Below are 43,776 nucleotides of genomic sequence, written 5' to 3' on the forward strand. Positions count from 1 at the left end.
GTGGCGACGCCGCCGACGAGACCCCGCACGGCCGCCCCGGGCGCGCCAAGCGAACGGCGCGATCGCGCGGCACGAATCAGCCCGCCGCGCGCACGCACGTCCTGTGCCAAGCCGGGCGCGATCGCGTTCATGGGCAGATCCTCTAGCGGTCGCGAGTACACGCCCGACATCACTGGCGCCAGCAGCCACTCGGTCGCCCGCCGCCCCAGCCGCGTTGCCGCGACCTCGCCGACGGTGACGGCGTCGCCGATGCGGGGCGTGGGCAGCACCAGATCAAGACTTGCCCGCAGCGATCCCCACCGGCCGAGCACGTGGCGCACGTCCGCGGCGAAGGGCTTGAGGGGAATCCCGAGCCACCCCGTGGCAGGAAGGGGGTAGGCCCGATCGGGCGCGATCACCCATGCGGGAGCCGCCGTGGGTGACGCGATCGCGTCGGCGAGACCCAGCTCCTCGCACAGGCGCTGCACCGCGTCGCCGCGTGTGGCGAAAGACTCTGCTCCGGCGTCGAGGGTGAGGCCCGCCACCTCCACGTGGCGCAGCCTGCCGCCGAGCGCATCGCCCTCCTCCACCAGCGTGACCCGGTTCCCCTCGCCCGCGAGACGCCGCGCCGCAAGCAGGCCCGCGATTCCGCCGCCAATCACCACCCACCGCTGGCCCAGTTCAGAGGGCATGGACGAGCTCCACGATGCGGGTGAGGACGGCCGGGTCAGCGTCGGGCGGCACTCCGTGACCCAGGTTGACCACGTGGGAGGGCGCGGCGCGGCCGCGGCGGACAACATCGCGCACGTGGGCCTCAATCACCTCCCACGGCGCGCCCAGCACGGCCGGGTCGATGTTGCCCTGCACGGGCACACCGGGAAGCCTCACCGCCGCCTCGTCAAGCGACACGGTCACGTCGATTCCCATCACGGTGGCGCCGGCGCCGCGCATGTCCTCCAGCAGGTGTCCCGTGTGAGTCCCAAAGTGAATGCGCGGCACGTCAAGGTCCGTCACGTAGCCGAACGCGCGGGCCGATGCGGGCGCGCAATGCTCCGCGTAACGATCGCGGGGCAGCGAGCCAGCCCACGAGTCGAACAACTGGACAGCGCTGGCGCCGGCGAGCACCTGCGCACGCAGGAAGAGCCCTGCCGCGTCCGCCGCCCACGCCATGAGCGCATCCCACGCGTGCGGGTCGCCAATCATCAGACGCCTGGCGGCCAGGTGGTCGCGCGACGGCCGTCCCTCGACCATGTAGGCGGCCAGCGTGAACGGCGCGCCCGCAAATCCGATCAGCGGCACGCTTCCCAATTGCTCGAGCGAGGCATCCACGGAAGCCCGCACCACGTCGAGTGCGCTGTCGAAGCTTCCCCGGTCGCCGGCCGCCCCGAGCGCGGGAAGCGCGGCAACATCGGCGGCCGTAGAGATCGGGTTCGCAAACACCGGTCCCACGCCCGGCTCGATCGTCACGTCCACCCCGGCCACCAGCAGCGGCACCACGATGTCGGAGAACAGGATGCCGGCGTCCACGCCATGGCGGCGCACGGGCTGGGCCGTGATCTCGCCCACGAGCGCCGGGTCGAGGCACGCCTCGAGCATCGCCGTTCCCTTGCGCGCCTCCCGGTACTCGGGAAGCGAGCGACCCGCCTGGCGCATGAACCACACCGGCGTGAGCTCCGGGCGGTCGCCCCGCAAGGCGCGCACCAAGGGTGAAGCCGACGCGGTACCGGCGATGAGTGGATGAACGTCGGGGAGAACCATGTCTTGATTCTCCACCACTCCCGGACGTGTCAGTATTGGTCCATGGCATTGCTGTCCCTCGTGGCGAGCCACCACAACAAAGACCTGAACACCCTGGAGCAGCTGAGCGTCGGCTCGGACCGCCTGGGGAGCGCCGTCATTGGCTCTACGGTGACCGGCGCCGTCGTGTTGCCCACCTGCAATCGCTTCGAGCTGTATCTCGACGTGGTTGACCCCGTCGTCGCTCGCGCCGAGGTGGTCGCCGCGCTGTCGTCCATGACGTCTCTCGACGTGGAGGTCATCGACGCTTCACTCTTGGCCTACGAGGGCGACGATGCGGTCGAGCACCTCATGTCGGTGACGTCCGGGCTCGAGTCGATGGTGGTGGGCGAACGCGAAATCTCCGGCCAGGTGCGCCGCGCCCACATCGATGCTCGTGAGGGTGGCCACCTGTCGCCCACGTTGGATCGCGTCTTCCAGTCGGCGCTGCGCACGTCGCGCGTCGTCGCGTCGTCCACCGGCCTGGGGACCTCCGGACGGTCCGTGCTGTCCGTCGCCTTCGACCTTGCCGATGCCACCGTCGCGTGGCGCGGGGCGAGCGCGCTCGTCGTGGGCACTGGAGCCCTCGCCGAGACGGGGATCGGCGTGCTGCGCGGTCGCGGCGCACGCGTGACAGGCGTGTATTCGCCCTCCGGTCACGCGGCCGGGCTTGCGGGACTCCACGACCTTGAGGTGGTGACGGACGAGGGCCTCGTGGCGGCGCTCGAAGAGGCGGATGTAGTACTCGCCTGCTCCGGCGGCGAGTCGATTGTGCTGACACCCGCACTCGTCGCGCAGGCGATGACCTCGCGTGGGCACTCGCTGACGCTGATCGACCTGGCGCTGCATCGCGACGTCGCCCCCGGCGTGGAGTCGCTGCGCGGCGTCCACGTGGTGCGGCTTGAGGATGTCAAGGCCCACGCTCCCGGCGAATCCCTGGTGGCGCTCGAGACTGCTCGCGCCATCGTCGCCCATGCCGTCGCCCGCTTCTCGACGAGCGAGTCGGGTCGATCGGTCGACCCCGCCATCGTCGCCTTGCGCGAGCACGTGTTCGGCCTGCTTGAGCGGGAGGTGGCACGAGTGCGGCCCGGCCCGGGCGCCGACCCTTCGGGCGACGCCCAGGCTACCGAGATCGAGGCGGCGCTCAGACACTTCGCCAAGGCGCTACTCCACACGCCCACCGTGCGCGCCAAGGAAATGGCAGAGTCCGGTCAGGCCGACAAATACAAGGATGCGCTCGGCATGCTGTACGGGCTCGACGTGGCGGTGCCCGACGACTCATGCCCGGCGCACGAGATCGACGTCTCAAGCGAGTAGCACCCCAGGGTTCGGACCCTAGAGGTCCAGGCGCTCCAGCATGTCCGTGACCAGAGCGGCCACCGCCGAGCGCTCCGAACGCTCGAGCGTCACGTGCGCGAACAGCGGGTGGCCCTTGAGCGCCTCGATCACCGCGGCAATGCCGTCATGGCGACCCACCCGCAGGTTGTCGCGCTGGGCGACGTCGTGGGTGAGCACCACCCTTGAGTCGCGGCCGATGCGGCTCAGCATCGTCAGCAGCACGTTGCGCTCGAGGGACTGGGCCTCATCCACGATCACGAAGGCGTCGTGAAGCGATCGTCCCCGAATGTGGGTGAGCGGCAGCACCTCGAGCATGCCCCGTGCCATGACCTCCTCGACCACCGCGGAGCTCACCACGGCGCCCAGGGTGTCGAACACGGCCTGTGCCCAGGGGTTCATCTTCTCCGCCTCGGAGCCGGGCAGGTACCCCAGCTCTTGGCCTCCCACGGCGTACAGCGGGCGGAACACCATGATCTTCTTGTGTTGGCGACGCTCCATCACGGCCTCGAGGCCTGCGCAGAGCGCCAGCGCCGACTTTCCGGTGCCCGCGCGCCCTCCCATGGAGACGATGCCGATGGTTTCGTCCATCAGCAGGTCGAGCGCGACCCGCTGCTCGGCGGAACGGCCGTGCAGCCCGAACACCTCAAGGTCTCCGCGCACCAATCTGACGGTGCCCTCCTCGGTGACTCGACCCAGCGCCGAGCCCCGCGCCGAATGCATCACGAGCCCGGTGTGGACCGGAAGCGACGCAACGTCTTCGCCGCAGTCGGCCGCATCGGGCGCCGCGATCGTCTCGGCCTCCCACAGGCCCGCCATCTCATCGTCACTCAGCTGGATTTCGCGCATGCCGGTCCAGCCGGAGTCCACCGCGAGTTCCGCCCTGTACTCCTCGGCATCCATGCCCAGCGCCGAGGCCTTGACGCGCATCGGCAGGTCCTTGGAGACCACGGTCACCGCGTTGCCTTCGGCACGCAGGTTCGCCGCCACGGTGAGGATCCGGGTGTCGTTGTCTCCCAAGCGGAACCCGCTGGGCAACACGTTCTGGTCGGTGTGGTTGAGTTCCACGCGTACCGTGCCGCCAGCATCGTTCACCGGAATCGGCTTGTCCAGAGTGCCGTGGTGGACCCGCAGGTCATCCAGGGCGCGTAGCGCCGAGCGGGCGAAGTAGCCCAGTTCCGGGTGGTGCCGTTTCGCCTCGAGTTCCGTGATGACGACGACAGGCAGGACCACGGAGTGCTCCGCGAAGCGCTTGAGAGCCCTCGGATCCGACAGGAGGACCGACGTGTCGAGTACGAAGGTGCGCACCGCCACTTCGGTGTGAGCAACGACGCTGGTCTCGGTGCTGGTGTGGGTCACGGGGTCTCCCGGCGGTATCAGGCCGCAGGGCACCCATCGCCCGGCGGCGATGGGGTCAGGACGGTCCCGGTTGGGGCCGCCTTAGGTGAAGTACCACATTGCCGACGGTACGCCGCAGCGAACCCAACACGACGAGACACGCCGCCCGTCACCTGTTCGTAACTCACGCCCACGCGGCCGGGCGTGGCGCGGGGGCGGTGGCCGCCGCACCGCAGTGGGAGGACCGCTATCGGCCGTGGCGACGCTCCCGCTGGGCGTAGCTGCGCAGCGCGCGCAGAAAGTCGACGCGGCGGAAGTCTGGCCAGTACGCATCACAGAAGTAGAACTCGGTGTGGGCGCTCTGCCACATGAGGAAGCCGCTCAAGCGCTGCTCGCCCGACGTGCGAATGACCAGATCCGGATCGGGTTGGCCCTTGGTGTACAGGTGCTCGGCGATGTGTTCCACCGAGAACTGCTTGGCGACCTCCTCCAGTGAGTGGCCCGCCGCAACACCCTCCAGCAGGAACGACCGGACGGCATCGGCAATCTCGTGTCGACCGCCGTAGCCCACGGCGACGTTGACGTGGAGTTCGGTGGCATCCTCAGTGGACTCGACCGCGGCATTCAAGCGCTGGGCGATGTCAGGCGGGAGCAGCGACGCGTCGCCCACGTGCTGAAGTCTCCACCGGCCGTCGCGCGCGAGCCGCTCCACAGCGTCCACGATGATCTCCAGCAGGTCGCTCAGCTCGTGCCCGTCACGTGCAAGGTTGTCGGTGGAGAGCAACCAGAGGGTCACCACCTCCACGCCGGCGTCCTTGGACCACTCGAGAACCTCGGTGATCTTGTCGGCACCGCGCTGGTGACCGTGTGCTGCCGATGTCCCGCTGAGTCTGGCCCAGCGGCGGTTGCCATCGAGGATGACGCCGATGTGGCGTGGCCCAGACCCGCGCGCCTTCAGGTCGCGCGACAGCAACGCCTCGTACCCGCGGTACGCCGCATCACGCAAGCCCATCGACACCCTCCGGACACGATGCTACGACGAATTGCGCGTTCGCCAACCTACGGTATCGTAAGTTTGTGGCCAAGACACCGTCGCCCGCTCCGGGCCAGACCCCCGTGCGCGATGACGCCCCGCCCACGATCGACAAGCCCCTACTACGCGGATGGCTGCACCTCGGAGCGGCGCCGCTGGTGCTCATCGGCGGCATGGTGCTCATGGTGTTTGCGCCCACCCTCGCGGGGCGCGTGTCGTCGGCAATCTTCACGCTCACGGCCGTGAACCTGTTCGGCACATCGGCCGTGTATCACCGCGGAAACTGGTCACCCAAGGCGCGAGCAGTCCTGCGCCGCATGGACCACGCGAACATCTTCCTGATCATCGCCGGAACCTATACACCCCTGTGCGTGATCCTGCTCGATCGGGACACCGCCACCGTCGCCCTGTCGATCGTCTGGACCGGCGCGGTGCTGGGCCTGCTGTCGCGCATTCTGTTCCTCAACGCGCCCCGGTGGGTGTACGTGCCCATGTACGTTGCCCTCGGATGGGTAGCCGTGGCCTACATCGGCCCGTTCTACGACGCCGGCGGTGGGGCCGTGGTCGCGCTCATCGGCGCGGGCGGCGTGTGCTACACCGTGGGGGCCGTGTTCTACGGCTTCAAGTGGCCCGGAGCGTCAGCGCGCTACTTCGGCTACCACGAGATCTTCCACTCACTCACTGTCGCCGGATTCGCGTGCCACTACATCGCCGCCGCCCTCGCGGTCTTCGGAGCCTGAACTCTTCATCCTCAGTTCCTCTCGAGCGCGCTCCTCGTCCCTGCGGATCTTGCGCAAGTGCTTGGACAGCGACCGATAGATCACAATCACCGCAAGTGCCATCACGAACGTCGCGAGAAAACCCCAGAAACCGGGGCCGACTTGGTAATACCGAGGATCAAAGGCGGACACGGGGTCTATCCTGCCTCACAATGACTCTTGACGAATCCCTCGACGACGACGCTCCGACCAGAGCGCGCCTGTCGACGCGTGCCCGCTGGCTGGTAGGCATCGGCCTGGCGGCACTCATCGGCCTGGCCAGTGTGTGGGGGTGGTGGATTGCGGACCAGCCGGTGCGCTGGCAGGAGGTCGGATTTGAGATCATCTCGCCCACCGCCGCGACCGTCACCTACGACGTGTTCCTGTACGGCGACCAGCCCGCCACCTGCCACCTGCGGGCGCTCAACGTGCGGTTTGCCGAGGTGGGCGTGACCACCGCACACTTCGACCCCGCCGACGGTGCTGAGCAGCGCGTCACCACCCCCATCGTCACCACCGAAGAGGCGACAACCGCCTTGGTGCACTACTGCGAGGCCGACTAAGTCACCCGCGCGCCACACGGCGTGTTTGTGGTCGTGGCGATCTATTCGTTAGCCTTGACCACTTCGCCAAGAAGGAAGAGATGATGACCGAGCAGACCAGTACCTGGCTGACCCAAGAGGCTTACGACCGCCTTCAGCAGGAGTACGACCACCTCATCACGGTGGGGCGCGTCGACATCGCCAACGAAATCGACGAGCGCCGCCAAGAGGGAGACCTCAAGGAAAACGGGGGCTACCACGCCGCCCGCGAGGAGCAGGGCAAGCAAGAGGCCCGCATCAAGCAGCTCCGCGGCATCCTCGAGTCGGCCCACGTCGGCGAGCCGTCCCAGGACGGCACCGTCCAGTCCGGGTCGGTGGTGACCGCCAAGGTTGCGGGCAGCCAGATGCGCTTCCTCGTGGGCTCCCGCGAGGTCGCCGTCGGAACCGACCTCGACGTGTTCAGCGCGCAGTCTCCGCTGGGTGAGGCACTCATCGGCAAGAAGGTGGGCGACAGCACGTCCTACCAGGCTCCGAATGGCAATGACATCGAGGTCGACATCATCGAGGTCGAACCCTTCGTTCCATAGCGCGCCACCGGCGCCCACGTCCGGGGCGCTCCGCGCCCATGCTCAGTGCCGCTTGAGCAGCACAACTGCCTCGAAATGCTCGGTGTGCGGGAACATGTCCAGCAGCCTGCCCCTCACGGGCACGAGCGACGGCATGGCTGCCAGGTCCCGCGCGAGCGTGACCGCGTTGCAGCTCGAGTAGACCACACGGCCCACGCCGCTGGATTCGAGCCATCCGGCCAGTGCGGCTCCCAGGCCACGCCGAGGCGGGTTCACGATGACCACGTCGGGAGCGGCGTGAGTTTCGGCCCACGCCGGCGCGTCGGCGACCACAAAATGGGCGTCGGCGGCCCCAGGCACACCCCGGCCCGCCATCTGTGCGGCCGTGCCGCGCGCGCTGAGCACGGCCTGTTCCGACGATTCGATGCCGGTGACGGTGCGGCCGTCGGCAAGACAGTGGAGCGCGAAGCCTCCGACGCCGCAGTACAGGTCCCACACGGAAACCGGGAGCGACTCCCCAACCCACTGTGCCACCTGCGCGTACAGCGCCCGGGCCACGTCGGTGTTGGTCTGGAAGAAGCTTTGCGGGCGTAGGCGCAGGTCCACAGATCCGAGATCCATGTGCAGTTCGTCGCGCTCCGTGAGGACGATCTCGACATCGCCTTCCACGACGGCACGATGCTCGGGGAGCACGTTGACGGTCACCACGACCAGCGCGGGCAACTGCTCTTGCAACCAAGCGAGGTGCTTGCGGATCCGCGCCAACGCTTCGGTGGAGCGCAACACGAATCGGGCCATCAGCTCGCCTGCCGGCGATGCGGTCAGGATGATGTGCTTCAGTTCCCCGCGCCGCTCGGGCACGCTGTACGGCCGCAAGGCAGCCACCGTGACAAAGGTCGCGAGGATCGGAAACGCCGCGGTCAGCGCGGGGTCGTACAGCGGACAGTCCCGGAGGTCCACCCCATGGCCGGCAGCGTCGAGGATGCCGACCGTCGGCTCCTCAATCGTGCCCGCCACCACCATCTTCGCCTTAGTGCGGAACCCCGACTCGGGGCCGACCACCGGCTCCCGCCACGCGATGGCGGAGGCCGCGTCTCCCAGCGCCGCGGACAGCAGGCGTTCGAGCGCGTCCTGCTTGGACGCGACTTGCCGCGGGTAGGGCGTCTCGATGAGCGTGCAGGAACGACACCGGCCGGAATCGTAGGCGAGACACTCCACGGCGAACGGAAGCGCGCGTCAGCGCTTGCGGCGCTTGCGCACCTTGATTTGCGAGGTGGTGACCTTGGTGCGCGCGCGCCTGAACGCCTCCTTGGACTTCTCCGCGATCAGGGGGATCTGACCGGTGATCGGGAACTCGTCCTCGCGCGACAGGATGAACTCCTTGTGCAGGCCGCGCGCGAACGCCACCGTGAACGCGAGGATCGGCACGGCGATGACCGCGCCGGCGAGGCCCGCCAGGAGCGTGCCGGCCGCCACGGCCAGCAGGATAGCCATGGGATGCACCGAGGCGGCCTTGCCGAACAACCACGGATAGAGGATGTTGCCTTCGGTCTGCTGGACGAACAGGACGACCAGCAACATCAGCAGGGCCGTCACCCAGCCGCCATCGACGAGCGCCACCAGCACCGCCACGGCGCCGGAGATCCCCGCGCCAAAGAGGGGGATGAACGAGAACATGAACACCGCGATGGCGATGGGAAGCGCCAACGGGACGCCGAGGATCCAGGCGCCGGTGCCGATGCCGACGGCGTCGATGAAGGCGACGAATACCGATGTCTGCGTGTAGCGCCGCAGGGTGGTCCAGCCCGCCCGGCCCGCGCGGTCCATGCTGACGCGCCCACGCTTGGGCGCAAGGCTCACGAAGAAGCCCCACATCTGGGCGCCGTCGCGCAAGAAGAAGTAGAGGGACAGCAGCGCGAGCACCACTCCGGCCGCGAGCGCACCCAGTGTCCCCGTGACGCTCCAGGCACCCGAGGCGAGGCCCCACGCATTGTCGCGAGCGGCGTTCATGATCTGGTCGACCGTGCCATTGACTTGGTCGCTCGACACGTGCAGCGGACCGTCGACGAGCCACGTGACCAGCGTGTCAAAACCCTCGGCGGCGGATTGGCGTAGCGAGTCGAAGCCGCTGATGACCGACGTGCCGATGGCCACTGCGAGGCCGAGCACGACGGTCACGAGCAGCAGCACGGCGATCGCGGCGCCGAGTCCCCGCGGAATCTTCCTCCGGTGCATCCAACTCACCAGGCGTTCGAGGGGGGCGGCGATGAGCAGTGCGATCACGAGAGGTAGCACCACGGGGCTCAGCAACGCCAGCACGTTTCCGATCGCGATGACCACAATGCCGACCACGATGATGCGCCAAGACCACGCGCCCGCGACCCTCAAGGACAAGGGAACGGTCGTGACGACGCTGTCTTCGGTGCTTCCGATCACGTCTTCGACCGCGCCCGCAGCCTCTTCGGGAGTGAACTCGTCTGACGCCATGAACCGAGCGTATCGCGGGCACTGGAACACAACCGATACCCCACGACGTTGAAGGATCGGAGGTGCATCACATGCTCGGTGTGACGAAGACACAGATGGTGACCAAGGACAAGGCCCTGGTGGGGCGCGACACCCCGTTGCGGGTCGCGGATCGCCACGCGGTGCTGGGAACGCCGCTGCAGGGTCCGTGGCCCGAGGGCTTCGCGGTCCTGTATGTCGGGATGGGATGTTTCTGGGGCGCGGAGCGCATCTTCTGGCAGATCGACGGCGTGCACTCCACCGCCGCCGGGTACATCGGCGGTTGGACCAAGAACCCCACATACCAGGAAACGTGCACGTCACTTACGGGCCACACGGAAGCCGTCCAGGTGGTGTACGACCCCGCCAAGGTCTCGGTGGAGACGCTGCTCGCGGCATTCTGGGAGAACCACGACCCGACCACCCCCAACCGTCAGGGCGGGGATGTGGGCACCCAGTATCGGTCCGCGATCTTCGCGACGACGCCCGAGCAGTTGACCGCCGCCGCCGCCTCCCGCGACACGTACCAGGCGCGACTCGCGAGCGAGGGCTTTGGGGAGATCTCCACGCAGATCGACATGGTCGACTCTGCGGGAGACGGCGAGTTCTACTACGCCGAGGACTACCACCAGCAATACCTGCACAAGAATCCCGGCGGCTACTGCAACCACGGCTTCTGCCAGGTCAGCTACGCGTGACGCCCCCTGGGCGCTGGCGTCAGCCCAGGACGTCGGCTAAGAAGTCCACCTGCTTGACGGTCTGGTGCGCCTGGCCGCCCTCATGTCCGTTGTACGGATAGACCTCAATCTGCTTTGCCGCGGACTCGGACGGGCCCCCGTACCAATTGAAGGCGGCGAACACCGTCGACGGCGGGCTGACGTCGTCCCTGAGGGCCACCGACCACAGCGACGGGACGGCGGCACGCTTCGCAAAGTTCACGCCGTCAACGTACGACAGCGTGGCAAGAGCGCGATCGGCGATGTCGCGGTGCACCGACAGATACTGCGTGATCTCGGCGTACGGCATGGTGTCCACGAGTTCGATCGCACGCTCAACGTGACACAGGAAGGGAACGTCGGGCATGACCGCCGCGAGGTCGGGCACAAGTCCCGCCACGCCGAGCGCCACGCCGCCGCCCTGCGAGGCGCCCTTGAAGGCGATGCGCGACGCGTCGATGCCGGGTAGCGTGCGGACGGCGTCGACCGCGCGCACCGCGTCGGTGATGACCCGCCGGTAGTAGTACGTGCCGGGGTCGAGGATGCCGCGCGTCATGTATCCCGGCAGGGCCTGCTCCGCGCCGACGGGGTCGGGCGTGTCTCCACCGCTGCCCCACGCACTGCCCTGGCCGCGGGTATCGATGAACATGTATGCGTAGCCCGCGGACGGCCACAGGGTGTGCTCGATTGCGAGCCCGCGGCCGCCGCCGTAGCCCGCCATCTCGAGCACGCAAGGCAACTCGCCAGCAGCGCCCGCGGGGCGGGCAAGCCAGGCCCTGATCGGGTGCCCCCCAAAGCCGGGGAAGGTGAGATCGGTGGTCTCGACGCCCGCGAGCCGCAGCACGTCGCCACAGACGACGTCACCCCCGGCCGCGCGCGCCTCGGCAACCGTCGCGGTCCAGAACTCATCGAAGTCGACCGGCTCGCGCACCTCCGGCTTGTACTCGCGCAACTGGGCAAGCGGGAGGTCATACAGCGCCATGGCGGTTGTCTCCGGGTGGGGCGGGTGTGGTCAGCGGCGCAAGTAGCTCAGCAGGCGCAGCATCTCGATGTAGATCCAGATGATCGCGAACACCAGCCCATAGGCGGCGCTCCACTCCCACTTCGCGGGCAGGCCCTTGATCACGCCGTTCTCCACAAAGTCGAAGTCGCTGATCAGCATGAGCGCGCCGATGGTAATGGCGAACAGCGACAGGATGAGGCCCAGGTTGACCCCAAGCCCGCCGATCTCCACCTCGCGCATGTTGAAGCCGCCGAACATCACCATGGCGACGTTCACGAGCGAGAACACCACGTACGCGGGTACGGCGATCGCCAAGAACTTGCGGATCTTGGCCGAGCCCCGGATCCAGCCCATGCGGTAGGCAGTCAGCGCACTCGCAAAGACGATCGCGGTGGCGACGAGCGCCTGCAGAATGATGCCGCCGTAGGCCGCCTCGTAGTACACCGACATGCCGCCGGCCGCGCCGCCGAACAGGGCAATGGTGATTGTCATCAGGCCCGGCTTGGGCTGGTGGCGCGTGCCGAACGCCACGACGAGGCTCATGGCGAAGGCGGCGAACGAGATGGGAAGCGTGAGCCCGGGAATCACCATGCCGACAAACACGGCCGACGCCGCGGCGACGAGGAACAGGGAGGCCGCCTTGGCAATGGTGCCCTCGTACGTCATGCGGTCGTGGGCGCCCTCGATGCCGGTGCGTTGCGCGTCAGTCTCGAAGCCGACGGGCGTGCCCGCGGTGAATTCCTTGGTGTTCGAAAAAACGGGGTTGGACACATTTCCTCCTAGGGGGTGCGCTTGAGAGTCTAACGAGCGACGACACTGCGCAGTGCCCTTGGACTGCGCATGTGCCCCCGGCGGGATTTGAACCCGCACTGTGCCGATTTTAAGTCGGCTGCCTCTGCCAGTTGGGCTACGGGGGCGGCGGGGCTACCGTGCGAGCTGCGCCGCGGAGAACGCGATGCCATCGAGGATGTCGTGCTCGCTGGTGACCACATGGGGTAACTCGCCGCCGGCGTCGCGCACGGCGGTACGGACCCTGCCCATGAGCGTGTGCCATACGAGCGCTCCAGCACCGATGACGTCGATGCGGCCGGGGTGCATGAAGCCGAGCGCGGCGCGAGACGCGTGCGACGCGTGCAGCAGTTCGTCGCACGCCTTCATGGCGGCATCGATGGGCAGGACGGCCCCATTGATGCGGTCGCGATCATAGGAGTGCAGGCCGAGCGCGTGAGCAGTCACCGTCGTAATCGAACCGGCAAGGCCCACCAGGGTGCGCGTGCGGCCCACTGGCACTCCCTCAAAGGCGGCGTCGATCGCCGCGTGAATGTCTCTCACGGCGTCCGCGATCTCGTCGGGCTCGGGCGGATCGGAGACGAGGTGTCGTTCGGTCATGCGCACGCAGCCCACCTCCATCGAGTGCGAGAACTCGGGGTGTGCGGTGCCCAGCACCACCTCGGTCGAGCCTCCGCCGAGATCCACCACCAGATACGGCGCGTCGTGGCTGGCGTCCAGCACCGACGTGGCGCCACGGAAACTCAGTTCCGCCTCTTCATGGCCCGAGATCACCTCGGGAACCACCCCCAGGCGCTCGCTCACGCCATCGAGAAACTGTTGCCGGTTGCGGGCGTCACGGGTAGCCGAGGTGGCCACAAAGCGACTGGCCTCGACGCCGTGCTCGTGGCACAAGGCTGCGGCCTCATCCACCGCGGCAAACGTCCGGTCGAGGGCGTCGGCCGCGAACTCACCCGTCCTGTCCACGCCCTGACCCAGGCGGACCACGGTCATGGTGCGCACCACATCGGTGAGGTGCCCGTCCGCAACATCGGCGATCAGGAGGCGGAGGGAGTTGGTACCGCAATCCACGGCTGCGACGCGAGTCATGCGTCCCACCCTAGCCGCGCTCGACGTCAACAGAACGCGAGCGCGGCTGGTCACATGCGCACCGGTCCGGACGCCAGCGGTCGGCCATCAGTGCCAGTGCCTCATCGCCCAACGGGTTCACCCCCGGGCCCGCAGCGAGCGCGTGGCCTACGAGCACGTGCAGGCACTTGACTCGATCGGGCATGCCGCCAGCAGAGATGCCGTGGATCTGTTCCACGTCCTCGACCGCGTAGCGCTCCTCGAGGTAGCGCTCGTGCGCCGCCTTGTACGCCGCCGCCAGCCGCTCGTCCTCGCCCAGCCGCTCCTGCATCGGGCGCATGGCGCCGGTGGCCTCGAGGGTGGAGGTCGCCGCGACTGCGCCCGGATGAGTCAGGTAGTACAGCGTGGGGAAAGGGGTGCCGTCTGGCAGCCGGGGAGCCGTCTTGACGACGGTGGGGTTGCCGCACGCGCAACGCGCCGCCACGGCCACCACGCCCCGCGGCGCGCGACCCAGTTGGGCGCGCAGGGTCTCGATGTCTTCAGGGGCGACGCTCACCCGCCCAATTCTATGGGCGTGCCCGACGAGGACGGCGCGGGATCCGCTGTCTGTGCGGGGACCGTGCTCGTCAGCGCGGGAGCGTCGGCGCCCTCGCCCACCTCCTGGATCGACGCCCACATCGTGTGGTACCACGGCCCCTCGGTGGCGCCGGTCTCGCCGGCACGCACGGCATCGACCGAACCCACCGCAGCGGGTCGCGCCACCTCCGGATCCACCACCCGATACGGGGTCTCGCCTGGGAAGACGTAGGCCAGCCGCTCACGGGCTTGCGCCACCACAAAGGCCGGGTCGTTCCAGCGCTCCAACTGCGCGTTGAGGTCGTCCACCTGTGTTTGAGCGGCGTCGCGCTCTGCCTGTAGATCGTTGATCTGCGCGCGCTGGTCCAGGTATACCCTCACCGACGGCAGCACGAGCGCAAAGGCAAGCCCCACAACGCCCGCGAGCACCAGAGTGCGCCATGACAGCATGGCCGCGAGTGACCCGCGCGCGGGCGCCGCCTGGATCGCGGGCTTGACCTTGGGCGCGCTTCCTGACGATGCGCCCTGACCCGGGCGGGAGGGCGGAGCCGTGCTCACACCGCCCCCGCGCGGCGCGGCCGAGCGCGACGAACCCGTGCGCAACGATCCGCTGCGCGCAGACGTACGCGGCGCGCCGGGACGGGTGGGGGCAGACATGCCCTCATTGTCCTGGCGCGCCGCGCGCGTGGGGCGGTGACTCGCGGAGAGTCACCTGTGTTCAGGTGGTCGCCAGCTGAGCGCGGGCGTCCTGCTTACTTGCCGTAGCGGCGGGGGAAGGAGGACTTGCCCGCGTATACCGCGGCGTCGTCCAGTTCCTCCTCGATGCGCATCAGCTGGTTGTACTTGTTGATGCGCTCGCCACGTGCCGGCGCGCCCGTCTTGATCTGCCCGGAGTTGTACGCCACGGATAGGTCCGCGATCGTGACATCTTCGGTCTCACCCGAGCGGTGCGACACCATGGCGGTGAAGCCCGCGCGCTGAGCCATGGTCACGGCGTCGGAGGTCTCGGACAGCGTGCCGATCTGGTTGAGCTTCACGAGCAGCGAGTTGGCCGCGGCCTCTTCGATGCCCCTCTTGAGGCGCACCGGGTTGGTCACGAACAGGTCGTCGCCGACGATCTGGGTCTTGGTGCCGACGGACGCGGTCAGTGCCGTCCAGTTCTCCCAGTCGTCCTCGTCCAGCGGGTCCTCGATGGACACGAGCGGGTAGTCGGACACGAGGCCCTCGTAGAATTCGATCATCTCGGCGGCCGACTTCTGGCCGCCCTCCCACTGGTACGAACCGTCCGTGTAGAACTCGGAGGCGGCCACGTCCAGCGCGAGCGCCACGTCGTCGCCCGGCGTGAAGCCCGCCTTCTCGATGGCGACCAGGATCAGGTCGAGAGCCTCGCGGTTGGAGTCGAGGTTGGGGGCGAAGCCACCCTCGTCACCGAGTCCGGTGGCCAGCCCGCGCTCCTTGAGCACCGACTTCAGGGAGTGGTAGACCTCGGCACCCATGCGCAACGCCTCACGGAACGATGAAGCGCCCACGGGGGCGATCATGAATTCCTGGATGTCCACGTTCGAGTCGGCGTGCGAGCCGCCGTTCAGGATGTTCATCATGGGGACTGGCAGCACATGCGCGTTGGGTCCGCCCACGTAGCGGAACAGGGCCAGGTCGGCGCTGTCGGCGGCGGCCTTGGCGACGGCGAGAGACACGCCGAGGATCGCGTTTGCGCCCAGCTTGCTCTTGTTGTCCGTGCCGTCCAGGTCGATCATGATCTGGTCGATGAGGCGCTGCTCCGTGGCGTCGAGGCCGACCACCTCGGGGGCGATCTCGTCGATGACGGCGTCAACCGCCTGCTCGACGCCCTTGCCCAGGTAACGGCCCTTGTCGCCATCGCGGCGCTCGACAGCTTCGAAAGCACCGGTGGAGGCACCCGAGGGGACCGCTGCACGCGCGAACGTGCCGTCCTCAAGAGCAACCTCGACCTCAACTGTGGGGTTGCCGCGCGAGTCGAGAATCTCGCGGGCGCCGACGGCCTCAATGCTGGCCATGTTGCTCCTATCGTTGTGCCGCGTGAGCGGCCATCTATGGGGTTCTCCCCCGTGAGTCTATCGAGGTGAGTTCAGTCCCGCCGGGCCACAGTACCTAGGCGGAAGCGCCGTCCGTGGCGGCGGGTTCACCCATCCACTCGCGCTGCGCAATCGGGCTGAAACCGTTGACACTCTTGAGCACGAGGTAGCTGATTTGCCCCTGGGCACCGGAGTAATTGGTGATGTCTGCGATCGCTGCGGCAATGCTGTCCGCGAACACCGCTTGCGAGAAGGCGCCGTACTCGGGGCTCACCTCCGCACGGGTTTCCAACCCGGCGAGCGCGTCCAACACGGGTTGAGTGAAGGTCAAGGTGGTGTCGTTGGCCGGAACGGCCTGCGTCGCCAGGGCGCGGACCGTGCGCACCACAGCAATCTGATCGTCCGTCACATCCGTGATCGGCCTGCCCGTGGCGAGCGCCCAGTAGACGGCATCCTGCGCGATCCGTTCATCGGTGACGACATTGCCGTCGGCGATGGATGCCTGCTCGACGATCGGCTGCAGCAACAGCAACGTCAGGACGTCCCCGGGACGGTCTTGGAATCCGAGGTCCTGCAGCGCTGTCGACCACGCGCCCACCTCTTCGTTGGTGACGGTGTTGCCGTCGAACACTGCGGCGGTGCCGGGTCGAGCGGGCTGGCCGGTGACGGCACATGCGCTGAGGACAAGGGTCAACAGGAGTGCGGCGGAGATGCGCTTCATGTCTTTCATCCTACCGGGGTCGGTAGGGCGGCCTTGAGCACCTCGCGTGCCCAGTCGAGCACGGCGAGACCCTCCACCGGCGAACCGCCGACGCGTGCCGTGGTGGGCGCAGGAACGAGGATGTTGCGCACCGCCGGCTTGATCAGCGTGCCGGGATACAGCCGCGTGATCCGCATGGCCGCTGAATCCGGCAAGGCGATCGGTGCGAACCGCACATACTTGCCTTGAGCGACAAGGTCGGTCACCCCCAGCGTGCGCATTTCCAGGCGCAGGCGCGCCACCGCGAACAGGTTGGCCACGGGCGGCGGCACGGCGCCGTAGCGGTCGTCCAGGGCGTCGGCCGCGGCAATCAGCGCGGCCTCATCCGTGGCATCGGCGATGGTGCGGTAGGCCTCCAGCCGCAAGCGCTCATGCTCGATGTACTCCGTGGGAATGTGGGCGTCGATGGGCAGGTCGATCGTGACCGGAGCGCGTTCCTCTTCGCCTTGGCCACGGAAGCCCGCGACGGCCTCCCCCACCATGCGGATGTAGAGGTCGAAGCCGACGCCCTCGATGTGGCCCGACTGCTCACCTCCCAACAGGTTGCCCGCGCCGCGGATCTCGAGGTCCTTGAGCGCCACCGCCATGCCGGAGCCAAGATCAGTGTTGGCCGCGATGGTCTGGAGCCGGTCGTGGGCGGTCTCGGTGAGGGTGCGCTCGGGCGGGTACATGAAGTAGGCGTACGCGCGGTCCCTGCCGCGCCCGACGCGGCCCCGCAGCTGGTGAAGTTGGGACAGCCCAAACGTGTCGGCGCGTTCCACGATCAGGGTGTTCGCGTTGGAGATGTCCAGCCCGGTCTCGACGATCGTGGTGCACACCAGCACGTCGTACTGTTTGTCGTAGTAGTCCACGATCACCTGCTCGAGTTGCTTCTCGCCCATCTGACCGTGGGCGACGGCGATGCGGGCCTCAGGCACCAGCTCGGCAAGGTGCATGGCCGCGCGCGTGATGGTCTTGACGGAGTTGTGGATGTAGAACACCTGGCCGTCGCGCAACAGCTCGCGGCGGATCGCTGCGGCCACTTGCGCCGGCTCTTGGGGGCCCACGTAGGTGAGGATCGGGTGGCGTTCCTCGGGCGGCGTGGCCAGCGTGGACATCTCACGAATCCCGGTCACGGCCAACTCGAGGGTGCGCGGGATCGGCGTCGCGGACATCGACAACACGTCCACGTCGGTACGCAGCGCCTTGAGGGTCTCCTTGTGTTCGACGCCGAACCGCTGCTCCTCGTCGATGATGGCCAGGCCAAGGTGCTTGAAGCGCACGGAACCGGTGATGAGCCGATGCGTGCCGATGACCATGTCAATCGTGCCGTCGGCGAGCCCCTCCACCACGGCCTTGGCTTCCTTGTCGCTCTGGAAGCGGCTGAGCGCCACCACCTTGACGGGGAACGGCGCGAACCGCTCGGCGAAGGTGTCCACGTGCTGCTTGACCAGCAGTGTGGTCGGGCACAGCAGTGCCACCTGGGTGCCGTCCTGAATGGCCTTGAATGCGGCGCGCACGGCAATCTCCGTCTTGCCGAACCCCACGTCGCCGCACACGAGCCGGTCCATCGGCACCGGCTTTTCCATGTCGGCCTTGACGTCGTCGATGGTGCTCAGCTGGTCGGGCGTCTCGACAAAGGCGAACGCCTCCTCGAGTTCCCGCTGCCACGGGGTGTCCTGACCAAACTCGCGACCCTTGGTGGCCATGCGCGCGGAGTACAGCCGGATGAGCTCGGCGGCGATCTCCTTGACGGCCTTGCGCGCGCGGCCCTTGGTCTTGGCCCAGTCCGCCCCGCCCATTTTGTTCACGGACGGCGCCTCGCCGCCCACGTACTTGGTGATGAGGTCGAGCTGATCGGTGGGGACGCTGAGCCTGTCCCCCGCGTGGCCCTTCTTGGAGGGCGCGTACTCGATCACCAGGTACTCGCGCTCGACGCCGCGCACCGTCCGCTTGGTGAGTTCCACAAAACGGCCGACGCCGTGGCTTTCGTGCACCACAAAGTCGCCCGTGCGCAATTGCAGGGGGTCGACGACGTTGCGGCGTTTGGAGGGAACCTTCACCTTGGGTCCGACGACGGCGGCGGCGCGGCCCGTGAGGTCGGACTCGTGGAGCACCAGCAGTCGCTGCTCGGGGACCTGGAAGCCGCCGCCGCTCACACCGGCGACGATCTCGATCACGCCGGGCGCCGCCTTGCCCGCGTCCTCGCTCACCCTCGCCGTCAGGTCCGCGTCGCGGCACTGCTCGGCGATGCGGTGTGCCGATCCGGTGCCCGCCGCAGCCACCACCACGCGCCATCCGTCCGCGAGCCGGGCCCGCGCCACCTCAAGCGCCGCGCCGGCCCGTCCCCGGAACGACTCGAGCGCCACGAACCCGGTCTGGCCCGCATCGTCCCCACCAAATGGCCCGATGGTGGCCCAACCGAGACCCGCCGAGTCCACGGCCTCATGAAGCTCATCAAGGGTCAGGAAGCCGCCCTTGGCGAGCGGGCTGTCGGCAGCGGCCTCGGCGACAGCGCCCAGTTCCACGGGCGCGTGGGCGCCAGCCGTGGCGCTCACCCACGCGGCGGCCAGGAATTCCTCGGCGGTGCTGTGCAGGTCCTCCGCGCGGCGAGCCAGCCGCTCGGGTTCGAGGGCAACGATCCGCGAGCCGTGCGGCAGCAGGGACGGGAACGTCTCGAGGTGATCGACCAGGACGGGCAGCAGCGACTCCATGCCCTCGACCACCTGGCCGGCCGCAATGCGTCCCAGCAGGTCGGCCGCCGCTGGCAGCTGCGACTGCATCGACGACGCCCGGCGCTGCACGTCTTCCGTCAGCAGCACCTCGCGGCACGGCGGCGCCCACAGGCGCTCCACCTCCACGAGTGAGCGCTGATCCGCGACGGAGAACTGCCGGATCGATTCGACCTCGTCGCCAAAGAATTCGATGCGCACGGGGTGGGGGTCGGTGGGCGCAAACACGTCTACGATGCCGCCGCGCACGGCGAACTCGCCTCGCCGCTCCACCATGTCGACGCGGGCGTAGGCGGCGTCGGCAAGCGACGCGACCAGGTCGGTGAGGTCGACGCGTTCGCCGCGAGTGAGCCGCACCGGTTCAAGATCCGCCAGCCCTGGCGCCAACGGCTGGAGCGCGGCCCGCAGCGGCGCCACCACAATGCGCGGGGCGGGCAGGCCCGTCTCCCGCGCGGCCTGGTCGGGGTGCGCCACCCGCCGCAGCGTTGCGAGCCGGCGCGCCACCGTGTCCGAGCGGGGGCTGAGGCGTTCGTGCGGCAAGGTCTCCCAGTTGGGGAACAGCGCGACGAGGTGAGGATCAAGGTAGGCGCCCAACGCGGACTCGAGCGCCTCCGCATCGTTGCCCGTCGCCGTGAGAACCACGAGCAGGCTGTCGTCGTTCACCGCCGAGGCCAGCAATGCTGGCGACGCCGACGCAGGGGCCGTCAGGTGGTCCCCGTCGCCGATGCTGGGTGCGCCAAGTGACGCGACGAGCGGAGCGAGCGGACGGGACAACGGGGCCTCCAGGGCATGACAACGGACCGGATTTCCGGCTCCACCATCCTAAGCGCGGTCACGGGCACACCTACCGGGCCCCCGCACCCGCCATCCGCCCAGGGCGTCAGGTGCGCGGCGGAACGGCCACGCGCCACTACGTCAGCGACGGCGGGGCCTCCGCCTCGATGTCCATGGCGTCCGGCTCGTTCACGTTGGGCGGCAGCGACGCCGTAATGACGGTGCCGTCGGCGCGCAGCGTGCCGTGGAACTTCGCCGGATCGGGAACTCCGTCGAGACGCGGTCCCTGGTCTTCGAGCGGCACCACCATCTCGGCGTGAGCGAGGATGTTGTAGTGAGTGCCGCGCACGTCCACCGTGAGGCCGGGGCCCTCCTCGACGTCAAAGGAGATGGACTCCTTGCGCACCGTCACCCTGACCCGGGTCCCGCGTTGGGTCAGTCGGAACGTCAGCGAGGGCCACGGGTCGGGAAGACGCGGGTCGAAGTGCAGCATCGTCCCGTAGTCGCGAAGGCCCCCAAAGCCATACACGAGCGCTGACCACACGCCGCCGGCCGATGCGACGTGCACGCCGTCTGCCGTGTTGGAGTGAAGGTCGCCGATGTCGACAAATGCGCTGTCCCAGAAGTACTTGAGGGCAAGCTCGTGGTAGCCGACCTCGGCTGCGATGATGGACTGAACGACGCCGGACAGCGTCGAGTCGCCGGTGGTGATCGGGTCGTAGTACTCGAAGTCGGATCGCTTCTCCTCCATGGAGAAGTGGTCGCCCTGCAAGAACAGCGCGAGGACAACGTCGGCCTGCTTGAGCACCTGGAAGCGGTAGATGACGAGCGGGTGGAAGTGCAGCAGCAGCGGGCGCTTCTCGGGAGGAGTGTTCGGCAGGTCCCACACTTCGCGCTCGTTGAACAACGCGTCCTGAGGGTGGATGCCCAGGTTCTCGTCCCACAGGATCGCCATGGCCTCCGCGGCCCGCTCCCATTCCTCGACTTCGTCCGGAGCCAGATCCAGGCGAGCCACCATCTTGGCGTGCTGGTCCGGCCAGGTGTCGGCGAGTTTGCGGACCGACTCGGCGGCGGAGCGCAAGTTGAAGCGTGCCATCACGTTCGTGTACAGGTTGTCGTTGACCACCGTGGTGTATTCGTCTGGACCCGTCACTCCGTGAATGCGGAATGACGGCTCATTGCCCGCCGTCTTGCGCCAGAATCCGAGGTCGGCCCACATGCGGGCCGTCTGCACCAGGATGTCGATGCCCTCGCGGGCCAGAAACTCGTCGTCTCCGGTCGCGCGCACGTACTTGTTGATCGCATAGGAGATGTCTGCATCGATGTGGTACTGCGCCGTGCCCGCCGCGTAGTACGCGGAAGCCTCCTCGCCGTTGATGGTGCGCCATGGATACAGCGCCCCGCGTTGGGCGAGCTCGGCCGCCCGCTGTTCGGCCGCGCCGAGCATGCGGTATCGGTATCTGAGCGCGTTGCGCGCCATCACCGGGGACGTGTACGTGAAGAAGGGCACCACGTAGATCTCGGTGTCCCAGAAGTAGTGGCCGCCGTAGCCGGAGCCGCTCACGCCCTTGGCCGAGATGCCGTTTCCATCGCCGCGTGCGCCCGCTTGGGCAAGCTGGAACAGTGACCATCTGACGGCCTGCTGGAGCGCGGCGTCTCCTCCTACCTCAACGTCGGAGCGTGCCCAGAATTCATCGAGCCACTCCCGCTGGTCCTCAAACTGCTTGTCCGCTCCCTCGTCGCTCACGCGATCGAGCGTGCGGTTGCACCGGTCGGCCAGTTCTCTCGCCGGCACCACACGCGACGTATGGTAGCTGACCACCTTGGTCAGGGAGAAGGTCTCACCGGGCTTCAGGTGGGTGCGGAACACGTGCTTGGCGTAGTCCTCCTCGACCTCGCTGGCGCAGTCATAGTCACCGTCGTAGTCGACCCAGTGCTCCATCGCGACGGCCAGCGTCATCTCGGAATTGACGCACTGGTAGCCCAACTGGATGCGGCCGTTTTCCTCCTTGTGCATGCGCGACGCGAGAACCCTCCCTTGGAAGGCTTCCGCCTTGCGAGGGTCCGTTTCGCCTGTCAGATCCGGGTTAGCGCGGTACTCATCGAGGCCCGCCTCACGATTGAGGAGCTGAGACGAGATGGCGATGGGTGCCTCCTTGTCCAGGAGCGTCACCTCGAACGTGAGCACCGCCACGTGACGATGCGTGAAGGACACCATGCGCCGTGATCGCACACGAACCCGGTTTCCCGCCGGCGTGCGCCACAGGAGGTCTCGGGTGAGCACGCCGTCGCGCATGTCGAGCGACCGGTTGTACTCGATCAGATCCGCGACGGACAGCAACAGCGGTTCGTCGTCAACGTAGAGCCTGATGACCTTCGAGTCGGGCACGTTGACAATGGTCTGACCGGTGCGCGCGAACCCGTAAGCCTCCTCGGCGTGGTGGATCGGCCACGTCTCGTGAAAGCCGTTGATGAAGGTGCCGTGGGAGTGGAAGTCGTGACCCTCCTCGACGTTGCCGCGCAGGCCGAGATAGCCATTTCCCACCGAGAACAGGGTCTCGCTGGTGCCGATGTCCTCGCCGTCAAAGCCGGTTTCCGTGAGCCGCCACGGGTCGGCCGGGAATCGCAGCCGGTCAACGTAGTCACCCAATCCTGTCTCGGACCGCGAGGTGCGCGCGGCCTTCATGGCATGACCAATTCCCCGAGGTCGCCCACCACCACGTCGGCTCCGGCCCGGACCAGGTCATCGGCGCCCGCCCCCCGGTCCACGCCAATCACCAGGGCGAAGTCGCCCGCCGCGCCCGCCTGGACGCCCGAGATGGCGTCTTCTACCACCACGGATACGGCATCCGAGACGCCCAGCAGTGTCGCGGCGTACTGATAGGTGTCGGGTGCGGGCTTGCCGGGCAGACCCTCGGCGGCGGCCACGTTGCCGTCGACCACCACCTCGAAGCGGTCGGCAAGGCCCGCGACCTTCAGCACGTCCGTCGCGTTGCGGGAACTCGACACGACGGCCATCGGCACGCCCAGGGCCTCCAAGGCGTCCAGCAACGCCACAGAGCCCGGGAAGGGGTCGACGCCGTCCTCGCGGAGCACGGCGTTGAACGCGCCGTTCTTGGAGTTGCCCAACGCGCACACCGTCTGGTCGCCAGGTGGATCCTCGGGGGTTCCGTACGGAAGTTCCACTCCTCGGGAGGCCAGACACTCCTGCACGCCTTCGTAACGCGGCCGGCCGTCCACGTGGGCAAAGTAGTCGTCGTCCGTATATTCGGGCGTGATGCCGTGCGCCGTGAAGTAGTCGGTGAACATCCGCCGCCATGCGGCCATGTGGACGTCTGCGGTGGGAGTGAGCACCCCGTCAAGATCAAAGAGCACCGCCCCGAAACTGCGGTCGCTGATCTGCGGAATGGTCCAGTCGGTGCGGCCTGAGGTCAACGGTGATCTCCCTTGGGCATGTGGGTGGGGCCGGAGTCATGCGGAGTGCCACGCCCCCAACGTGGGGGTCGACGTCTTCGATGGTACTGGCCGAAGCGGGGGCGATGTCCAGTGCACGGCCGGGGGACGCCCCGATCCACCGGCCGCGCGGGACCAGTGAGACTAGTCCGAGGAGTGGAACCGCTGCTGGGCTTCCGCCAGCCCGTTGGTCAGCACTTCCTCCACGGCGTCGGCGGCGAGCGCGACCACCAGGTCTAGCTCCTTTCTCTCACTGGCGCTGAAGGGCTTGAGGACGAATTCGGCGGGGGCCTGCCGGCCGGGTGGGCGGCCGATGCCCACACGCACCCTGACATAGTCCGGGATGCCCAGAGCCTTCGACACGTCCTTCAGTCCGTTGTGCCCTCCGGATCCGCCGCCCCGCTTGAGGCGGATCGCGCCGAACGGAATGTCGAGCTCGTCGTGAATCACGATGACGTCGGCCGGCGTGACGCCGTAGTACCTCGCCAAGGCACTGACGGGGCCGCCCGAAAGATTCATGTAGGACATGGGTTTGGCGAGCGCCGCCGGCACTGACGACGGCCCCACGCCGCCAAGCCGGATGCTGGCCACCTGGGCGTGCGTGCGTCCCACCGTGGAGAAGGAGCCTGACCAGCGGCGCGCCAACTCGTCGGCCACCATCTGGCCGACGTTGTGGCGCGTCTGCGCATACTCGGGGCCAGGGTTGCCCAGGCCCACTACCAGCGCGGTCACGATGTCCTCGTCCTCCGATACTCTCCCCCCAGACGATGCCACGAGCAGGCGCAAAGCACGACGCCCGGCTCGCCACACGGGGGCAAGCCGGGCGCTCATGCTGGACAGTTCTACTCGGAGTCGGACTCGGCCTCGGCATCCGCCTCGGCGGCCACTTCTTCGGCCTCGGCGGCGGCCTCTTCCTCTTCGTCCGAGGCGGGCCCGCGCGGTACGGAGATGCCCACAACGGTCGTTTCGGGGTCCGTCATCAATTCGGAACCGGCGGGCAGCGCCACGTCGCCGGCGGTGATCTTCTCGCCATCGCCCATGCCCTCGATCGACACCTCGAGCGACTCGGGAATGTGGGTGGCTTCGGCCAGGATCGACAGCGTGGTGTGCTCGGTCACGGCAACGGTTCCGGGGAACGGCTCGCCCACCACGTGAACGGGGACGTCCACGGTGACCTTCTCGCCCTTGCGGACAATCAGCAGGTCAACGTGTGCGATCGTGCGCTTGACCGGATGGCGCTGAACGTCCTTCACGATGACCATCTGCTTGTCGCCATCCCATTCGACGGTCATCAGCGCGTTGGAGTGCTTGAGCGCCATCATGGTCTCGTGGCCGGGAAGCAGCACGTGCAGGGGGGCGGCGCCGTGGCCGTAGATCACGGCGGGGATCTGGTGCGCCATGCGCGCGCGGCGGGCGGCGCCCTTGCCAAACTCGGTGCGCTTTTCAGCCGCAAGCTTCAACATGTCAGCCATGGGGTTTCTCCTCGAATCGGTCGAATACGGGCCCAGGCAAGGCAGGACGCACCGCATCCGCCGCGTCGATCACGCCAGCCGTGCTGCTTGCCAGCCTCGCCGAGGAACTGCGACAGTCTACTGCCTCCGCGGGCCGCGCGCGAATCGCCCCTGACCAGGGGCGACCGCGCCGCTTCGCCGGCGCTAGCCGCCGAATGCCGCGTCGTCCAGCGCGCGCAGCTGGGCACTGTCGGGGCCGCTGAGCCCGCATCCGCGGATCGTCGCGTCACCGGCCGAGACCAGATAGGACTGGCCCAACTCGAAGGGGACACTCGAAAGGTCGCTGTCGAGCGCATCGACCTGTGGCACCTCGACACGGTCGGCGACACCGCCCGCGAAGCGCTGGGTCACCTCAAGCGTCACGACCCCGCCGTCGACGGCGATCACACGCGCGGCGAAAGCCTGCTCTCGCGCGAGCAGCCCTTCGGGGGTCACGGCCGGCAGTTCATCGAGCCGTCGCCAGCGCACCAGCAGGGTCTCGCTCAGCACGTCGTCAGCCATCGCCGCGTCGGCGCGTCGTAGCAGATAGCGCCGCGCAGGCTCGAGGACGAGCTCGGCGATTGCCCGGAAGCGCTGCTCGCGCTCGGCGTCAGTCACAGGTCTCACGCTTCCTCATGTCCGGCTACGGCAGCAGGATGTCAGGAACGGTTGCGGTCGCTCCCCGAGCATGCGGCGATCCGCGGAAACAGCCCCCCACGGGGCCGCGCGATCGCGGTCACGCAGCGTTCCACTGCAATGAAACGAGGCTAGACGTTCCCATTGAACAGACTCGTCACCGAGCCGTCGTCGAACACCTCGCGCACCGCGCGTGCGATGAGCGGCGCGATCGACAGCACCGTCAGCGTGTCAAAGCGCTTCTCGTCGGGGATCGGCAGCGTGTCCGTGACGACCACCTCGGTGATGCCAGAGTCGCGCAGCCGTTCCACGGCGGGGCCCGAGAGCAGTCCGTGCGTCGATGCCACGATGACGTCCTTGGCGCCGTTTTCGAACAGCGCATTTGCCGCCTGGATGATGGTGCCGCCGGTGTCGATCATGTCGTCCACCAGGACACAGGAGCGGCCCTCGACCTCACCCACGAGCTCGTGGACCTTGACCTGGTTGGGAACGGCGGGGTCGCGACGCTTGTGGATGATGGCCAGCGGAGAGCCCAAGTAGTCCGACCATTGGTCGGCCAGGCGCACCCGGCCAGCGTCCGGCGACACGATCGTGAGGTTGTCGGGCGCCACGCGGGAACGCACGTACTGCGCGAGCAACGGCATGGCCCACAGGTGGTCCACTGGGCCGTCAAAGAATCCCTGTATCTGCGACGTATGCAGGTCGACCGACATGATGCGGTCCGCGCCCGCCGTCTTGAACAGGTCCGCCATGAGCCGAGCAGAGATCGGCTCGCGACCCTTGTGCTTCTTGTCCTGACGGGCGTAGCCATACGACGGTGCAATCACCGTGATGCGCTGGGCCGACGCCCTCTTGAGCGCGTCCACCATGATCAGCTGCTCCATGATGGCCTCGTTGATGGGGGCCGCGTGCGATTGCAACACAAAGGCGTCGGCGCCACGCACCGACTCGCCAAAGCGCACATACAACTCGCCGTTGGCGAACGTGTATGCGGTGGTGGGGACGGCCTCGATGCCGAGTTCCTCGGCAACGTGCTCCGCCAACTCGGGGTGCGCCCGACCGCTCGTGAAGACCAGCCTGCGCTCACTCGACTTCGAAATCATCGACATCATTGCTCACCCCGCTCGCTACCCGCGTCGTCCTGACTGAACGATATCGGTACTGGCGACCCGTGCGCGCCGTCGTGGTCCCGGCCCACGGCCCTCTTGGCCGCCTCGGCGGACGGCGTCCCGGGGCGTCGGGAGGCAACCCACCCCTCGATCACCTGCTGCGGCACACTGTTGCGCGCGAGCGCTCCTGAGGGCACATCGCGGCGAATGATCGCTCCCGCGCCGGTGTAGGCGCCGTCGCCAATGGTGAGCGGTGCAATCAGGGAGTTGTCGGAGCCGATGCGCACGTGATCGCCCACGGTCGTGTGGTTCTTGTGGACTCCGTCGTAGTTCACAAAGATGGTCGCCGCACCCACGTTGGAGTGTTCACCGATGGTGGCGTCGCCTACGTAACTGAGGTGCGGCACCTTGGAGTGCGCGCCGATGCTCGCATTCTTTGTCTCCACGAACGCGCCGATCTTGCCGTCCTCGCCAAGCACGGTGCCGGGGCGCAGATAGGAGAACGGCCCCACCGTCGCTCCCGCGCCGATCCTCGACGACGAGCCATGCGTCCGGATGACGGTCGCGCCTTCGCCCACCGCGACGTCCGTCAGCGTCGAGTCGGGGCCGACGACGGCGCCGGTGGCGACGGAGGTGTTGCCGTGCAACTGGGTTCCGGGCAGCAGCGTCGAATCCGGTTCCAAGGTGGCCGTCACGTCAATCCACGTGGTGGCCGGGTCAACGATGGTCACTCCGTGCCGCATCCACCGGTCGACGATGCTCCTATTGAGAGCGGCACCCATGGCCGCCAACTGGACCCGGTCGTTGACGCCCTCGACGGTGCGCGCGTCCGGAGCCACGAAGGCACCCACCGGCTTGCCCGCGGCCCGTGCGATCGCGACCACGTCCGTGAGATACAGCTCGCCTTGGGCGTTGTCTCGGTCAAGGCCCGCCAGGGCGTCGCGCAGCGTCTCTGCGTCGAAGACGTACAGGCCCGCGTTGATCTCGGTGGTGGCCCGCTCGGCCTCGGTCGCGTCCTTGTGTTCGACGATGCTCGCGATGGCGCCATCCACGTCATGGACGACGCGGCCGTAGCCCGTGGGGTCCTCCACGCGGGCCGTCATCACCGTCACCGCCCGCGACGCGGCCACGTGGTCGGCAAGCATCGCACCGAGCAGTTCCGTGTCCACGAGCGGCACGTCTGCGGAGGTCACCACGATCGCCCCGGTCGCGCGCATCGACATCACGACCTCGCGCGCCAGGCCCCGTGCCGCGGCGCCCGCCATGGCAGTCGCGTCCAGCGCGGTCAACCCACACCACACCGCGCGCCCGGTCCCGGGAACGTCGTCTTGGTCTGCCATCAGCGCGTCGGCTGCGGCCTCGTGGGCGTGAGCCGCCACCTGTTCGCGCGCATGGCGCACCACCACCACGAGGCGTTCTGGGTCGAGACCCTGGGCAGCGGCAATCGCGTGGTGAAGCAATGACCGTCCACCGATGCGATGCAGCACCTTGGGCGTCGATGACTTCATGCGGGTGCCTTCGCCCGCGGCGAGGATCATGACGGCGGCTGGTCGCGTGACGCTCACCGCACCCCCTTGTATGGGACAGGGACCCCCGTAGGGCTGACGGGGTCAGTCTAACGGCGCGCGTTCCGCCCCCAGGATTCGAACCTAGACCGCAAGGCTCCAAAGGCCTGCATGCTGCCATTACACCAGGGCGGAACGGGATCGAAATTGACTCCCGGCGCACCAGTGTGCCAGGAATCGCGGCACACTAGGGACGTGACCGAGGAAGTTAAGCGCGCCCCGCGCGCCCGCATGACCGCTCGTCAACGTCGTGAACAGTTGGTCGGAGTGGCCCGAGCGCTGTTCGCCGAGAAGGGCTTCGAGGGAACGTCGGTCGAAGAGATCGCGCTACGTGCGGACGTGTCGAAGCCGGTGGTGTACGAGCACTTTGGCGGCAAGGAGGGCCTCTACGCCGTGATCGTGGACCGCGAGGTCGAGGCCCTGTCGAGCGCGCTGTCGGGGGCGCTCGCGACCCGTGCCCACCCGCGCGTGCTCGTGGAGCGCGCCGCGCTGGCCCTGCTCGGCTACATCGAGGACTCGCCCGACGGCTTTCGCATGTTGGTGCGAGACTCGCCGGTGGCGCAAGCCTCCGGCACGTTCTCGTCGCTTCTGGGGGATGTGTCGGCCCAGGTCGAGGGGCTCTTGGGCGACCAGTTCAGCCGACGCGGTCTCGACCCCTTTGTCGCGCCGTTCTATGCGCAGATGCTCGTGGGCCAGGTCGCTCTTGCCGGCCAACACTGGGCGGAGGTCCGCGAGCCCGCCAAGAATGTGTTGGCTGCACACCTGGTCAATCTCGCGTGGAACGGGCTCAGCGCTCTGGAGCGCAATCCCGCCATGTCCGACGCCGACACGTAGGCCCCGGCACCGCCTGGCTTGGCGTCTGCCCCAGCCGCCTTCGCATGCCCTACATTGTGAGGCAAACGCGCCCCCGCGCGACCGATTGGGAGGAATCATGCTCACGGGTTTCAAGAACTTTGTCATGCGCGGCAATGTGGTCGACCTCGCGGTCGCCGTGGTCATCGGCGCCGCCTTCGGAGCTGTCGTCACCGCGCTCGTCAACGGACTGATCACGCCCATCGTGGCCGCAGTCTTCGGCGAGGCGTCGCTCACGGGCGTCGGGAACTTCACGATCAACGGCGCACAGTTCAGTGTGGGGCTCGTGCTCGACGCGATCGTGCGCTTCCTGGCGATCGCGGCGGCGGTCTACTTTGCGGTCGTGATGCCCCTCAACCGGCTGGCCGAGCGCTCCAAGAAGGACGAGCCGGTGGGCGAGCCTGCGGGTCCCACCGAGATCCAGCTGCTGGCCGAGATCCGCGACTCGCTCAAGAAGTAGACGCGGGTCTAGCGCTCCAGCAGGACCGCGCCTGCGGCGGGGCCGCTGGCGGTCACCACCACGTCGGCGACCCCCGCCGCGGTGATCATGGCGCCGATGGCAAGGGCGTGCTGACGAGAGCGCGCGAGGCCCGCCACCGTGGGGCCCGAGCCGGAGATCACGACTCCCAAGGTGGCGGTCGACTCCATGACTTCGATGACGGATGCCAGGCCCGGTGCCAGGTCGAGCGCGGGCGCCTTGAGATCGTTGGACAGTGCCGCGCCCAGCCTGCCCGCGTCGCCCGCGATGAGCGCCGCCATGACCTCGGTGTTGACCGCCGGATCGGTGGGGATGATCTGACCGCGTTCCACCATCTGGTCGAAGCGCTCGAACACTGTGGGCGTGGACAGGCCGCTGTGCTGCACCGCAAAGACCCAGTGAAACTCGCCGTGGGTCATGGCCGGCGACAACTGCTCTCCCCTGCCTAGGCCTATCGCGGTGTGGCCCATCAGACAGAACGGCACGTCGGCGCCAAGGCCCGCCGCGAGTTCGTGGAGATCGGAGCGCGTGACGCCGCAATCCCACACCTCGGCGCACGCAAGCAGTGCCGCCGCCGCGTCGGCGCTGCCGCCCGCCATCCCGCCTGCCACCGGCACTCCCTTGAGGATGTGCAAGTCCACGCCGTCGACGATGCCGAAGGCGCGGCGCACCGCCTCGGCGGCCTTCCACGCCAGGTTGGTCTCATCGAGCGGCACGGGAGAAGCGAAGTCCTTCAGGTGCGGGGCCCAGTCCATCGTCAGCGTGATGGCGCCGTCATCGCGCGCCGTGGCCGTGACGGTCTCGTAGAGGTCCACCGCCTGGAATACGGTGGCGAGCGGGTGGTAGCCGTCGTCCGCGAGGGGCCCCACCGACAGGTGGAGGTTGACCTTCCCGGAGGCGCGGGCCCTCACGCGGCGGCGCGCGACTCCTTCAATGGCAAGGTCCGCGGTCACGACGCCACCCTCGCCCGTTCGAGCGCCTCGGCGATGCGGGCAAACGCGGCCACGTCCAGTTGCTCGCCCCGCGTGAGCGGCTCGATGCCGGCCTCCCGCAATGCCGATTCGGAGGCCGCCGGCGAGCCCGCGAGGGACGCCAGCGCGCCTCGGAGTCCCTTGCGACGCTGGCCAAAGGCGGCATCGATGACGGCGAAGACGTCGCGGCGCGCCGCGGTGGTGAGGGGCACCTCCCGGCGCTCCATCAGCACCAGAGCCGAGTCCACGCGCGGCACCGGCCAGAACACCGAGCGGCCCACGTCCCCAGCGCGTCGCACTGTGCAGTACCAGGCGGCCTTGGCGCTCGGAATGCCATACGTACGTGATCCGGGCGGCGCGGCCAGCCGATCCGCCACTTCGGACTGCACCATCACGAGCACCGTATGCAAGGACGGGAAGAACTCGAGAAAGCGCAAGATCACGGGAACGGAGACGTTGTAGGGCAGATTGGCAACCAACAGCGTCGGCTCGCCCTCAAGTGCGATCACGGTCATCGCATCGGCCTGGATCGTGGTCAGCCGACCGACATCGGCGGGCGCCCGCGCGGCCACGGTGGCCGGCAACGCCTGGGCCAGCGTGGGATCGATCTCGATCGCCGTCACGCGCGCGCCAGCCTCGAGCAGGGCAAGCGTCAGCGATCCCAATCCCGGCCCGACCTCGACAACGTGGTCGCCGGGCTTGACGCCCGCAATGCGGACGATGCGCCGCACCGTCCCGGCGTCGACCACAAAGTTCTGGCCCCACTTCTTGGTGGGCGCCGCTCCAAGCGATGCGGCGAGAGTGCGGACCTCAGCGGGCCCGAGCAGTGCGGCCACGGGCCGCTAGTACCAGCTCTGGGCGGTGAAGTGACCCCACGCGCCACAGGGAGTGCCGTAGCGCCCCTGGATGTAGGCGAGCCCCCACTTGATCTGGGTGGCGGGATTTGTCTGCCAATCGGCGCCGTAGACCGCCATCTTGCTGCCTGGCAGAGCCTGCGGGATCCCATAGGCGCCAGACGACTGGTTTCCGGCTGTGTGAGACCAGCCCGACTCGCGCGCCCACAGGTTGTCGAGGCACGACCACTGATCGCCCGACCAGCCGTAGAGGTCGGCCGCCATCTGCTGACCCAGCGCGCGGTTGGTTCCCTTTTGCACGGCTGTCGCAGGCGGGATGGTCAGGGAGCCGACGGCCACGATCTCATCCGTGGGGGGCGTCACGAGCACGGAGATGCCCGGCAGCCGGGCAGTCTCCACCCCGTTGACCGTGGTCACCGTGTAGCTCACCAGCTCGACTCCGGGTGCACCTGCTTGCAGTACTCGCTGTGAGCCCGTCTTGGCTTGGGGGTCCGACTGCTTGACGACGCTGTGCGCCACCGCGTTCTCCGTGGCCACCGTCTCGACTTCAACGTCGGCGCTGGCCGCGCTGACCTCTGCCACCGGGACCTCGGCGGCGGCGTTGCCACGGTGCAGCCAAGTATCGGCGATATCGGCGGCGTCGGCCGACGTGAAGGTGGCGGCGGCGAGGGCCCCCACCACGAGTGTGGTTCCCACCTGACGCAGCGTCTGCAGGCGCGCGCGACCGCGCAGGCGTCGCTCTCGGCGACTGCCCGGCGCTGGAGGAAGCGTCCGATACGTCATAGGTTCCCTAGGTTGAACACACGCAAGTCAATCCCCCTTTGTCTCACATCCGCACACGTGCGCGCAAACCCGAGAGATATGCCCCGCAGTGTGGTATAAGCCTCACCAGGGTCCGTAGAGCCGCTCTGAGGTCGCGTCGATCGCGGTGCACGCCTCCTCAAGCCCGCGACCGAGCACGTCGGCGATCGTGAGCATCGTCGTCGCCACCTGTGACGGCGAATTGACCCGGCCTCGCTGTGGGTGGGGGGTGAGGAAGGGCGCGTCGGTTTCGACAAGCACCTGTTCAAGCGGGGTGACCGCAAGCGCCGCACGCAACGAGTCAGCGTTCTTGAAGGTGACGTTGCCCGCGAAGCTCACGTAGTAGCCGCGATAGGCGCACAACCGCGCCATCGCCGCATCGCCGGAGAAGCAGTGAAACACCGTGAACTCCGGAGCGCCGTCGCGTTCCAGGATGTCCAGCACGTCCGCGTGGGCGTCGCGATCATGGATCTGGAGCACCAGGCCCACCTCCTTGGCCAAGGCGATGTGGTCACGGAAGGATCGCATCTGCGCGGCGCGGCCGGCGGGACCCGTGCGGACATAGTCGAGCCCGGTCTCGCCGACGACTCGCATGCGCGGCAGGCGTGCCAGACGGGAGATCTCCGCCAGCGCCTCGTCGTAGTCGAGGCCGCTGGGATGCTCGCCTGCGGCATGGACCGGCGCCTCGTTGGGGTGCAACGCCACGCCCCCCACCAGGCGCGGGTCCGCCAGGATGGCCTGGGCCGTCCACCGGGCGGAGTCGAGGTCGCAGCCGATCTGCACGGCGCGCGTGACACCCACCGCGCACGCCTCGTCAAGAAGCTGCGCCGCGGAACGCGCGACCGCACCGCGGTAGGGAAAGTCGAGGTGGCAGTGGTTGTCCACCACGGGTGCGGGAAGCGCCTCGGGCGGCGTCGCCCACACGACGTCGCTCACGTCTCGGCGCGCATCCGCTCGAGCTCGGCTTCCACCACGTCGTCGTCGAGCTTGGTGAAGATGGGGCTCGGCATCGGCACCACGGTCCCTGCGACAAGCGGGTTGCGGCGCCACGTGTTGTGTTGGGGCGAGTAGTCGCCCTCGATCACGGGGTAGCTGCGGCCGGCGATATCCAGGTCCTCCACCTCGACGATGCGCGGCATCGGGGCGAAGATCCCCGTGCCCCCGAGCGCCTCGTGGACCTGCTGTGCGCTGTGCGGCATGAACGGCGCGAGCATGGTGTTGGCGTCGCTGACGAGTTGCGCCGCCACCCCCAATACCGTCTTCATGCGTTCATGGTCGGTGGTCTTGAGCTTCCAGGGCGCGGTGTCGGCCAGGTATTTGTTGGCATCGCCGACGATGCGCATGGCCTCGCTCACGGCCTGGCGCTGGCGGTGGGCGCCGATGAGCCTGCCGACCTCGTCGAATCCCGCCTGGGAGGCGTCGAGCGCGGCGCGGTCGATGTCCTGCACGTCGACCAGGGCCGGAATCGAGCCGACGTTCTTGTGCAGCAACGAGGCGGTGCGATTGACCAGGTTTCCCCATCCGGCCACCAGCTCGTCGTTGGTGCGGCGCTTGAACTCGGCCCACGTGAAGTCGGCGTCCGACGTCTCCGGCCCGGCGACCGCGATGAAGTACCGCAGCGCGTCGGGCTGGTAACGCGACAACATGTCCCGCACGTAGATGACGTGCCCGCGGGAGGACGAGAACTTGTTTGACTCCATCGTCAGGTACTCGCTGGACACCACCTCGGTGGGCAACTGCAACTCACCAAAGTCGGACACGCTTCCGCCCTTCGACCCCTGGCCGTTGGCGGCAAGCAATTCGGCGGGCCAGATCTGGGCGTGGAACGTGATGTTGTCCTTGCCCATGAAGTAGTAGGACAGGGCCTCGGGGTCGTTCCACCACTGACGCCACGCCTCGGGGTCACCCGAGCGGCGCGCCCATTCGATTGAGGCGCTGAGGTAGCCGATCACGGCATCGAACCACACGTAGAGGCGCTTGTGAGGGTTGTCTTCCCACCCGGTCAACGGCACCGGAATGCCCCAGTCGATGTCGCGGGTCATGGCGCGTGGCCGCACATCCTTGAGCAGGTTGAGGGAGAAGTTCAGCACGTTGGGCCGCCAGCCGTGACGGCCGCCAAGCCACTCGCCCAGCCGCTCGGCAAGGGCGGGCAGGTCGAGGAAGAAGTGCTCCGTGTCCACAAACTTGGGCGTCTCACCGTTGATCTTGGAGACGGGGTCGATGAGGTCAATCGCGTCGACCTGGTTCCCGCACGTGTCGCACTGGTCGCCGCGCGCGCCAGCGGCGCCGCAGATCGGACACGTGCCCTCGATGTAGCGGTCCGGCAGGGTGCGGCCCGTCGAGGGCGAGATCGCGCCGCGCGCGGTCTTGGCCACCATGTACCCGTTCCTGTGGCACGCGATGAAGAGGTCCTGCGCCACGCGGTAGTGGTTGCCGGTGGTGGTCCGCGTGAAGAGGTCATAGCTGAGACCCAGCTGAACCAGGTCCTCGACAATCACCCTGTTGTAGCGGTCGGCAAGCTCTTGCGCCGTGACGCCCTCGCGCTCGGCCTGGACCAGGATCGGGGTGCCGTGCTCATCGGTGCCGGACACCATCAGGACGTCGTGGCCCGCCATCCTCATATACCTGCTGAAGACGTCGGACGGCACGCCGAAACCGGCAACGTGGCCGATGTGTCGGGGACCGTTGGCGTAGGGCCAGGCAACAGCGGAGAGAATGCGAGACATGCCGCTCATCCTAGTGACCGCTGCGGAGCCGTTTCACGAGGCCCGCTTGGGGCGGGATGGCCTCGACCTCAGTGCGAGGTTCTCGCCGCGACCACGGCCGCATAGAGTTCCCGCTGCGGCACGCCGAACGTTGCCGCCAGGTCCGCCACCACCGCCTTGGCGCGCTCGCCTTCGCCGATGCGCGTCAGGGCCTCGGCGACCAGCCGGCCCACGGTGGGGGCCTCGGCGGGGCGTCCGGCCACCACAAGGACGATCTCGCCGCGGAGTGGATCCTCAGCCGCCCAGGCGGCCAGGTCCGCGAGCGGGCCCCTGCGCGTCTGCTCGTAGCGCTTGGTGATTTCGCGAGACACCGACGCCTGGCGGTCGCCACCGAACGCCTCCGCCATCGCCGCAAGGGTTCCCGCGACGCGGTGGGGCGACTCGAAGAAGATCAGGGTGCGCTGCTCGCCCGCGAGCGCGGCCAACGCGGCCGCCTTCTCGCCCTCCTTGCGCGGCGGGAAGCCCTCGAACGCGAACCTATCGGTCGCCAGACCGGACAGCGCGAGCGCCGCCAACGCTGCGGACGGGCCCGGGAGCACCTCGACGGGGGCGTCGGCCGCGATGGCCGCCGTCACGAGCCGGTAGCCGGGGTCGGACACGAGCGGCATGCCCGCGTCGGACACCACCACCACCGTGTCTCCGGCAAGCACGCGATCGACCAGCCGCTGAGCCATGTGGCCCTCGTTGTGATCGTGCAACGCCACCAGCGTGCCGGCGATGCGGATCTGCGCGCGCATCGCCAATTCCTTGGTCACGCGCGTGTCCTCGGCCGCCACCACGTCGGCCGTCGCGAGCGCCTCCCACAGCCTGGCGCTGCCGTCGCCGACGTTGCCGATGGGGGTGGCGGCAAGGATGAGGCGGCCGGGCATGGCTCCAGACTGGCACACCCCGGAACCGATGCAGCGCTGGGCGGCCTCCCGCGAGTTAGGCTCTAGCCGTGATCGTGACCCTGTGGCGCTGGCGTGCGACTGTGATGGCCACCGGCGTCACCCTGCTGGCAGCGATCCTGCGGTTCGCGGATCTGGCCCACCCGCAGGCGCTCGTGTTTGACGAGGTCTATTACACCCGTGGCGCCTACTCGCTGCTCACCATGGGGTACGAGGGCAATTGGGGTGACGACGAGGGGCACTTCGCTCAGGGGGACTTCTCCGACCTCGAGACGGAGGGCGACTACGTTGTCCACCCCATGGTCGGCAAGCTGCTGATCGCCGCGGGCATGAAGGTGTTCGGGAACGGGCCCTTTGGCTGGCGCTTTGCCGGGGCGCTGCTGGGCACCTTGACGGTATTGATCGTGGCACTGCTGATGCGACGGATCATGAAGTCCACGCTGTGGGGCGGCGTCGCCGGCCTGCTGCTCGCGATCGACGGCCTGCACATTGTCATGTCGCGCACCGCGATTCTGGACGTCTTCCTCACGTTCTTTGTGGTCGCCGGTTTTGCGCTGCTGTGGCTGGATCGATGGCGGGCGCAACGCATCTACCATGCACACCCCGCCGACACGGTGGGCGGCTGGGGACCCCGGGTGGGGGTCAGGTGGTGGCGCCTGCTCGCGCTCGTCTCCTTGGGGCTCGCCACCGGCGTGAAATGGTCCGGGCTGTACTTCACGGCGGGCTTCATGGTGCTGTTCGTGCTGCTCGACGCCGGCGATCGCAAGGCGGCCGGGTATCGCCACTGGCTGTCCGCCGCGGCGTTGCGCTCCGCGATCCCTGGGCTGATCGCAACGGTGGTCATCATTCCCGCCGTGTACATCGCACAGTGGGCCAATTGGTTCGCCACCAGCGGCTCCTATGGCCGCGACTGGGCGGAGAAGCACCCCGGTGAGGGTGTGACGTGGCTACCCGCGCCGTTGCGGTCGCTGTGGCACTACCACGTGTCGATGTACGACTTCCACAAGGACCTGGACAGCCCGCACCCGTGGGAGTCGCATCCCGGCGGGTGGATCATCCAGTTCCGGCCCACGTCGTTCTTCTTCGAGCGGGTCGACGAGGCCAGCTGCCTGGGCGATAACTGCGTGCAGGCGATCACGTCGGTGGGCAATCCGTTGATCTGGTGGGTGGGTCTCGCCGCGCTGTGCCTGGGCATCTGGCGGTTCATGGTCCACCAGGATCGCCTGGGGATCGTGCTGGCTGCGGGCACCCTGATCTCCTGGCTGCCGTGGATCCCGTTTGCTCACCGCACCATCTTCACGTTCTACGCGGTGACGATGGTGCCCTTTGTGGTGATGACGCTCACCTGGGGGCTCCAGCGATTCGCGCAACCGGAGTGGCTCGAGGGTCGCCTCTCGCGACGCCGGTCGCTGGCCGTGGGCTGGTTCCTGGTGGCGGTGATTGCCCTCTCCGCCTTCTTCTTCCCCGTGTGGACCGGCCAGTCCATTCCGAACTGGTATCGCACCATCCACATTTGGCTTCCCACCTGGTAGTCAGGCGCTGTTGTTCTCCACCAGACGGGACAGCACCAGCGCGCTGCGGGTGTTGTCAACCTGACGTGCCAGCCTGATCGTTTCCAAGGCTTCCTCGAGGTCTGTCATGGTGGCGGCGCGCATGCGCACCAAAGCGTCGGCGGAACCGGTCACGGTCCACGCCTCCACCACATGCGCATTGCCGCCGAGGATGCGCCGCAATTCCTCGGGTGCGACGGTGCCGGTGCAGAAGAGTTCGACGATGGCCTCGATCGCCTGGCCGTCGACCGTGGGGTCGAGCCGCACGCCAAAACCCCTGATCACGCCCTCGGCGGTCATCCGGTCGATGCGTCGCTTCACGGCGGAGGGCGACAGGCCCACGCGTTGGCCGATGTCCGCGAAACTGGCCCTGCCGTTGACCCTGAGCTCGTCGATGATGAGCCGATCTAGACTGTCGATGTTCACCATGCACCTCCCTAGGCGCTCGATTATTGCATTTGAGCCCTCATCTGCGCTCACAATCCGCGCGATTGATCGAATTCGTGCACGGGATTGTTGGCATCCTGTCCTCAGGAGGTCCCCATGACTATTACCGCGCCGTCCCCGCGCGCCACGGAACGCATCGCAGCCGCGATGACGGTCCTGATGTGTCGTCCCACCCACTTCACCGTGACCTATCGGATCAACCCGTGGATGGATCCGGATGCCCCCACGGACACCGACCGCGCCGTCGCCCAGTGGGAGCAACTGCGCGAGACCTACCGCGGCCTGGGCTTCGCGGTGCGCGAGATCGCGCCGATCGAGGGGCTGCCGGACATGGTGTTCGCGGCGAATGGCGGGCTGGTGATCGATGACGTCGCGTACACGGCGAGTTTTCACTTCCCCCAGCGCCAGCCGGAGGGACCGGCGTACGGCGCCTGGTTCGAGGCCGCCGGGCTCAAGGTCAACAGGGCACAGTGTGTCAACGAGGGCGAAGGCGACTTCCTGCCCATCGGCGACGTGATCTTGGCTGGCCACGGGTTCCGCACGGACAGGGCGAGCCACCGCGAGGCGGCCCGAATCTTCGGCCGCGAGGTGGTCGCACTCGAATTGGTGCGGCCCGAGTACTACCACCTGGACACTGCCCTCACCATCCTGGACCGCCGCCCCGGCCGGGAGCACGTGGCCTACCTGCCCGGCGCGTTCAGCGAGGCAAGCCTCTCCGAACTGCGGCTGCGCTTCCCCGACGCCATCGAGGTGTCCGAGGAGGATGCCGCCGTGTTCGGCCTCAACGCCGTCTCCGATGGCCTGCACGTCATCACCGCCGCCGCCGCGACGGGCTTCCACGCCCAACTGCGCGAGCACGGCTACACCCCCATCGGCGTCGATCTCACCGAGCTGCTGCTCGGCGGGGGCGGCGTCAAGTGCTGCACACTCGAGTTGCGCAGTGCTGTTGACCAGCGCAGTGCTGTTGACCAGACCGGTGCCACCGGAAAGGAGTCCTGATGGTCCTGTGTGTCGATGCTCCCCACATGCGCGAGTGGATTGCCGACCGTGGAGTCGAGCCCATCATCGTCAACCTGGTGGAACGCATGGAACAGGCGTTCACCCGCTGGATGGATTTTGAGCGGGCGCCTCGCGTCGCGTCGCACTCCAAGCACGGCGTGATCGAACTGATGCCCACGTCTGATGGCGAGCACTACGCCTTCAAGTACGTCAACGGCCACCCGTCGAACCCAAGCATCGGCCTGCAGACGGTGTCGGGCTTTGGCGTCTACGCGGACGTCGCCACTGGCTACCCGCTGATGTTTGCCGAGATGAACCTGTTGACCGCGCTACGCACGGCGGCCACGTCGGCGATGGCCGCGCGCTATCTGGCGCGGACCGATTCGCGCGTGCTCGCCCTGATCGGCACCGGCAGCCAGTCCGAGTTCCAGACGCTCGCCATGCGCGCCATCAACGGCATCGACGCGGTGCGCATCTGGGACGTCGACGCTGGCGCGATGGACAAGTACGAGCGCAACATGGCCGGCCAGGGCATCGACATCTATCGCGCCACCAGCGCGGCCGATGCGGTGGCGGGGGCCGACATCGTCACGACCTGCACCGCGGACAAGACCAGTGCGACGGTGCTCACCGACGCGATGGTGAGTCCCGGGGTACATCTCAATGCGATCGGCGGCGACTGCCCCGGAAAGACGGAGCTGGACACGGCCATCCTGCATCGTGCCCGCATCTTTGTGGAGCACGAGCCTCAGACGCGCATCGAGGGTGAGATTCAGCACCTGGCCGCCACGCACCCCGTCGAGGCCTTGTGGCGGGTGGTGGCCGGCGAGGCCCCGGGCCGCACGGACGACGCTGACATCACCGTGTTTGACTCCGTGGGCTTCGCGATCGAGGACTTTGTGGCGCTGGCCTACGTGCGCGACGACGTCACGGGCACCCGCTTTGCGGGCGACCTCGACCTGATCACGGCGCCGGAAGACCCCAAGGACCTGTTCTCCCTGATCCCCGCTCCTGCATGGGCTCCCGGGGCCCGGTAGACCGGAGCCGTCGTTCGATCCGCGCGGTCACAGGGCGCGATCACTCCGTGCGGTGAACCACCTGTGCGGACACCTGGTCGCGCGGCATGATGACCAGCTGGTCGATGTTGACGTGCGCCGGGCGTGAGGCCACCCAGGCGATCGCTTCGGCAATATCCTCCGCCGTCAACGGGGTCATGCCCTGGTAGACCTTCTTGGCCCGTTCCCGGTCTCCGGAGAAGCGCACCACGGAGAACTCCGTCTCCACAAGCCCGGGATCGATCTCACACACCCGGATTGGCTGGCCCCGCATCTCGAGCCGCAGCACCCTGGTCAGCGCCTTGACCGCGTGCTTGGCCGCGTTGTAGCCCGCGCCGCTCGGGTAGGGCTCGAACGCGGCGATCGAGCCCAGGGAGACCATCTGGCCGTCTCCCGACGCGACGAGCTTGGGCAGCAGCGCCCGCGTGACCCGCAGTGTGCCCATCACGTTCATCTCGAACATCTGCATCCACTCGGCGTCGTCCGCCTCCGCGATCGACGTTGTTCCCAGCGCGCCGCCCGCGTTGTTGACCAGCAGATGGCATTCGTCAACGGCCTCGCAGAATGCATCGACGGAGGCCTGGTCGGTCACGTCGAGCACGTGTGCGGTGCCGCCGATCTGGGCCGCCAACTCCTCGAGTCGGTCCAGGCGCCGCGCTCCGATCACCACGTGCCAGCCCTGCTGGGCAAGCAGGCGGGCGGTGGCGGCGCCGATGCCGCTCGAAGCTCCGGTGACAACGGCGGTGCGCTGAGCCATGAGAGATTCTCCGATCGAAAGAGGTGATGATGAACAGCCTGTCGCGTTGCGCCGCCGTCCGCCAGTGCCAGTGTGCCTCCTGTGGTCGGTTCCGCTGAACCGCGGCCGCTCGCTTCGCCCGCCGCCTCGCGGGGCGCGGAGTGTTAGCCGGACTCGCCGCGCACGGCGTCGCGCACAAGCGCCGCGAGCGAATCGGGAGACATCCCGAGCGCGAGCGCCTTCTGCGACAGCGCCACAATCTCCGAGTGCAATTGAGACAGGCCGCCCGCGGCGGGCGTCGCGACGGCACCCCTGCCCCGGCGCATGTCAACCAGACCCTCGTCGCGCAGCAGCTGGTAGGCGCGCAACACCGTGTGGAGGTTGACCCGCAACGCCGCCGCGAGTTCCCGCGCCGGGGCCAATTTGTCACCCGGCCGAATGCCGCCGGCCACCATGTCCGCGCGGATTGATCCCGCAACCTGGTCAAAGATCGGCACGTCGCTCGTCGGATCGATGCGCACCAGCATGGTCTAGCCTGCCTTGCGCGACGACGCCCGGACGGCCAGGCCGGTCAGCAGGGCCGCCGCCCTGTCGGCTGTCCCGGTGACGGCGCCGATGCCGAACGCGGCGAGCATCCCCGGAAGGATGCTAGGGGCGTCCGTTGAGGACGCAAGACCGCGTTGCAGTGCGACAGACCACGTGTTGAGCGTCACGATGAACACGGACATCCCCAGCGCGAAAGCCCCCATGAAGCGGAACGTGCCGCCGCGGGCGCCGCGCCTCAGCATCGGCAAGGTGGTCATCGCCACCAAGAGGGGCAGGCCCAGCCCGAGTCCCGCCGTGACGGCCGGGAACGTCCATGCCGCGCCAAAGCCGTCCGGCTGGCCCCCAGCGCCCCAGTGGACCGCCGCGGGATCCGGGAGCTCGCCCAACCAGGACACCTGGAAGAGGAGCGCGGTCGCGGAGGCAAGCAACGGCAATACCAGCACCGTGATGACGAAACTCCGCACCACGCGTGGGGATGTTGTGGTGACCACAGTGAGACCCTTCTCAAGTGCAACTGTTCTATAAGAACTATAACACTTGAGTGGTGGTCCCGACTAGAGCGAACACCCTCCGGCGGCGATCGCCTTGGCCCATGCCATGTCCGTGCTGTTGTAGCCGTAGCCGGTGCCTGCGCCAGCGCCCAGGAGCACCGCGTACGCATCGGCGACGTTCTCGAATCGGTCACCGCCCACGTAGATCGTGCCGCACTGCTGACGGGTCAGGAAGTGCGCCGCCTCATGGATCACCACGTTGCGACCCTCACCCTTGGCTCGACTCCAGGACGAGTAGGCGTTGGTGGTGACGGTGATGGTCGGCCCGCCGGTGTAGCAGCCGGAAACCCAGCTCCCGGAGTGCCCGCATGCGGACGCCGCCCAGTTGATGCTGGTCCCGTACCCTGCGGCGACGGAGTTGAGGTACTGCTGGGCGGTCTGACCGCCCGACGCCGTAGCGGTGCCGGTCGCAGAAGTGGTGGTCACGGTGCGGGATGCCGCCGCCGCCTGGGCCTTGCGGGCCTCCTCGGCCTTGCGTGCCTCTTCCGCCTTGCGTGCGGCCTCCGCCTTCTCCCACGCGGCAACCTCGTCCTTCACTGCGGTCACCGCGGGCGCGAGCTGTTCGGCTGCCGCCGACACCGCCGCGACATCGTCGGCAAGCAGAACGGCGGCGTGCGCCCGGTTGCGCTCCTTGGCAAGGGCCCGACGCGTCTCTTCGGCAGCCTTCCCGGCCGACGAGGCGAACAGTTCGTCCGCCAGGCGCACCTCGATGCGAAGGGCCACCTTGACGTCCATCATCGCGAGCATCTGTTCCACGTCCACCTTGGCTTCGCGCACCTCAGGAGCCTGGTACCACCAGGTGGGCACGTTGTCGGCTCGCAGGCTGGGAGCCGCGACGGCCCCGACCGACGGAGTCGCGAATCCCAACGCGAGCGTTGCGATCAATGCCGTGGCGATGGACAGGACGGAGAGTTTCCGGACGTGTAGCTTCATGCATTTCTTATCGACCCCCTGGCGGCCGACATGCGGGATTGTGAGGAATGCCTCACCGGGCGCCACATGTGGCAACTGTCGCCTGTGTCGCATTTGTTCTGTTCCCGCGGATTGACCGACGCGATTCTGGAGCGAGTGCTTTTACCAGGGACTTTGCAGACGCTTCGGCCGCCGATGGTGGGGGGACCCATCGGAGGAGCTCGAGGTGACCTGGGTCACATCGGCATTTTCGGCGTTTTCGCCGGCGAAAAGGTTGGTCCGGGAAGGGCCTTTTCGGGCCCTCGGACACCCTGGAGAGACAACAACAAAGGGCCGTCCGCAAGGGCGGCCCTTCAGGAGTGGACCTCTCGGAGTGGGAGTCCAGAAAATGCTCGCCTCTGTTGGCGCCGGCAGGAACCTGGGCGAAGGATCCCGCGATAACCGCGCGTCCACGAAGCCGCTCGCAGGCACAGCATCACCTAGGTCCGAAAGACCAGGTCGAAGTACTCGAGATGTACGAGGCCGGGAAGACAATCTACGCGGTCGCCCCGAAGTTCAAACTCCATCGCACCACGGTGACCGCGATCCTTGACCGCCACGACGTACCAGTTCGCGCGCACTACATGACAAGTGCGCATGTCAATCAGGCTCGAGAGCTCTATGAGTCTGGCGCCTCGTTTGCCGAGATCGGAAGACGCCTCGGATTCGATCCCACAACGATCTCGAATCGGCTACGCGGATAGCGACTCCAGATGCGGCCCCACCAGATGCTCTAGCAGCCGAACTAGGGCGTGTCTCCAATGTTGAGCGGGGTTTTGGCTTGATGCTGGGCACAT

44 protein-coding genes and 2 tRNA genes are annotated in these 43,776 nt (G+C 67.9%); 11 read left to right on the forward strand and 35 right to left on the reverse strand.

From position 1 onward, the window contains the following. Together QZZ29_RS04120 and hemE are read right to left on the reverse strand one after the other, a co-directional pair. A partial coding sequence (locus QZZ29_RS04120; protein ID WP_291381608.1) for an FAD-dependent oxidoreductase occupies window positions 1-671 on the reverse strand: 671 nt, incomplete at its 3' end. Beyond that, complete coding sequence (gene hemE, locus QZZ29_RS04125) at window positions 661-1,737, reverse strand: uroporphyrinogen decarboxylase (RefSeq protein ID WP_291381610.1); 1,077 nt, start codon at window positions 1,735-1,737, stop codon at window positions 661-663. The genes hemE and QZZ29_RS04120, both read right to left, overlap by 11 nt. 42 nt (window positions 1,738-1,779) lie before the next feature. On the opposite strand from hemE, the gene QZZ29_RS04130 reads away from it, so the two are divergent. Next, window positions 1,780-3,072 (forward strand): glutamyl-tRNA reductase, encoded by a 1,293-nt coding sequence (locus QZZ29_RS04130; RefSeq protein ID WP_291381612.1) that lies wholly within the window; start codon window positions 1,780-1,782, stop codon window positions 3,070-3,072. Window positions 3,073-3,090: 18 nt separating this feature from the next. On the opposite strand, the gene QZZ29_RS04135 is transcribed toward QZZ29_RS04130, so the two are convergent. Together QZZ29_RS04135 and QZZ29_RS04140 are read right to left on the reverse strand one after the other, a co-directional pair. Beyond that, window positions 3,091-4,449, reverse strand: coding sequence for a PhoH family protein (locus QZZ29_RS04135; RefSeq protein WP_291381614.1), 1,359 nt, complete (start codon window positions 4,447-4,449; stop codon window positions 3,091-3,093). Between the two features lie 226 nt (window positions 4,450-4,675). Continuing rightward, a complete protein-coding gene (locus QZZ29_RS04140) occupies window positions 4,676-5,440 on the reverse strand; it encodes an isoprenyl transferase (RefSeq protein ID WP_291381616.1) in 765 nt (254 codons plus the stop codon). A 65-nt stretch (window positions 5,441-5,505) separates the two neighbouring features. Here QZZ29_RS04140 and QZZ29_RS04145 point away from each other — a divergent pair, with 65 nt between their 5' ends. After that, window positions 5,506-6,201, forward strand: coding sequence for a hemolysin III family protein (locus tag QZZ29_RS04145; protein WP_291381618.1), 696 nt, complete (start codon window positions 5,506-5,508; stop codon window positions 6,199-6,201). Here QZZ29_RS04145 and QZZ29_RS04150 read toward each other — a convergent pair. Then, on the reverse strand, window positions 6,136-6,372 hold the full coding sequence (locus tag QZZ29_RS04150) for a hypothetical protein (RefSeq protein WP_291381620.1): 237 nt from the start codon (window positions 6,370-6,372) through the stop codon (window positions 6,136-6,138). The genes QZZ29_RS04145 and QZZ29_RS04150 overlap by 66 nt on opposite strands. Window positions 6,373-6,392: 20 nt before the next feature. Between QZZ29_RS04150 and QZZ29_RS04155 the strand changes: the two genes are divergently transcribed. Together QZZ29_RS04155 and greA are read left to right on the forward strand one after the other, a co-directional pair. After that, window positions 6,393-6,782 carry a DUF4307 domain-containing protein gene (locus tag QZZ29_RS04155; RefSeq protein ID WP_291381622.1) on the forward strand — a complete coding sequence of 130 codons (390 nt, stop codon included), beginning with the start codon at window positions 6,393-6,395 and terminating at the stop codon, window positions 6,780-6,782. 80 nt (window positions 6,783-6,862) lie between these two features. After that, a complete protein-coding gene (gene greA, locus QZZ29_RS04160) occupies window positions 6,863-7,348 on the forward strand; it encodes a transcription elongation factor GreA (protein ID WP_291381624.1) in 486 nt (161 codons plus the stop codon). Window positions 7,349-7,390: 42 nt separating this feature from the next. Here the strand turns inward: greA and rlmC are convergent, their stop codons facing one another. Next, entirely contained in the window at window positions 7,391-8,545 is a 1,155-nt protein-coding gene (rlmC, locus tag QZZ29_RS04165; protein ID WP_291381626.1) for a 23S rRNA (uracil(747)-C(5))-methyltransferase RlmC, read from the reverse strand. A gap of 18 nt (window positions 8,546-8,563) precedes the next feature. Continuing rightward, complete coding sequence (locus QZZ29_RS04170) at window positions 8,564-9,814, reverse strand: AI-2E family transporter (RefSeq protein ID WP_291381628.1); 1,251 nt, start codon at window positions 9,812-9,814, stop codon at window positions 8,564-8,566. 71 nt (window positions 9,815-9,885) lie between these two features. On the opposite strand from QZZ29_RS04170, the gene msrA reads away from it, so the two are divergent. Further along, window positions 9,886-10,530 carry a peptide-methionine (S)-S-oxide reductase MsrA gene (gene msrA / locus QZZ29_RS04175; protein WP_291381630.1) on the forward strand — a complete coding sequence of 215 codons (645 nt, stop codon included), beginning with the start codon at window positions 9,886-9,888 and terminating at the stop codon, window positions 10,528-10,530. Window positions 10,531-10,549: 19 nt separating this feature from the next. Here the strand turns inward: msrA and QZZ29_RS04180 are convergent, their stop codons facing one another. From QZZ29_RS04180 to QZZ29_RS04260, 17 genes are all read right to left on the reverse strand, one after another. Beyond that, the gene (locus QZZ29_RS04180; protein ID WP_291381632.1) at window positions 10,550-11,530 is read right to left on the reverse strand and encodes an acetylxylan esterase; all 981 of its coding nucleotides are present in this window, start codon (window positions 11,528-11,530) and stop codon (window positions 10,550-10,552) included. A 30-nt stretch (window positions 11,531-11,560) separates the two neighbouring features. Further along, window positions 11,561-12,322, reverse strand: a complete 762-nt coding sequence (locus QZZ29_RS04185; RefSeq protein WP_291381633.1) for a Bax inhibitor-1/YccA family protein — start codon at window positions 12,320-12,322, stop codon at window positions 11,561-11,563. Window positions 12,323-12,394: 72 nt separating this feature from the next. Continuing rightward, window positions 12,395-12,468, reverse strand: a tRNA-Leu gene (locus tag QZZ29_RS04190). 7 nt (window positions 12,469-12,475) lie between these two features. Then, a complete protein-coding gene (locus QZZ29_RS04195) occupies window positions 12,476-13,429 on the reverse strand; it encodes a Ppx/GppA phosphatase family protein (RefSeq protein ID WP_291381635.1) in 954 nt (317 codons plus the stop codon). A 10-nt stretch (window positions 13,430-13,439) separates the two neighbouring features. Beyond that, window positions 13,440-13,964, reverse strand: a complete 525-nt coding sequence (locus QZZ29_RS04200; protein ID WP_291381637.1) for a DUF501 domain-containing protein — start codon at window positions 13,962-13,964, stop codon at window positions 13,440-13,442. Next, on the reverse strand, window positions 13,961-14,641 hold the full coding sequence (locus QZZ29_RS04205; protein WP_291381638.1) for a septum formation initiator family protein: 681 nt from the start codon (window positions 14,639-14,641) through the stop codon (window positions 13,961-13,963). The genes QZZ29_RS04200 and QZZ29_RS04205 overlap by 4 nt, the downstream gene beginning before the upstream one ends. Before the next feature lie 95 nt (window positions 14,642-14,736). Further along, the gene (eno, locus tag QZZ29_RS04210; protein WP_291381639.1) at window positions 14,737-16,020 is read right to left on the reverse strand and encodes a phosphopyruvate hydratase; all 1,284 of its coding nucleotides are present in this window, start codon (window positions 16,018-16,020) and stop codon (window positions 14,737-14,739) included. 94 nt (window positions 16,021-16,114) lie between these two features. After that, entirely contained in the window at window positions 16,115-16,759 is a 645-nt protein-coding gene (locus QZZ29_RS04215) for a hypothetical protein (RefSeq protein ID WP_291381641.1), read from the reverse strand. Window positions 16,760-16,764: 5 nt separating this feature from the next. Then, window positions 16,765-20,283, reverse strand: coding sequence for a transcription-repair coupling factor (gene mfd, locus QZZ29_RS04220; protein ID WP_291381643.1), 3,519 nt, complete (start codon window positions 20,281-20,283; stop codon window positions 16,765-16,767). A gap of 136 nt (window positions 20,284-20,419) precedes the next feature. After that, window positions 20,420-22,969, reverse strand: coding sequence for a glycosyl hydrolase family 65 protein (locus QZZ29_RS04225; protein ID WP_291381644.1), 2,550 nt, complete (start codon window positions 22,967-22,969; stop codon window positions 20,420-20,422). Further along, a complete protein-coding gene (locus QZZ29_RS04230) occupies window positions 22,966-23,718 on the reverse strand; it encodes an HAD-IA family hydrolase (protein ID WP_291381646.1) in 753 nt (250 codons plus the stop codon). The genes QZZ29_RS04225 and QZZ29_RS04230 overlap by 4 nt, the downstream gene beginning before the upstream one ends. Window positions 23,719-23,880: 162 nt before the next feature. After that, entirely contained in the window at window positions 23,881-24,567 is a 687-nt protein-coding gene (pth, locus tag QZZ29_RS04235; RefSeq protein WP_291381647.1) for an aminoacyl-tRNA hydrolase, read from the reverse strand. Window positions 24,568-24,578: 11 nt separating this feature from the next. Beyond that, a complete protein-coding gene (locus QZZ29_RS04240; RefSeq protein ID WP_291381648.1) occupies window positions 24,579-25,208 on the reverse strand; it encodes a 50S ribosomal protein L25/general stress protein Ctc in 630 nt (209 codons plus the stop codon). A gap of 183 nt (window positions 25,209-25,391) precedes the next feature. Next, window positions 25,392-25,853 (reverse strand): hypothetical protein, encoded by a 462-nt coding sequence (locus QZZ29_RS04245; RefSeq protein WP_291381650.1) that lies wholly within the window; start codon window positions 25,851-25,853, stop codon window positions 25,392-25,394. A 140-nt stretch (window positions 25,854-25,993) separates the two neighbouring features. Then, window positions 25,994-26,974 (reverse strand): ribose-phosphate diphosphokinase, encoded by a 981-nt coding sequence (locus tag QZZ29_RS04250; RefSeq protein WP_291381651.1) that lies wholly within the window; start codon window positions 26,972-26,974, stop codon window positions 25,994-25,996. Further along, on the reverse strand, window positions 26,971-28,536 hold the full coding sequence (glmU, locus tag QZZ29_RS04255) for a bifunctional UDP-N-acetylglucosamine diphosphorylase/glucosamine-1-phosphate N-acetyltransferase GlmU (RefSeq protein ID WP_291381653.1): 1,566 nt from the start codon (window positions 28,534-28,536) through the stop codon (window positions 26,971-26,973). Before glmU ends, QZZ29_RS04250 begins: the two co-directional genes overlap by 4 nt. Window positions 28,537-28,599: 63 nt before the next feature. Then, window positions 28,600-28,671 (reverse strand) — tRNA-Gln (locus QZZ29_RS04260). 96 nt (window positions 28,672-28,767) lie between these two features. On the opposite strand from QZZ29_RS04260, the gene QZZ29_RS04265 reads away from it, so the two are divergent. Together QZZ29_RS04265 and mscL are read left to right on the forward strand one after the other, a co-directional pair. Then, window positions 28,768-29,370, forward strand: a complete 603-nt coding sequence (locus QZZ29_RS04265; protein ID WP_291381681.1) for a TetR/AcrR family transcriptional regulator — start codon at window positions 28,768-28,770, stop codon at window positions 29,368-29,370. A 97-nt stretch (window positions 29,371-29,467) separates the two neighbouring features. Continuing rightward, window positions 29,468-29,848, forward strand: coding sequence for a large conductance mechanosensitive channel protein MscL (gene mscL / locus QZZ29_RS04270; RefSeq protein ID WP_291381654.1), 381 nt, complete (start codon window positions 29,468-29,470; stop codon window positions 29,846-29,848). 8 nt (window positions 29,849-29,856) lie between these two features. Here the strand turns inward: mscL and QZZ29_RS04275 are convergent, their stop codons facing one another. The 6 genes from QZZ29_RS04275 to rsmI form a co-directional block, all read right to left on the reverse strand. Next, window positions 29,857-30,819, reverse strand: coding sequence for a 4-(cytidine 5'-diphospho)-2-C-methyl-D-erythritol kinase (locus QZZ29_RS04275; protein ID WP_291381656.1), 963 nt, complete (start codon window positions 30,817-30,819; stop codon window positions 29,857-29,859). Further along, complete coding sequence (gene rsmA / locus QZZ29_RS04280) at window positions 30,816-31,673, reverse strand: 16S rRNA (adenine(1518)-N(6)/adenine(1519)-N(6))-dimethyltransferase RsmA (RefSeq protein ID WP_291381657.1); 858 nt, start codon at window positions 31,671-31,673, stop codon at window positions 30,816-30,818. The genes QZZ29_RS04275 and rsmA overlap by 4 nt, the downstream gene beginning before the upstream one ends. 6 nt (window positions 31,674-31,679) lie before the next feature. Further along, window positions 31,680-32,387, reverse strand: a complete 708-nt coding sequence (locus QZZ29_RS04285; protein WP_366479022.1) for a G5 domain-containing protein — start codon at window positions 32,385-32,387, stop codon at window positions 31,680-31,682. A 189-nt stretch (window positions 32,388-32,576) separates the two neighbouring features. Further along, a complete protein-coding gene (locus QZZ29_RS04290) occupies window positions 32,577-33,428 on the reverse strand; it encodes a TatD family hydrolase (protein WP_291381660.1) in 852 nt (283 codons plus the stop codon). Next, the gene (metG, locus tag QZZ29_RS04295) at window positions 33,425-35,218 is read right to left on the reverse strand and encodes a methionine--tRNA ligase (protein ID WP_291381662.1); all 1,794 of its coding nucleotides are present in this window, start codon (window positions 35,216-35,218) and stop codon (window positions 33,425-33,427) included. The genes QZZ29_RS04290 and metG overlap by 4 nt, the downstream gene beginning before the upstream one ends. Window positions 35,219-35,286: 68 nt before the next feature. After that, window positions 35,287-36,126 carry a 16S rRNA (cytidine(1402)-2'-O)-methyltransferase gene (gene rsmI, locus QZZ29_RS04300; RefSeq protein ID WP_291381664.1) on the reverse strand — a complete coding sequence of 280 codons (840 nt, stop codon included), beginning with the start codon at window positions 36,124-36,126 and terminating at the stop codon, window positions 35,287-35,289. Window positions 36,127-36,194: 68 nt separating this feature from the next. Between rsmI and QZZ29_RS04305 the strand changes: the two genes are divergently transcribed. After that, entirely contained in the window at window positions 36,195-37,676 is a 1,482-nt protein-coding gene (locus QZZ29_RS04305; protein WP_291381666.1) for a phospholipid carrier-dependent glycosyltransferase, read from the forward strand. Here QZZ29_RS04305 and QZZ29_RS04310 read toward each other — a convergent pair whose 3' ends face one another. Continuing rightward, window positions 37,677-38,123 carry an Lrp/AsnC family transcriptional regulator gene (locus tag QZZ29_RS04310; RefSeq protein WP_291381668.1) on the reverse strand — a complete coding sequence of 149 codons (447 nt, stop codon included), beginning with the start codon at window positions 38,121-38,123 and terminating at the stop codon, window positions 37,677-37,679. Window positions 38,124-38,237: 114 nt separating this feature from the next. Here QZZ29_RS04310 and ddaH point away from each other — a divergent pair, with 114 nt between their 5' ends. Together ddaH and QZZ29_RS04320 are read left to right on the forward strand one after the other, a co-directional pair. Further along, window positions 38,238-39,140: a dimethylargininase gene (gene ddaH / locus QZZ29_RS04315; RefSeq protein ID WP_291381669.1), complete on the forward strand. Its 903-nt coding sequence runs from the start codon at window positions 38,238-38,240 to the stop codon at window positions 39,138-39,140. Then, window positions 39,140-40,177 (forward strand): ornithine cyclodeaminase, encoded by a 1,038-nt coding sequence (locus QZZ29_RS04320; RefSeq protein WP_291381671.1) that lies wholly within the window; start codon window positions 39,140-39,142, stop codon window positions 40,175-40,177. The genes ddaH and QZZ29_RS04320 overlap by 1 nt, the downstream gene beginning before the upstream one ends. Window positions 40,178-40,217: 40 nt before the next feature. Here the strand turns inward: QZZ29_RS04320 and QZZ29_RS04325 are convergent, their stop codons facing one another. The 4 genes from QZZ29_RS04325 to QZZ29_RS04340 all read right to left on the reverse strand — a co-directional run bounded on the left by QZZ29_RS04325 (window position 40,218) and on the right by QZZ29_RS04340 (window position 42,961). Continuing rightward, complete coding sequence (locus tag QZZ29_RS04325) at window positions 40,218-40,952, reverse strand: SDR family NAD(P)-dependent oxidoreductase (RefSeq protein WP_291381673.1); 735 nt, start codon at window positions 40,950-40,952, stop codon at window positions 40,218-40,220. 143 nt (window positions 40,953-41,095) lie between these two features. Beyond that, window positions 41,096-41,458, reverse strand: coding sequence for a GntR family transcriptional regulator (locus QZZ29_RS04330; protein WP_291381675.1), 363 nt, complete (start codon window positions 41,456-41,458; stop codon window positions 41,096-41,098). Window positions 41,459-41,461: 3 nt separating this feature from the next. Next, window positions 41,462-41,968 (reverse strand): DUF1648 domain-containing protein, encoded by a 507-nt coding sequence (locus QZZ29_RS04335; RefSeq protein WP_291381677.1) that lies wholly within the window; start codon window positions 41,966-41,968, stop codon window positions 41,462-41,464. A gap of 63 nt (window positions 41,969-42,031) precedes the next feature. Beyond that, window positions 42,032-42,961 carry a hypothetical protein gene (locus QZZ29_RS04340; RefSeq protein ID WP_291381679.1) on the reverse strand — a complete coding sequence of 310 codons (930 nt, stop codon included), beginning with the start codon at window positions 42,959-42,961 and terminating at the stop codon, window positions 42,032-42,034. A gap of 602 nt (window positions 42,962-43,563) precedes the next feature. On the opposite strand from QZZ29_RS04340, the gene QZZ29_RS12745 reads away from it, so the two are divergent. After that, on the forward strand, window positions 43,564-43,683 hold the full coding sequence (locus tag QZZ29_RS12745) for a helix-turn-helix domain-containing protein (protein ID WP_366479028.1): 120 nt from the start codon (window positions 43,564-43,566) through the stop codon (window positions 43,681-43,683). The last annotated feature ends 93 nt before the right edge of the window (window positions 43,684-43,776 follow it).

Origin of the sequence: Demequina sp. (assembly GCF_016278765.1) — a bacterium.
Taxonomy (GTDB): Bacteria; Actinomycetota; Actinomycetes; order Actinomycetales; family Demequinaceae; genus Demequina.

Bases quoted from the DNA above. Each gene is read 5' to 3' on its own strand.
- hemE (WP_291381610.1), bottom strand. From the start codon at position 1,737: ATGGTTCTCCCCGACGTTCATCCACTCATCGCCGGTACCGCGTCGGCT.
- QZZ29_RS04130 (WP_291381612.1), top strand. From the start codon at position 1,780: ATGGCATTGCTGTCCCTCGTGGCGAGCCACCACAACAAAGACCTGAAC.
- QZZ29_RS04140 (WP_291381616.1), bottom strand. From the start codon at position 5,440: ATGGGCTTGCGTGATGCGGCGTACCGCGGGTACGAGGCGTTGCTGTCG.
- QZZ29_RS04155 (WP_291381622.1), top strand. From the start codon at position 6,393: ATGACTCTTGACGAATCCCTCGACGACGACGCTCCGACCAGAGCGCGC.
- greA (WP_291381624.1), top strand. From the start codon at position 6,863: ATGATGACCGAGCAGACCAGTACCTGGCTGACCCAAGAGGCTTACGAC.
- QZZ29_RS04170 (WP_291381628.1), bottom strand. From the start codon at position 9,814: ATGGCGTCAGACGAGTTCACTCCCGAAGAGGCTGCGGGCGCGGTCGAA.
- msrA (WP_291381630.1), top strand. From the start codon at position 9,886: ATGCTCGGTGTGACGAAGACACAGATGGTGACCAAGGACAAGGCCCTG.
- QZZ29_RS04180 (WP_291381632.1), bottom strand. From the start codon at position 11,530: ATGGCGCTGTATGACCTCCCGCTTGCCCAGTTGCGCGAGTACAAGCCG.
- QZZ29_RS04195 (WP_291381635.1), bottom strand. From the start codon at position 13,429: ATGACTCGCGTCGCAGCCGTGGATTGCGGTACCAACTCCCTCCGCCTC.
- QZZ29_RS04205 (WP_291381638.1), bottom strand. From the start codon at position 14,641: ATGTCTGCCCCCACCCGTCCCGGCGCGCCGCGTACGTCTGCGCGCAGC.
- eno (WP_291381639.1), bottom strand. From the start codon at position 16,020: ATGGCCAGCATTGAGGCCGTCGGCGCCCGCGAGATTCTCGACTCGCGC.
- QZZ29_RS04215 (WP_291381641.1), bottom strand. From the start codon at position 16,759: ATGAAGCGCATCTCCGCCGCACTCCTGTTGACCCTTGTCCTCAGCGCA.
- QZZ29_RS04225 (WP_291381644.1), bottom strand. From the start codon at position 22,969: ATGAAGGCCGCGCGCACCTCGCGGTCCGAGACAGGATTGGGTGACTAC.
- pth (WP_291381647.1), bottom strand. From the start codon at position 24,567: ATGAGCGCCCGGCTTGCCCCCGTGTGGCGAGCCGGGCGTCGTGCTTTG.
- QZZ29_RS04240 (WP_291381648.1), bottom strand. From the start codon at position 25,208: ATGGCTGACATGTTGAAGCTTGCGGCTGAAAAGCGCACCGAGTTTGGC.
- QZZ29_RS04250 (WP_291381651.1), bottom strand. From the start codon at position 26,974: ATGATGTCGATGATTTCGAAGTCGAGTGAGCGCAGGCTGGTCTTCACG.
- QZZ29_RS04265 (WP_291381681.1), top strand. From the start codon at position 28,768: ATGACCGCTCGTCAACGTCGTGAACAGTTGGTCGGAGTGGCCCGAGCG.
- mscL (WP_291381654.1), top strand. From the start codon at position 29,468: ATGCTCACGGGTTTCAAGAACTTTGTCATGCGCGGCAATGTGGTCGAC.
- metG (WP_291381662.1), bottom strand. From the start codon at position 35,218: ATGTCTCGCATTCTCTCCGCTGTTGCCTGGCCCTACGCCAACGGTCCC.
- rsmI (WP_291381664.1), bottom strand. From the start codon at position 36,126: ATGCCCGGCCGCCTCATCCTTGCCGCCACCCCCATCGGCAACGTCGGC.
- QZZ29_RS04310 (WP_291381668.1), bottom strand. From the start codon at position 38,123: ATGGTGAACATCGACAGTCTAGATCGGCTCATCATCGACGAGCTCAGG.
- ddaH (WP_291381669.1), top strand. From the start codon at position 38,238: ATGACTATTACCGCGCCGTCCCCGCGCGCCACGGAACGCATCGCAGCC.
- QZZ29_RS04320 (WP_291381671.1), top strand. From the start codon at position 39,140: ATGGTCCTGTGTGTCGATGCTCCCCACATGCGCGAGTGGATTGCCGAC.
- QZZ29_RS04325 (WP_291381673.1), bottom strand. From the start codon at position 40,952: ATGGCTCAGCGCACCGCCGTTGTCACCGGAGCTTCGAGCGGCATCGGC.
- QZZ29_RS04330 (WP_291381675.1), bottom strand. From the start codon at position 41,458: ATGCTGGTGCGCATCGATCCGACGAGCGACGTGCCGATCTTTGACCAG.
- QZZ29_RS04340 (WP_291381679.1), bottom strand. From the start codon at position 42,961: ATGAAGCTACACGTCCGGAAACTCTCCGTCCTGTCCATCGCCACGGCA.
- QZZ29_RS12745 (WP_366479028.1), top strand. From the start codon at position 43,564: ATGACAAGTGCGCATGTCAATCAGGCTCGAGAGCTCTATGAGTCTGGC.